Below are 57,671 nucleotides of genomic sequence, written 5' to 3'. Positions count from 1 at the left end.
GAATGAGGTAGTCCGAGATTTGATGCAATGCCTTGTTGCGCAGTTCTTCGAACGCAGAGGCTTCTCGTGGCTGGCCATTTACAAAGGAAAGCTCTTCGAGCAGCTTCTGGAGCTCGCTCAAACGCGCCGCGGAATCACTGCCAATTTCGGTTTGCGAGGCAGTTTCCTGCCCTGAGCTCTTAGCCAGATCTGAATTCGACTCCATGAGAACTATCTTGCCTCATGCCAACAGGGAAACCCGCGAGCCTGATGCAGATTTTGTCCGGGAAACGCAAAAACCGCGGAATTCTCCGCGGTTTTACTGTGGTGACCCCAACGGGATTCGAACCCGTGTTGCCGCCGTGAGAGGGCGGAGTACTAGGCCGCTATACGATGGGGCCGTATGCTGAAGACTAATCTTCAGCTCACCAAATCTCTTTGGTGAAGCGCTGGGATACCAGGACTCGAACCTAGAATGACGGAACCAGAAACCGTTGTGTTGCCAATTACACCATATCCCACTGTGACTTGGCCTTTCCGGAATTCAGCTGAGCGTCATTCCGGCCACTGCCGTAGCACGAGATAAAACTATACCGGCCTAATGTTCAGTACACAAATCGAGCCTCGCGACCGGTGCCCCACGCAGAATCCGCGGAAAATCAGCAAAGAACAGCTGCCAGTCATCCCAAATCCGCCACTAGCCAAGCAGGGAAATTCTTGTGAAGTGAAGCACTGTCCGTGAGAAAATACTGGAGTCCCGCGTCAACGGCACATTGATAGCCGCCAACAGGGTCATCCCCTATGCAAAGCGCCTGTGCCGGCAGACCCTCTAGTTCAGCGCACCGGCCAAGGAACGGGGCACAAATGGGGTTTAGGCTTCTCCGCTTGACGCGGTTAATCTTGCCAAACTCCACGCACGCAGCAACCGCACTTCTCGCTGCCCAATGAACATAAGCCCGCCTGCCATGTACCTTTCCCGGGCATAAGCACCATCATCCGCAAAACCTGCCTCAATCCCGGCCAGTCGCTCGAGATACAGATGCGCCAGCTCCGGCTCGGACATGGACGATAAACGCGGATTGCGGCCGTTCGCACATCTACGAGTGCGTCAACAATCTCAACGAAAACGCCTCGGACAGGACCAGCTCACAGGACTGGAACCATCCGAGGCGTTCAACGTGCTTCTCAGCGGGCTTTCGGCGAATAGCTAGCGGGACTCGCCAAATGCGCGCAAACGCTTGAGACTCGACTCGCGTCCAAGAATTTCCATGGACTCGAAGAGCGGTGGAGATACGCGCTTTCCCGAGATAGCAACGCGGGCTGGACCGAATGCCTGACGAGGCTTCAGTTCCAGTTCGTCCACAAGCTTCGTGCGCAGTGCTTTCTGGATGGTTTCGGCGTTCCATTCGGTAAGGGTTTCGAGGCCCTGGACGGTAGCGTCGACAACCTCAACCAGGTTTGCCGGCATTCCCTTGAGCGCTTTCTCATCAATGACAATTTCGTCATCAGACTTGAAGAGGAATTCAAGCATGTCGGTCGCTTCACCCAACAGGGCAATACGTTCCTGCACCAGCGGCGCAGCCTGGTCCAGGATGTCGTTTTCACGTTCAGTCAGCTCCTCGCCCACCAGGCCAGCGGCCTGCAGGTAAGGGACCAAACGATCACGGAAATCCTGTGCTTCGAGCATGCGCACGTGGGTTCCGTTGATTGCTTCTGCCTTCTTCACATCGAAGCGGGCAGGATTGGACAGCACATCTGCTACATCGAAGGCTTCTACCAGCTGTTCACGCGAGAAGATATCTTCATCAGCACTCAGCGACCAGCCAAGCAGCGCGAGATAGTTCAGCAGGCCTTCCGGGATGAAACCATTGTCGCGGTGCAGGAATACGCTGGATTCTGGATCACGCTTGGATAGCTTCTTGTTGCCCTGTCCCATAACGTAGGGCAGGTGGCCAAAGCGCGGCATGTACTGGGCAACGCCGATATCGTGCAGCAACGCATACAAGACGACCTGGCGTGGAGTCGAGGACAACAGATCTTCGCCACGAAGTACGTGGGTAATGCCCATCAGCGCATCATCGATTGGGTTGACCAGGGTGTATAGCGGCTTGCCGTTGGCGCGCACCACCACATAGTCGGGAACGGATCCAGCCTTGAAGGTGATCTCGCCACGTACCAGGTCATTGAAGGTAATGTCGTGATCCGGCATGCGAACACGCAATACCGGTTCACGACCCTCGGCCTTGAACGCGGATTTCTGCTCATCGGTCAGTTCGCGGTCGAAGTTGTCGTAGCCCAGCTTCGGGTCACGGCCGGCTGCCTTGTGGCGTGCTTCAACTTCTTCTGGGGTCGAGTAGGACTCGTACAGATGGCCTGCAGCACGAAGCTTGGCAATGACGTCCTCGTAGATGCCACCACGCTGCGACTGGCGGTATGGCTCATGCGGACCGCCCGCGTTGACGCCCTCGTCCCAATCGATACCCAACCATGCCAGAGCATCCAAAAGCTGGTTGTAGCTTTCTTCGGAGTCACGCTTAGCATCGGTGTCTTCGATGCGGAAGACCATTTTGCCGCCGGTGTGACGCGCGTAGGCCCAGTTGAAAAGGGCAGTACGGATCAAACCTACGTGAGGGGTACCAGTTGGGGATGGGCAAAAACGAACGCGTACCGGGGTATCTTCGGTAACAACGGGAATCAACGAAAGATCAGTCATGATGTTTTCATTCTATGCCTTCCTCAAAGAAACTTGCAGTTAAAGCGCGAGGCTCCCGATCACATTAGCGATCGAAAGCCTCACAACATCAGTGATGGTTCCTAGCGACGGAAGACGGTTCGCAATGAACCGATACCTTCGACTTCCACTTCTACAACGTCGCCTGCATTTACTAGGCCGACACCCGCAGGGGTCCCAGTCATGATGACATCGCCTGGCAGCAAGGTGAAAGCTTCGGAAGCACGAGCAACCAATTCGTTGACTGGCCAGATCATGTCGTTGGTAGTTCCATCTTGGCGAACCTCTCCATTGACGCGGCTGATAATTCCCAGATCATCCGGGTCGAGAATCTCGGTCTCAATCCACGGGCCCAGCGGGCAGGAACCATCAAAGCCCTTGGCACGAGCCCACTGCGGATCGGTGCGCTGAGCATCGCGGGCGGTCAGGTCGTTTGCTACGGTGTAGCCGAAGATCACGTCCTGCGCCTTGTCGGCTGGAACATCCTTGCAGATACGGCCGATCACCACGGCAAGTTCACCTTCAAAGGAAACTTCATTTGAAAACGCCGGCAGGGTGACGGGGTCTCCATGGCCGACTACGGAAGTATTCGGCTTCAAGAACATCAGCGGCTCAGCAGGAACTTCATTTCCAAGTTCCTTGGCGTGCTCGCGGTACGTGCGGCCAAAGCCCACCACCTTTGAGCGAGGGATGATCGGAGCTACCAACCGAACATCATCCAAAGAGTGCGTAGCACCAGTGGTCTTGATCCCCTGGAAAAATGGATCTCCAGCCAAAACATGGATATCGTTACCGTCGACGACGCCGTACAGCGGGTCGCTATCTACTACAAATCGTGCAATGCGCATGAATACAAGCCTAAACTATGACGTCTCAGCTTTTCCTTCACTGCAGGAACTGCGCCTGCGAAATACGGCCAATGAAGGGAAAGAAAATCCTCGGACGGCAATCCACCTCGGCTCGTCGCCGCGAACTCGGCTAGGTCAATTCCGGCTCCAGGGCAAGCTGCACCAGTGTGGTTTGATTTAGAATCCCGTACACGTGGCCGTCGGCACCAACGGTCAATCTGGTGCCGTGCCGGTCATGGCTTCGTGTGGACACAACGGAATGAGTAGTTCCCGCAACGTAATCCATCACCGTTATTCCGCCCCCTGCAGCATGAACCATCTTCAGCCCATCCGGCGTTGCCCTTACGTCTGCAGCTAGCCATCCAGGACGATAGGAAGTGTTTTTAACGTTGTTGACGATATGCCGTTTCTTCAACTGTCCGCTGTCCAAGTCCAGCAAGGCCACACCTTGCAGATCAGCTACGGCCAGCCAACCGCCGGTAATCGCAGGTGAATACAACGCGCCCGCGGATTCCACAGGACTTGTTTCCCAGAGGATCTTGCGGGACGCTATGTGCATCTTGAAGACCTTGGCAGGACTTTTCGTATCTTCAACGCCATATCCGTTGCGCACCGAAGTGGTGCCATAGAGATACGATTCATCGGCGGCTAGCCCGATGATTGAATGGCCTGAAACGAATCCTTTGCCGTCCCCGTCAAGAACCCAAGAGACCGTATCAGTATCAGGATCAATCTTCCCCAGAACACCGCCTGAAACTCCATATTCCGGAACAGTTCCGAAAAACACGCTGGATGAATTTGCTGCCCAGCCAAAGGGCCTCGATTGCGAGTACTCAGTGAGCAGCCGTGCAATCCGGTCATAGTTTCTGTCGGCGTTGTTTTGAGGTGTCTCCATGAGGACCAGGTCAGCACTACCGTAGGAACCGATATAGGTTTTGTTCTGGTCGTATTCGACCATTCCTTCGATCTGATTGATCACCTGCTCGTCATCGCCGGAGTTCCAACGAACGCCAGTTTCCGGATTCAATGAGGCGACACCGTTCGCCTTGTATCCTCCGATATAGATGTTTCCGTCACTGTGTCCGAGCAGCGATTGGATCTTGATGGCGCTCGGGGTCAATCTGATTTCGCGGGTAGCGCGTACGCGATTCAAACCCAGATCGAATGTTTCGCAGAGAATCCCATCGGTTGTCGTACTGATGATGAGGATGCGCCCATTCTGCGGAATGATGCACAAGATGCCGCGCGCCTCGACTTTTCCGAGTTGCTTGTCGTCCATTCCCTGGAATGCAGTTGAATGCAGATGGCCGGAAGTGATGCTGAAGAATCTCCCCGCACTGGACTTGGAAATCTCGCGCGATGCCCATACCCGGGTCACTGGCTCGTGCCATTTCATCGTCCGGGTATCGAGTATGAATTGTTCGGAAACGGAGCTAACGGTAACAGCGAGGTAGTGCCCGATAGGGTCAAGCGACCCAATGAATCCATGGGCCACATGCACTGGAAGGTTTATTTCACGTACTGCGTCCGGCTTCCCCGCTTCGAAGGTGAATAGCCTAGGATTCCGAGACCCCGTTCCCATCCATACTCTGCCCCGGCCATCCAATGCCAGCCGGCGGATATAGTCGGTGTCTTCGGCTACACGATCAAATACTCGAAGATTCTTGCTTTCGACGTTGTAGTTGAAGCTTGCGCCGAGTGGATAGGTTCCTCCCCACAAATTGCCGCTCGAATCAAGCCGAAGCTCATATGCAACCGAGGCGCCTTCAACGTCCACCAAGGTATTGAACTGCTCAGGAATTGCTGGATTCCATGCGAGAACACTCCCGTCCACACTGACATAAAGTCTTTGCCGGGGTTCATCCCAAACCATCGAATCAATTCCGTGCCCGCTGTCATCGGGCAAATTCAACGTGTGAATAGCGTTGCCGACGGAGGGATCGATTATTTGCAGTTCATTGATATGCCCGACAACAGACACCGCCAACCGAAGCTTCGAAGAATTGCGATAGTTGGTTAGAGGTACCGCCTCTAGAATCTTTAGCGTCGAATATGCTCTGCCGAAGACCTTTTCATGGCCACTAATTTCTTTCCCACTCTTCAGATTCGCTAAATACCGCATATCGGGAGTCGGTTTCGGCGTGGGGCTCGGAGACGGGGTCACTGAAGGAGCGCTAATCTCAGAGGCCCGACGGTCCGGGAAGAGGAAAGAAAGCCCTGCGGCGGTTCCACCAACAACAGCCAGACCGAGCAAGCTTCGTCTTGCAATGCTTCTAGTTTCCCTGCGCTCTTCTCCAGACAAACATTACTCCGTTCGATCGGCCCCAGAACTTCTTGCAGTGGAGCAGCGTCTGCTACGTACTGACGCTAGCAACTGCGTTTGCACATGACCAATTCGGTTTAAAAACCACTGGTCCCGAGACTACAAGTCTCGAGACCAGCAACTTTGAGCTAGCTTTACGCCAAACGTTCCAGCCAACCGTGACGGTCTTCCACGGTACCCCGCTGAATTCCCAGCAGTTCTTCGCGAATGGACATGGTCACCTCACCGGCTGCAGCATTCTCCTCACCAATGAGCTCTTCGCCGTTCTTGAGCAGGCCGATTGGGGTGATCACCGCTGCTGTACCGCAAGCAAAGACCTCGGCAATATCGCCTGAGGCGATGCCTTCACGCCACTCATCCAGGGTGATCTTGCGTTCTTCGACCTCCATGCCGCGATCCTTCGCGAGCTGGATGACCGACGAACGGGTCACGCCTTCAAGGATGGTTCCGGTCAACGCTGGGGTCACCAGCTTGTTGTCCTTCGTTACGAAGAAGACATTCATGCCCCCGAGCTCTTCAACGGCATTGTCATTGAAGGAGTCAAGGAACAGAACCTGCTTGCAGCCGTTTTCTTCAGCTTCCAGCTGGGCTACGAGCGAGGCCGCGTAGTTGCCACCGCACTTAGCCGAACCTGTACCGCCTCGGCCTGCTCGTGCGTAGTTCTTCGATACCCAAATAGCCACTGGCTTGAGTTCGCCACCGAAGTAATTGCCTGCTGGAGATGCGATGACGCGGTAGGAAACCTCACGCGCTGCACGCACACCAAGGAATGCTTCGGTAGCAATCATGAATGGACGCAGGTACAGGGCTTCGCCGTCACCGGTAGGAACCCAATCGATATCCGTTGCCACCAGCTTGCGCAGCGAGTCGACGAAAACGTCTTCATCCAGCTGCGGAAGTGCTAGGCGCTGAGCCGACTTGTTCATGCGGGCAGCGTTGGCCTGCGGGCGGAAAGTCCATACCGACCCATCGGCGTGGCGGTAGGCCTTCAGGCCTTCGAAGATTTCCTGGCCATAATGCAGGACCGAGGCGGCCGGATCCATGGCGATAGGGCCGTATGGCTCAATTCGAGCATCATGCCATTCACCGTTACGGCCGCTATCGTCTGCTGACCAGTCGATGACTGCGGTGTGGTCAGTGAAGAAGTCTCCGAACCCAGGATTAGCCAAGACGCCGGCTCGGTCCTGTTCGCTCTTGCGATTCGTTGAGAGATTTTCGGTGAATTCCATCTACCCTGGACTTCCTAGTTCAATAAACAAAGAACGGATGCTCCACGCCTCTGCGGAACATCCGTTCGTGGATTTGGCTACTGGTTATCAGCTAACCAGAAACGTCACTTTCAGCTTATGCCAGTAACGCGACAATTGCATCGCCAATTTCACTTGTGGTGCGATTATCGGTCAATTCTTGACGTGAAGTGATCTCTTTTTCAACAGCTTGCTCAACTGTGCGAGCTTCTTCAGCCAACCCGAGGTGATCAAGCATCAGTGCCACGGACAGAATCGCCGCGGTTGGGTCTGCCTTCTGCTGGCCGGCAATATCCGGAGCCGAACCATGAACCGGCTCGAACATCGATGGGTAGGTACGGTCCATATTGATGTTGCCACTGGCTGCCAGGCCAATACCACCGGTAATGGCGCCGGCCTGGTCGGTGAGGATGTCGCCAAAGAGGTTGTCAGTGACAATCACGTCGAAACGCGATGGGTCCGTGGTCAAGAAGATGGTAGCCGCATCCACGTGCAGGTAATCGTGGGTAACCTCTGGGAATTCCTGCGCCACCATTTCGACAGTGCGCTTCCACAAATGCCCGGCGTGCACCAACACGTTGTGCTTGTGCACCAGGGTGACACGCTTGCGTTCACGCTCTGATGCACGGCGGAATGCGTCGCGGACAACACGTTCCACACCATAGGCGGTATTTACCGATACTTCGGTAGCGATTTCATGCGCGGTGCCCGTGCGCACCGAACCGCCGTTGCCTACATACGGGCCTTCGGTACCTTCGCGAACCACCACGAAGTCAATTTCACCGGGGTTAGCCAGGGGGCTCTCAATTCCAGGATAGAGCCTAGCCGGACGCAGATTCACGAAATGATCCAGCGAGAAGCGGAGCTTCAGAAGCATTTCGCGCTCGATAATTCCGGACGGAATGCGCGTATCTCCAGGGGCAGCGCCAACAGCGCCGAAGAGAATGGCATCGTGCTTCTTAAGAGCTTCCAGCGTCCCATCCGGAAGTGTTTCGCCAGTCGCCAGCCAATGCTCTGCACCAAGCTTGTAGTCGGTCAGCTTGATCTCGTTCTTGCCACCATTAGTGACGAACTTCAGAACCTTAACCGCTTCGGCAACAACTTCTGGGCCAATACCGTCACCCGGAATGACCGCAATATCAATTACATTTCCCATGGCACAGATTCTATCGACTAGCGTCCGCCATTTGAGAGTTCATCTCAAATAATGAGATTTGATGAGTTTCCGCCGACATATTTCCTCCCTGGGCATGAGGCATCGCCGTCTTCATTGCCGATAACCTTGGATAAACAGATCCTTTGCTTCGCTATACGGATCAACAGCTACTAAAACGTTGAATTGCAGGAACTCTTGATCTTTGCCAATCCCCACCGTCGAATTGACGGTTGGATCCGCGAGAATCCCGGACGGGTAGATTTCATCACCGGCCTGCTGTACACGCTGTTCTGCATACCGGCCGCCCTCAGCCTCGCTTCTTCGATGTCAGTTGCCGCCGTTCTCGCCGTGCTGAGCCTTTCTCTTCTCCAGTCAGCTCCGCTGATGGTGCGGCGTCGCTGCCCATGGGCAGCGACCCTCGTTGTCGCCACCGGGCATGTATTGCAACTGGGCTTTGACGGGCTAATGATGTTCTCGCAAGTATCCGTTCCAATCATGGTTTATACCATGGCTGTCTACGGGAAACGCTGGCAGTCATTCAGCACGCTGGGGCTGGGTCTGATTGGCGCGTTGTTGGCGACGTTCAGCATGTTCGGCGCCTCAAGGTACTCGCCTGATCCATCCCCCGTCTTCACCTTCGACATGATGATTTCTTTCGTGGGTCTTGCATTGGTTGTCACCCTTTCTTGGACCTTCGGTGACTTAGCGCGAACGAGGCGTCTGGCCATGAAGTCCCTGAGGGATCACGCCGAACGCCTCGAGAAAGAACGCCTCACCGAGCGCGCCCTGGCAGCTTCCGACGAGAGAAACCACATCGCCCGCGAGATGCATGACATCGTGGCCCATTCGCTCTCTGTCATCATCACCCAGGCTAACGGGGCACGATATGCGGCGGCGAAAGACCCGGAGATTGCCATCGAGACCCTGAAGACAGTTTCAGATACTGGCCGCGCTTCACTGAAAGAAATGCGCAGGCTTCTGGGAGTTCTACGCAAAGATGAGGAATTGGAGAATCGCCCTCTTCCGTCATTGGCAAACGTACCTGAACTCGTAGAAAGCGTTGCCGTGTCCGGACTGAATGTCCATCTCGAAACTTCTGGAACCCCGCGGAAAGAACTACCGGCAGGCGCGGAGCTCACAATCTATCGATGCGTTCAAGAATCGCTCACGAATGTCATTAAGCACGCTGGTCCTGATACACAGACCCAAGTCCATATTGAGTGGACTTCCCGGGGCCTGAATTTGAGCGTCAGCGACGATGGGCGAGGTGCCGGTTCCATCGTCCTGGAAGGCGTAGGACAAGGTCTGCAGGGAATGAAAGAACGCGTAGCCTTATATGAAGGTACCTGCACTGCACTCCCCCGGACCGGGGGCGGTTTCGCCGTTAATGTTTTCATCCCTTACACCGAGGACTAATATTCAAATGCCTAATACAGATGCCATCAAGGTCGGCTTGGTCGATGATCAGCTCTTGGTTCGCAGTGGCTTCAGAATGCTCATTAATTCCCAAGAGGATATGGAAGTCATTGTTGAAGCTGGCAATGGCCGTGAAGCACTAGCTGCACCACTGATGGCTCAGGCGGATGTCATCTTGATGGACGTGCGAATGCCGGAAATGGACGGCATCGAAGCTACCGAACGCCTATTGGATCCAGATAAGAAGGCCGCTGATGGTCCCAAGATCATCGTGCTGACGACTTTCGACATGGACGAATATGCGCTAAGCGCCATTCAAGCCGGCGCCAGCGGCTTTCTTTTGAAGGATGCGCCCCCAGAAGAACTCTTGGAGTCAGTACGCACCGTCAATCGAGGAGATGCCGTCATAGCGCCATCGACCACTCGACGGTTGCTGGACCACATGGCGCCAATGCTCAAGAAGAGCTCGTCACAGCACAAGGATCACCTGATTGCCGCGGTTGAATCGCTGACGCCTCGCGAGCGGGAAGTGTTTGGCCTGATTGCAGAAGGTTTTTCCAACCCGGAAATCGCAGAAAAACTATTCCTGTCAGAAGCTACAGTCAAAACCCATGTGGGTCATATTCTGGCCAAACTGGAAGCTCGTGACCGGGTCCAGGCTGTAGTCATCGCCTACCAGACCGGAGTCGTCACACCCTGACTGAATGAAAAAAATTGAGGTGTTCTGCTCGGATTCAGAATCAAGCAGAACTCCTCAATTTCCTCTCAGGAAAATTCTTACTTCTCTTCCTCGTAACGTGGGAACACAGGAGAAGGAGCTGGGAGCTCAGTGCCTGGGACCAAAGCGCTATCAAAGGACTCGAAGGTTCGCGCCGAACCTTCGCCAACTGCCAACGCATTGAGCATAGAAGTCATGGCCTGCGGCAATACTGGCTGAAGCAGCAACGCCACCTTGCGGACAATCTCAATGGTCACGTACAAGACAGTAGCCATACGCTCAGGATCGGTCTTCTTCAGCTTCCATGGCTCCTGCTCAGCGAAGTAGGCATTGGTATCGCCCAGAACGTGCCAAACGGATTCAAGTGCCTTGCTGAATTCCTGACGCGAGAAAGCATCTCGGTTGATCTCCAGCAGCTTGCCGGCTGCTTCCAGAATCTGCTGATCAGCTTCCAGCAATTCGCCCGGGGTCGGGACTACTCCCCCACAGTTCTTTGCGACCATCGAAAGTGAACGCTGTGCAAGGTTGCCGAAGTTATTGGCCAGGTCACCGTTAATACGGGCAACGATGGTCTCGTGGTTGTAGCTGCCGTCGGCACCGAACGGAACTTCACGCAAGAAGAAGTAGCGTACCTGGTCCAAGCCATAACGGTTCACAAAATCATCTGGGGAAACAGTGTTGCCCAGGGATTTGGACATCTTCACGCCGTTATTATGCAGGAATCCATGGATCATGACGCGCTTAGGCAATGGCAGTTTTGCAGACATCAAGAATGCTGGCCAGTAGATCGCGTGGAATCGCGAGATGTCTTTGCCGATCACGTGGACATCTGCCGGCCAGTATTTCTGGAAAGAAGCAGACTCAACGTCCGGGAATCCAACGCCCGTCAGGTAATTGGTCAGGGCGTCTACCCAGACGTACATTACATGCTTCTCGTTGCCCGGTACCGGGATGCCCCAATCAAAGGTCGTTCGAGAGATCGAAAGGTCCATCAGACCGCCTTCGACAAACCGTACTACTTCATTGAAGCGGGAACGTGGCGCGCCGAATTCAGGGTTGTTCTGGTAGTACTCCAGCAACTTGTCCTGGTACTTGGATAAGCGGAAGAAGTAGGACTCTTCTTCAGTCCAAGTAACTTCAGTGTCGGTTTCAACGGCATAACGAATACCGTCCTTGCGCACTTCCGTCTGGTCTTCGGTGTAGAAGGCCTCATCGCGTACCGAGTACCATCCTGCGTACTTATCCAAGTAAATGTCATCATTGGCTTCCATGCGGCGCCAGAGTTCCTGCGCAGCCGCATGATGGTCTGCATCAGTGGTACGGATGAAGCGGTCGTAGCTTGTACCCAGCTCATCATTCATGGCCTGGAATGCATCCGAGTTACGCTGGGCCAGCTGAGCCGGCGTGACCCCAAGATTCTCTGCGGTCTGCATCATCTTCTGGCCGTGCTCGTCGGTGCCGGTCAGGAAGAAGACGTCAAAACCATCCAGGCGCTTGAATCGAGCCATAACGTCGGTAGCCACTACCTCGTAGGCATGCCCAATGTGCGGGGTACCGTTCGGGTAAGAAATAGCCGTGGTGATGTAAAAAGGTTTCTGCTGAGAAGTCACGATATAAATTTACCTTAGCTAGCGTCGGAAAGCGGATTTCCAGATTGTACTGACTCGTCACATGATCTTGCCCAAATACTCCCAGAAGGCGCCACGAAGTGTGCGACGGATGATCTGCTGATCAGTTTTCCATTCCCCAAGCACTTGAGCGCAATCCTTGAGCAAAGTCCTGTCAATTTCGGGTGGCAGCTGCGGCTTGTCAGCAATGAGTTCTACTACGTCAGACTGTGTCGTGAAGGCAAGCCAGGATTCAGCAACCTTTGCGCCGATCTCTTCTGCAACCTTCAACTCTTGTTGCTCATAAGCCGCGGAACCCTGATAGCCAGAAGCTTCACCACCACTGGAGTAGATCACCACAGGTTCGGCTTCCGGTTCAACGGCTGGCCTGATAACTGGCTTCTGAGCCATGACGGCAGGAGTAGGAACCGATGGCTTCGCTGCTGGCTTTGCTTCTGTCTCCAAAGACGCACTAGCAATTAGAGACGTCTTTTCAGAATGATTCTTGTCCCATTCAAGAACCTTGGTGAATGCGCTATCCAATAGTTGATTCGGAACGATTTCAATGTAGTCAGCGGTCAAAGCCAGGTGTTCAGCCACCGAGGCTACTCCAAGACGGCTATCGGATTTCGCTACGCCTAGTAACACTACTTTCATGCCCAAGTCTTGCGCTTCTTCGACGGCCTCGGCGAGGTCGTCATCGCCGGAGACCAAGTAAGCAATTGATGCCGAGCCATTACGGGCAACCCCTACAAGGTCCAGCGCCAGTCTCAGGTCCACACCTTTTTGCTCGCCGTTATAAGAGATACGACCTAAGCGCACTTTAACGCCGGGTATCAAGCCAATCCGCTTATGCTGCTCAGTAAATAGCCCGTCTTTCGAGGCGTCATACCAATACACGCGGAGGTTATTAAGACCCGTATTCTTCTTTACGGTTTGCACGATCCCGCGTACCAGCGCCTCGTAATGGGTTGTAAAGGCTGATCTTAAGGTCGTTCCGGCGGCACGATGACCGCCTAGTGAGAGCAGAAATCCGGCATCAATAAATATTGCAGTTTGATTCATCATGATTCGATCGTACTGATAAAACTAGGCAAACCATATTGAAAGGGCCTGCATCGCATGACTCTTTCCGGTGTAAACCAGAAAAGACCAGTTCAACTGGTGTTGAACTGGTCTTTTGAACGGAACTAGATGCTGGTTGCCCGCATCATGTCTTCTGGATCTGACAGACTGGAATCGAATTCCTCGATACGCGAACCTACGCCAAGCAATTCTGCAATTGCAGCGACGGTACGTACGGAAGCCCTGCCATCACCGTAAGGGTTTACAGCGTTAGCCATTTCGTTGTAAGCCGCTTCATCATGCAACAGCTCAGTGACCGATTCGAAGATGCGGTTTTCATCGGTGCCGATCAGGCGTACGGTACCCGCGGTAACAGCTTCAGGCCGCTCGGTGTTCAGGCGCATGACCAGAACAGGCTTGCCGAGGCTTGGAGCTTCTTCCTGGACGCCACCGGAATCGGTCAAGACGACGGTCGAAGCATCAATGATGCGAGTGAATTCGCCGTAAGCCAGCGGCTCGGTCAAAGTCACGTTAGGCAGTCCATCGATTTCCGGAAGCAACGCTTCGCGAACCGCAGGGTTGCGATGCAACGGCAAGATGAATTCAACATCTGGTTCCGCCTTGGAGAGCTTTGCCAATGCACGGCCGATGCCGCGCATTGGTTCGCCTTGGTTCTCACGACGGTGCGTCGTCACCAGAACAATGCGCTTGTCAGAAGAAACCAATTCTTCCAACTTGGGATCCGAGAAAGGAACCTTCTTTTCGACAACAGTCAGCAGTGCGTCAATGACAGAGTTACCGGTGATAACGATGTCACTTCCCTTGAACGTTTCATGCTCAAGGTTACGCTTGCTCAACGACGTTGGAGCCAAATGCAGGCTGGCGATCTGGCTGGTCAGCTTGCGGTTAGCTTCCTCCGGGAATGGAGAGAAGATGTCATAGCTCCGAAGTCCAGCCTCAGCGTGAACCACTGGGATACCACGGTAGAAAGCAGCGATTGCGCCAGCCGTCGAAGTGGTGGTGTCGCCCTGGACCACTACAGCGTCAGGCTTTTCCTTTTCGAAAATCTCGTCAAGACCAGCAATGGTCTTAGTAAGCAGACCATTCAGGGTCTGGCGCGGCTGAATGACGTCCAAGTCATAGTCCGGCGTGATGCCAAAGAGCTCGTTGACCTGATCCAGCATTTCCCGGTGCTGTCCAGTTACGACAACAACGCATTCAAACTCGTCAGCTTCTTTCAAAGCCTTGACGATCGGCGCAACCTTGATGGCCTCAGGACGAGTGCCATAGATCGGCATGATCTTCTTCATAGATATATACCTTGTCAGCTTGGAGAACTAGCGCCAGAGACCGCGAGTGTCGATAACTTCCTTGCCGGCCAGCGCGGTTGCTGGTACGGACTTGAACTGGTCGTGGTCGACCAGCAAAGTAATTACACTTGCCGATTCTAGGGCTTCATCGGTTGCAACCAGCTTCAGGTTGGCGATGCCCGCAAGATTCTTAGGCAATTCTTCTACATGTGGCTCCACTGCAAGGAACTCGACGGTTGGGTTGGCTTCAGCCAACTTGCGAGCGATCGCAATCGATGGCGATTCACGCATGTCGTCAATGTTCGCTTTGAAAGCCAAACCCATGACCGCTACCTTGCCGTTGAAGGATGGGAGTTTGGTAGCTTCTACAACCTTGTCGATAACCCAGTTCGGCTTTGCATCGTTGGTGTTACGAGCCATGCGGATCAGCTTTGATTCTTCAGGAGCAGCCGAGACAATGAACCATGGATCAACTGCGATGCAGTGACCGCCAACACCTGGACCGGGCTGAAGAATGTTTACGCGTGGGTGGCGGTTGGCCAGGGAGATCAGTTCCCAAACGTCAATGCCCAGCTTGTCGGAGATGACCGACAATTCGTTAGCAAAGGCGATGTTCACGTCGCGGTACGAATTCTCGACCAGCTTTGCCATTTCAGCAGTCTTAGCATCGGTGGTGAGGATAGCTGCCTGGCAGAAGGTCTCGTAAAGAGCCTTGGCCTTCTCTGCAGCTTCTGGGGTGATACCGCCGACAATACGGTCATTGGTGACCAATTCTTCCATGACGTAGCCAGGAAGTACGCGCTCTGGGCAGTGTGCTACAAGCAGGCTGTCCTTGTTCAGGTCGGGACGCTTCTTCAGCAGGTAGTCGAAGAGGTGCTGGGTTGCACCTGGAGGCGAGGTCGACTCGAGGATAACCAGTTCGCCGCCCTTCAGCTTTGGAGCGATGCCCTCTGCTGCAGCCTCAATGTATGAAAGGTCAGCGGTGTAGTCATCGTTGAACGGCGTTGGCACAGCAACAATGTACGCTTCAGCTTCTGGAGTATCGAAGCTTGCAGACAAGGTACCTGCAGTCACCGCGGCGGAAACGAATTCGCCCAACGCCGGCTCTACGAACGGCACCTCGCCCTTGTTGACTGCCTCTACAGTTCGAGGAGTTACATCGACGCCTTTTACGGTGATGCCCTTCGAGGCAAGAATTGCAGCAGTTGGCAATCCGATGTAACCCAAACCGATTACGGCGACTTCTTTAATGTTGTTCACTAAAGTGACTTTCCTTCTGGTACGAGCGATGTTCCCTACGAAAGGGCCTGCAAGCTGATCTTGAAGCACAAGAAGTGCAAGATTAGCCCTATAAACCATATCCCATCACTGAGTTCAGCGACAGCCTCATTGTCACGGAGCTTTACTTATTACTTGCTCGTAAACTTGGACAACGCTAAGCGCGTTTTGCTCCCAAGTTCTATTGGCAAGCACGAATTCCCGCCCTGACTTGCCCATGCGTTCAGCTGCCCCTTGGTTTAAAATCAACTTTTCGATATTTTCGGCCCACTCAGCCACATCCCCCGCAGGTATCAAGTGACCGTTCTCACCGTCAGTGATCAGCTCCTGCAGGGCAGGAAGATCGGATGCCAAGACAGGTACGTTCGATGCCATTGCTTCAACTGGTTTGAGCGGAGTTACCGAGCGAGTGACAGCAGAGTCAATTCGTGGCACGACGAAAGCGTTCAACGCAGCATGATAGACATGCGACTGTTCCCGCGGAATGCGACCAGGAAAAACACAACGCGCGGCGATGCCTAGACTTTTGGCAAGACTGATCAGATTCTCGCGATCCGTACCATCGCCAACGATCAACAAACGTAACTCCTTGTGCTGCTTCGCAAGTTCAGCAACAGCACGGACAACTGTCGAAAGCCCCTCATAAGGGACCAAGCTGCTAACCGTCCCCACATAAAATGCTTCAGAATCGAGGTCCAGCTGCGCACGAGCTTGGACCCTGGGCACGGGTTCCTCTAGGAACTTTTCCCCTATCCCGTTCGGTAATATTGAAATCTTTGATTCATCAACGCCCGCGTCAATCAGGTTGCGTTTCATGGCATCGCCCAAGGTGAAGACATGATCGGCATGCCGAGCTACAAACGCTTCGCGTTCCACGAATAGTCGGTATCGTTCTGAATCTTTCGAGCGCTCGGGACGCGTAGAAAGCCACGTGTCTGCCAGCTGTCCGCGAACTTCATAAACCCACGGTATACCGGTCGCTTCTGCAACGGACTTAACCGCTAGAGCGTTAGAAAAATCTGTCGTCGTGTGAAGTACAGAAGGGGCCTCTTGAAGGACTCTGCTCAGTAGGTCTTCAGCTTGTTGCTGGATTCTTCCGGTGAAGTCATGCTTCGCTGGAAAAGGCAGGCAGCGCTGGTATTCGATACCAGAAACCACGTCAGCTTCTGAGACGGATAGTTTGCCGATATTCAAGGGATAATTCACACGGGTAAGTCCTTTGACTCCCCATCCTGCATCCCTTAATGACGCGAGAATTGAATGAGTTCGTTGTGCGTAACCGCTACCAGTGTGTGGCAACGAATTGGTAGCAACGTAAAGAACAGAACGAGTCGCGCTAGTCGATATACCGGCGGTACGGAGCGGAGAAAGACAGGGCTCTGCCCCCTTGAAGGATGCCAATTCTGATTCATAGTGACGAAGTTGACGGCCACTGCGATTCTGCTGCAACAGCTCAATGGCATCTGTCATCCAGCCCAATGACCACAATAGACGGGCCTTGGCACGTACGTGGGCGATGGAAGGTTTGCCCCTATTGAGTAATTCTTCTGCAAGTTCCCACTCATTGGAAGCAATGCAAAGGTTAGCCAGGAATACTGACTGCCTTGGGTTGCTGTCGGAGCTTAACCATTCTCTGCAGGCAGAGAGCAGGGCACTAGTGTCATCCTTCAGCATGGCCGAGAGCGCGCGTAGCCGAATGCTGGATTTATCACTCCCAAGAGAAATAATCAACGAGCGTAGAACCGGCTTGGACTTGAAGCGGCGAGCAACTTGGAGCGCAAAATAAGTAGGATCATCAGCAATGTTGGAAAGTACCAAATTACCGGTGTTGATTGCATTCGGAATGACTTTTAGATTCAAAAGTTCTGCTCTATCTCTTGGAGTACGCATCGACGACTGTGGCTAGTAGTTCGGCATATTCCCGCCCGGCTTGACGTAGCGATCCATGTTTCCTGACCCAGTCGGTCCCGCGACGATCGGTCCGCAAAATTCCAGGGTTCGCAACCAAGTTGTTAATGTAAGCGGCCAGGGAAGGTACATCTTGTTCAATCACAGTCCCAGCCTCGGAATCACGAATAATTTCCGCTGCTTCTCCTCTGACCAAACCGCTGACGTGCTGATTCAAGTAAAGAAGTTCATAGAGTTTCGAAGGCACTGTGTGATTAAAGCTCGGCCAGTCAGGACGCAGAGAAACTAGGCATGTATCCGCCCACGAGTAATTTTCCAGTACCTCCTGGCCGTAGACAGGGTCTTGGAAGTCAATATCAAGCCCAAGATCCATCGCTAGGCTCATTAATTTACTCTTTTCAGTACCCTGGCCAACAATGCGCAGACGTACAAATTCTGGTACGTACTCCATCGCTCGGATAACGGTCTCCAGACCCTGGCTCCGACCAATGTTCCCTAGATAGAGAATATGGAATTCGCCATCGATCTCGCGTTGAGAAACTGTAAGATCTTCGCGTTCGGTTTCAACGCCGTTGGTGATTGTGGCGACGTTCTTCACGCCATTTCGCTTCATCTTCCCCGCCAGGCCGTACGTCACCGTGACGAGCATATCGCTTTTATTCACAACGAAACTGATGATCTTCGAAATCGCTGGCTCGACCCAGCGGAACTTGATAACTTGTGATTCACTGAGCAAATCTGGCCAAGCATCCCGGAGGTCGACAACTAAGGGTACACCCCGTAAACGGCTGGCCACGAAGCCAACAATTAGCGTTGGAATTGCTGGGACAGTTGCGATAATAACGTCAGGCTTTTGCCCTCGGAATGCAGCAGGGACGCTCAGAACTGCATCAACGCCATGCTTCAATACTTTTCCGAGCATCGTTTTGGAACGACGCATTGATGGATAGTGCTGCAGCTTCAAATAATGATTATCAAGAAGACGACTTTGCCGTTTAGTTGCAATCCGATTTGATTTCGGGGTCACTACAGTAACTTCGTGCCCCAATTGCCCCAGTTCGTCGGCAATAATTGACCAGCGTCGCTGAGGTGGCGAGATCTCAGGCGTGAACGAGTGAGTCAGAAGCATAACTTTCATCTTCTTCACTCCCCTGATTTACCTCGTACTATTTGCACAATAAGACTTTCCTAGAAAAAGACATGTTTATCATTGCGTCCAAACCACTGAATACTACCAGTTGCAGTCAACTCCGCATCACTCAGATCCCAGGTATGCGCTAGCCCATCATTCCCGCGCATCTGGGTAAAGTTGAAACGGTCACTCGAATAAATGGTTCCTCCACGTTCAATGACGTCTTTTAGGAATCTTGTATCTTCGCCACGGTTACGTGTATCAAAGGGTGTCTCGCGGAAAACGTGCGCGCGGCCAAGCATCGTCGGACCCATCACGAGGTTTGTAAAGCGGTGCTCACGTTCGGCAAATCTCAGCAAAGTAGCATCTGAATCCGCGAGGTACATGTAATGCGCCTGCTTGCCTACTATCGAGGCGCCACTGTATCGAAGCGCTGAAACTTGATCGAAGAGATAGTACTCCCCGTATAGGTCGTCATCATCCATTTTGGTGATGAAGTCGCCGTTGGCCATGGCCACCGCGGCGTTCAGGCAGTCACCCAAAGTATTTTCTCCACCCATCTCAAGCAGTTGGTAGTTCGCTACTCCAGCTGCTGATGCCATATCGGCCAGTTGTCCAGTGGCGGCCGAGAACTTATGAGCCACGAGGACGAGCTCAACTTCAACATCCTTCTGCTTTCCTACAGTTTCGAATATATGCTGAAGCTGGTGAGGCCTTATGGTCGAAACAATCGCACTTACCTTTGGAGTACAGGACATGGACATTGGCTGACCGAGAGCAGAACGGAGCCCAACGAATTGTTCAACCTGTTGAGCACGATGCGCATAAGTATGGTTCTTCCAGATCCTGCGCTGACCCATATGGACCATTCGCTGGCGAAGTTCTGGGCTCCGAACCAAGCTGCGAATCGAGTTAGATGCTTGTTCCCTGGTGGATACCTGAAGTACCTCTGAAGGCGTGAAGAAATTCTCTATCGCAGCGCTTGGAGCCGAAACCACAGGAGTGCCAGCGGCGGTGATCTCGAATATTCGACGGGCACACATGCTTGGCGAATCGACCACGGAGTTGACGTTCAGAAAAACGTTGTAGTTCTTGTACGCAGAAAGCATCTTGTCATAGTCGAGCGAGCCGACAACATTCTGGTCATACGGTGCCGGGAACTGGTACTTCGCGTCTCCGCCGTGCTGCCGGGAGAAAATGTCTAGCCCGCTAGTGAGCTTTGGCGAGATATCCATGGCTCCGCCAAGCACGATCTCCATCTGTTCTTGTCGTTCGGGGTACTTGTCCGCAAAATACATTCCGGCGAAAGCTACATCTCGGCGTTCTTGGCTAAGTGTCCGTACCGGATTATGGAACTTCGGCTGAGCTGCAAAGCTCAACGCTGCGACACGTTCATGGCCCAGTGCTTCATGGTATTCCGGAATTTTGCGGGAATCTGATGTGAAAACGACATCGAACAGCCTTGCAGAATCGAGGAAGTCGGCGAAGTGCGGTGGGTCTTCTTTATTCCAGAAAACTGCTGGAACAGATCGTTCTTTAAACGCTTCCACCATCTCGACAAACGCTGGTCGAGGTGCCGACGGACCGGTTAGGTGGTACTGCCAAGACTTGTTGTTTCCAGCCCAGGCCGACTCCACGAAGAGAAGATCAAATTCTCGTGTTTCAAGTTCATCCTGCCATGAGCTGGGGGTGATAAAGGTGCAGTTCCATTCAGGCGCCCAAGCTTTCGCGCTGAAATCATCAAGAATGACGGCAACGTTTAACTTTCCATCGTGGTCCTCTGAAGGTTCAAATTCTACCGGTGGGAATTGCAGTCCAAGCAATTTCTCAACATCTGTTCGCAAGTAGCGCTGCTGTCCCCCGATGCGCAAATCATAGTTGCGGCGCTGGTACCACTCCTGCAATTGCTGTGGACCACCCTGGCGAAGATGCCAAAGTGCTTTTCGGAAGTCCCCTAATGCAATTTTCACTTCTCAACTCACTTTATCTTCAATGCAGACTAGATCAATAATACAGTGAGGTGCATTCGGTGGCGATTGCCACTGAACGCACCTCACTAGAGAAAAGCACTAAAGAGCGCTAGTTAGCTTCAATTTCATTCATGATTCGAGCAAGCACATCGTTGGAATCGTAGTTCTTCACAGTGAACTCGCGTGCAGCTTCAACCTGCTCTGCCAGTTTCGCTTGATCCTGTACCTGACTGATCACGTATTGAGCTGCTGACGCAGTGTCTGCATGCAACCACTCATTCGGGTACAGCCATTCCGCTCCCGGCCAGGCCAGGCCTACCGGCAACGCACGAGATGCCGCTCCATCTGCAAGAGTGAAGTGGAAGGACTCGAAATCACTGGTGGATACGGCAACACCGATCTCCTGGTACCACTGGGCCATATTATCGCCTTGAGGATCGAAGACCACAGCACCGCGGAGTAGATCAGATTCTTCAATACGAGCATACTGCGCCTCGTAGAAGGCCATTTCTTCCTCGCGTGCAGCCATCCAGGGGTAATCTTCCGGTCGTTTGCCCTTGACGCGCAACGTAAAGCGGCTATCGATTGCACGCAACTTTTCCAGTAGATCAAGCACGAGGTCGAATCGCTTCATCTGCGGAACCATGCCGACGAAGCCCAATACAAATTGAGAATCATCGGACTTGGGAAGATCCAGCTTCCTGGTATCCACAGAGTTAGGAATGACCATCGTTTTTTCCTCAGGAATTCCGAACTTTTGAATCGCCATTCCTCGGATCAACTCGCTGACAAAGATCACCTTGTCAACCTTCTTGAAGTTCACCGATCGAGGGTAATCCGTGAATAGTTCCTGTGAGTGGAATCTGGTAACCAGTTTCTGCCCGGGCTTCAAATGCGTTGAATACCACGCCAAATTGCCAAGTGACCATTCGCAGAACACCGTGTCAGCATCTTCTAGAAGATCCTGGCTCTCTTCAACATTGTGCTGAGCGTGGCCGTCCCACTTATCGATCTTCAGGTTGTGCCCGTGTTCGGATATCCCGGCCATGATTGACCCGGCAAACTTCAGGTCATGTCCCGCGACTAGGATGTTCTGCGAGTCCTTGGACGCAGGATTGTCAATGAGCGTGCCGTCCGCTTCTTCGACGTCAAGTGGGCGTCGAAGGCATATGGTCTCTACGGCAGAATCTGCGATGTTGCTACTGCGCGTCAAGGTGGGCAGCTGCGCATCCACGTGCTCGCGCATCCAGAGCGGCAGGCCCTGCGTACCCACGTACTTGTCAGAGACCTGTACCGTTGCAGCTTGGCCATAGAACATGGCAGTTAGCATGTCTTCAAGAACCTGATGATCTTGGAGAATTTCTTCAGCGTTGGAGGCAATCACCTCTGCTTCACGAACTGCGTCATTGCTCATTACTGCAATTCCTGCAGTTCGCAGAATGTTTACTGCAGTATCATCGTCGGTGAACCCAGCAACGTATACCTGCATAGGTCGCACGCTAGCTGCTACAAGATCCCAAGCAATTTCTTCGGTTAACGTCTTCAGTTCAATGCCAAGTGATGGCAAAGTCGGGATATCAACTGCGAGACCAGCCATGCGAAGCGCCATGGCCAAACGATGGTGCGCCAGATGTTTGCGGAAGGTCACACGCAATGGCTCCCAAGCATCGGCCACGCGATCAGCTTCGGAGTTCATCCACAGTGTTGAAATCAGTTCCGATTCCCGGCGCGAACCGACCACAGGAACCGACCCATCAAACATCCAAGTAACGCCGAAGCTCTTGCCGCTAATTACCGGAGTACCACATGCCGCAAGCTCGAAAACTCGACGGGAGAACATAGTTGGCGAGGCATTCACCGAGTTAACGTTCACGTGCACCGGATGAGACTTGTAAGCCTCTACCATTTCTTCGTAAGTCAGACCACCCTGGACATAGTCCTGCAATGCTGGTGGGAACTTGTATGGCGATTCAGGATTATCGGCTTGGCGATCATAGATGGTCAGCCCCTGGGGACGTGCTCCCTCGAGGATTGCGCGCAGTTCCTTCGAACGCTCCGCATAACGATCACCATAATAGGAGCCACCGTACGCCACAGTATGCGAGTAGGTGCGGGAAGATCCCATTGGATTGTGGATTTCCGCTTGCGCCCAGAAGGAAAGGCTGCCCAACGCCTTGAGATTTCCACCACGGTGATCCCAGTAGTCCCGCAAGCAGTTGGCGTCAGTAGTCAAAACAACGTCGAAGTACTTTGCGGTACGGCGGAATCGATTGAAGTGAACCGGGTCTTCCTTGTTCCAGAAGATTGTTGGGATGTTCTTGCTGCGGCAGTAGCCAATTAGCGCTACTAGATCCGCACATTGCTCATCATCGTAGTAACCGACCTTGCGGGTCCAAGTTCCATCATTGCCTGCCCACGCCGATTCTACGAAGAGCACATCGACCGGATTCGATGTCAAGGCTTCTCGCCAGTTCTCAGGAGTTGGCGACACCACATTAACTTCGCGGCTGATGGTTGAGGTCGTAAATTCGTCAGCGATAAGAGCCATCCGAATCTCATTAAGCTTCTTGCCCGCTGGCCTACGGCTCTGGACACTGGCAGCTTGGGCAACGAAAGTTTTTGCCACGATTGGCCATGTACGGTTCTCTACCGTCCACTTACGGGCACGACGCCCCATATCCTGCGCGGTCCTCGGATCATTAGCCAGGAGGGCGATCGATTCAGCCAAGGACTGCACATGATCCGCTTCGAAGAGCAAGCCTCGAGCACTATCGGTACCAAGCAACGTAGCAATTGGCGAAACGTTGGAACCGATCACCGGACGGCCTGCAGCCATTGCTTCAATAGGCTTCAATGGTGAAACTAGTTCTGTAACAATATTCGATTTTCGCGGGCAGACCACGGCGTCAAAAATTGCCAGGTAATCGTTGATTTGTTCATTCGGTACGCGCCCGGTGAAACGAATTCGCTCTTCCAAGCCCAATTCGGTCACTTGCCGCTTGAGCGCGGGTAAGACCAAGCCGTCGCCAACGATTAGTGCGCCAACGTGCGACAGAGATTCTGGTAGCTCGGCTACCGCGTTGATTAGTAGATCCAGCCCCTCGTAGTCCACAAGGCTGCCAGCATATCCAAGAAGGAACTCGCCCTTCTTTTTCTTGTCAACGACCTTCGATCGCTCAGCTGGGAGAGGGACGTACTGGAAAATGTTCGCAGCATTCGGCAAGATTTCAATCTTGTCTCTTTCTGCACCGCGCTTCACCAGTTCCTCACGGACTTCCTCCGTGATTGCGAAGGCGCGATCCGCTTCGTTCGCCACCAGAGTCTCAATGCGGCGTGCTAGTTCGAATCGTTCCGATTTATGCCAGGTTTCGTTACCAGCGGCTGCGGTAATTTCCCAAAGCCCACGTACTTCGTAGATGAACGGGATTCCAAGACGACGAGCTGCGATCAATGCTGGCAACGCCGTAATGTGATTGGACGCAGAAACGATTACTGAAGGTCGATTCATCATCGCTTCGCGAACATAGATATCCGCCGCGATCTGCACAAACTTATCCAGTGGATCGCTACGTAGTGACACACCTGGGTTAAAGTACGTATCGACGCCCTGGTAATCGCGAATCAGGCGCTTTTCTTTCGGCATCTTCTTGTTGACTTTGGAGTCCCAAGGGTAGCCAGGTCGCGCTGCAATGAAGAGATCCATGCCGGCTTCGGTGACGGCAGTGGTGAGACCAGTCGTACGCGTCGAATAACCGTTGCTGTTGTATTCGCCAGTGCTGTGCGCGCAATACATCACTTTATCCGGCTGCGGCATATAAGCAGGCGTAGAGGTCTTCGGCGGAACTACCGGCAAGGAATCGAATAGTCGGGCTTGTCCCAGAATCTGATCGTGCAAGGCTCCGAAGCTTGAAGGCGATTCCTCCTTCGCAGCAAGAGCAACTAACCCTTCTGAAGGTTCAACAATCTCGCCCTGGTCGCGGTAACGGGCTATATATGCATCCGCTTCACGCTTAATAGCATCGATGAAGCTTTCTTCGATGCCGGTTCCGGCAGGACTGCCTGGCCGACTTACATTGTCGAAGTTGGAAATGCTTGGTGATGCCGCCAGGACTGGAACATTCTTTTGAACCTGGCGAGGAGCAACAGGCTTACGCGCAAAGGGGCTCTTCAAACCGCGTGCGGCTCTAACGACCGGATGGTTCTTTAGATTCTCATACGCCGTTTTGAATTTCTCGGCCCGGTCATGCTCATTCGCGAGTTGCTTCTTGAGAATCGATGCCTCACGGCTGAATTTCTGTCGTGCGTCCTTAGCGGCAGCAAGTTCTCGTTCGAGCCTTGCGATTAGACCATCTGACTTCACCTTGCGCGATCGCAGAGACTCGTTCTCCCGCGATAATTTCGATGATTGCGCACGGTACTTAGCCAAATCATCCAGTACCCTGGTCTCAAAGTCACCTTCAAGATTCAGATATTCCTGTCTAATGCTAAAAAGTTCGGCACGCGAACTCATTGCTTGAGCGGTCTTGCGATTCGATCGTTTCAACGAGGAAACTCCCTCAACTTTGTAGTCCTATCCGCAAGTAATTCTAGCGGTTCGATTGGAAGAGCCGAGGTTTGACACAACCTAGCGATAGCAATTCAGCGAAACACTTCCTGACCCACTGGGTTGTCGGTGAAATATTCGTCCATTGTCGCCAGGCACAATCGTTCGATTCCAGCAAGGTTGGGCACCACCAGCAATGTGTAGGCGTTGATGATGCGGGCTCCCAGTAAAACGACTTCACACGCCCATGAATACATACTGTTGACCTTGCCCCGATCAAGCAGAACCGGCCTCGCGTACCTAGTCTTCACGTGAATGTGGTCAAGCAACGAGCGAAATCATAATGTCAATAATTCACCAACACGTAAGTTTGATTACACATCAGCCGTCTAAAGAAGTACCGCAAACGCCAGAAAGTCGACGCGACGGTCAGAAAACGACTCAGAGAAATCAATATGCTTAGTTCATAATTCCGCGCCAACCAGCCCCAAAAAAATCGGAGTGGCTGATTGGCGATAGGAATTATGTAACTATTCTTTGCCCAGTCGATTAACTGCTGATTTCAACAAGTCCGTCACTTGAGTCGTATAAGCAAATCCTGGGCAAACTGCGAGCTAACTTTATCTGCGGAAAGTCTCTTCTGTTCGGCAGAAATGGCCGCTAGAACAGCCTTACTCCCGATTAGATCTATGGATTCCATCATGGAATCTGCTAGGGACGCTACGGTTTCATCCTCTACAAAAATCGTACTCTCTGAATTTAGTTCCGCCAGAAACGTAGGAGTCGCCGAAGCAACAATTGGGAGATCGAATGCGCCGTACAATAACGCGGCACCGCTATTCAACGATCGAGCATAATGAACAACTCCAACATCTGACGCGCGCATAAAGTACTGCACTTTATCCGTTGGTATGTTTGAGTCTTCGATCAAAACACGTGGGTGAACGTTCGCTCTGGTTATAAACTCTTGCACTTCATCTGAGTTGTCTGCTTTACCAGCAAATATCATTCTAAATCGCTGCATGGGGTTCTTGGCAACCAAATGATCAAACGCATCGAGCGTACGGCTTAGACCCTTGTAAGCCTTAAGTGCACCAAAAACAAGGAAAACAATCTCGTCGCCATGGATTCCTAACGCCGCTCGCGCGTCCTCTCGGCTCACATAATCAGGGTAGGCACCTTTATAGCTCGGATGCGGTGAAACTAGAATCTTGGAACTATCAATCTCGGTAATACCTGACATAGCATCGGCCGTGGCTCCAGACATCACGTGTAAAACGTCTGCAGTGTCGGCGATCCGTTGCTGGATTTCAAGTTCAACATGTACATGCATTGCGTCATGCGGATAGACGTTATGAACAGTCCAGACAATATTGAAACCGAACTTTTGGAGACGTTGCAGCCTTCCAGCCATACCCAAGCCCATCATTCTGGCACGCTCCGGGTCTTCCATCCCCTGGGTCATCCATGAGTTCCAGTGTAAATGCAGAGTCTTTGTTAGTGGCCTCAGGGATAAGTTCTGCAGATCCAAAAACTTAGCCGGCTGGAGAACGGGCGCCGCCAGAATTCCTTCATTCGGAAATTGCTTGTAACACAGGGCCTGATAGGGATTGACCCTCGCAACCGGTGTATATGCCAGTAGGTGTTGGTCTCCAATATCGGATTTAGAAGCATGCAGAGAGCCCAGAAGCTCAGAGGTTGGCGACAACTCAGTCGCACGGAATCCCAAATAAGTGGATTTCATGTTAGCTCCCTAACTTAGAAAATTCTTGTACATATCGATCACCATTGGACTTCCAAGTACGCTCCGATATCACCCACTCGTATCCGGCTTGGGCGATTCTTTCCTGTGCCTCACGATCGTCGAACAATGACTCAAGTCGATCAGCCAATGACTCGGCGTCGCCTGCAGTATAAGACAATCCACGTTTTGGCGCGTCCGTAATTTCCAATAGCGCTGGCAGATCTGATGTAACAACAGGTTTGCGTTGTGCCATCGCTTCGAATGGTTTTAGCGGAGTAACATACGTGGCAGCACGTTCCCGAATGCGTGGAACGACGAAGAGATCAATTAGTGAGTAGTACTCGTCGATCTCGTTATGATCAACGGAACCCGTAAATATCACTCGGTCCGATACACCACGCTCAGTTGCGAGCTCCTTTAACAGATCCATGCGGGGACCGCCGCCCACTAGAATGCATTTTGCTACCCGCCCGCGACTGCCAAGAATAGCAAGCGCCTCAATCAGTGTTTCCTGCGATTCACGGTAGTGGTCCATGTTTGAGACGTATCCGAAAGTCGGAACATTCAACAATCCGTATTTTCTAGCCAACTCAATGTTTCTATCAACGGGTTTGAAGTGTTCAGAGTCGACGGCGTTGGGAATAATTCCGATCTTTTTGGGCGGAACTCCTCTTGAAACAAGTTCATCCTTCATGGATTCACAAATAGTCAAAACACGATCCGCAACTGCCATGCAGTACTCTTCGGTCGCCATCCGCTGAGTGAAGATCTCGCCAGATTGCTCAACGCGTGTATCATCAGTCCAGTTTGCTTCGAAGAACGAGCGCACTTCGTATACCAGTGGAATTCCGGTCTTCGCCCGAAGAGCAATACCTGAAAGCGCGGTCTCAAATCCACGTCTTCCCGAACTGGCATGAATCACTTGTGGGCGAAGTTTCTTGATTTCTTCGTAGGCTAAGTCAGCAAACATCTGATTGAACTGGTCAGCCGGAACTTTCGAATAATCAATCGAACCCATTCCTAATCTGACGTGCAGAATGCCATCAACGAACTCGGTGCGTGTTTTAGGATTGTTATCCGGGAAGCCCGGTTCAGTGATGACGACGGGCTCCAAGCCAGAAGCTTTTTCAGCTAAGAAGTTCTTATGGCTGCGCGAGGTGAATCCATTGGAAAGATTCGGTCGGCTCTCTTTAACCAGATGTACTATACGTCCCTCGACGAGGCTATCGATTCTACGTATTGGACCCTGAATTTTAGGAACTGCGCCATGCAATTCCTTTACACGACCTTCGAGGAACTGCAATCCAGCAGTATTCTGAGATTTTTCTTTCTTGGCAATTCGATAGCTCAATTCGAGAGCATCAGAGATAGACCCCTCTTTGGTTCTCAACACACGAAGAGCCTTCATATTGGAAAGCGAGTCTCTGGTACGATCCGACGTGGCATCAGCCCAAATGTTCGCTTTAGTGAAGTCTCGATCCCGAGTATAAAAAGCTACAGCATTGCCTTCATTGAATTGGGAAGTAAGGACAGGAAATTTTTGCAGAATTTCTTTCAGCCTACGCGACTCACCGCTATCTCCAAGTCCTGCAACCATATCTGCCAATGCTTTTCGTTGCCGACCTGCAAAATTCACTAGACGCGCGATGTCTTGGTGTGCTTTATCCAGTTCTTGCAATACTTCTTTTTTGTTGTATTTCTTAGAATCCATCATTGGCTCCATTCATCTCCAAGGCCGTGGAGTTCTCGAATCGCACAATAGATAAAACCTCATCGGCAACCTTATCAATGACACCAGGTTCACGTGATTCACCGTTGAAGCGTAAATACGGCTCAGTATTCGACGGACGTAAATTGAACCACCACGAGCCGTCCTCGGCCGTAAAAGTCGTGCCGTCCATTTCCGTTATAACCGTAGGTGAAGACTTGAAGGAAGCGACAACTCTAGCGATAGCGCCGGTCTTGTCCTCGACTATTGAATTAATCTCTCCGGTTGAAACATACGGCTCATATTCAGCGCCCAGTTCTGAGAGAGATCCGCTTTGTTCGCCCAGCGCCGCCAAAACGTGCATCGCCGCAAGCATGCCTGTATCCGCATTGTAAAAGTCACGGAAATAATAGTGAGCAGAATGCTCTCCGCCAAATACAGCACCCTGCTTGGCCATTTCAGCTTTAATGAATGAGTGTCCAACTCTTGTCATTACAGGGGTGCCACCTGACTTTTCTACAAATTCGGGGACAGCCTTCGACGTGATCAGATTATGAATGACGATTGGAGTTTTCTCCCCTGCAGCTTGGGCCCGAGCAATTTCACGCGTTGCCACGAGAGCCGTGATTGCGCTTGGTGAAAGTGGCAACCCACGTTCGTCAATTACGAAGCACCGATCCGCATCGCCATCAAACGCCAGACCCAGATCTGCTTTATGCTTCAATACTGCCGATTGTAAATCTCTAAGGTTCTCAGACTCCAGCGGATTTGCAGGGTGATTCGGGAAGGTCCCATCGAGTTCAAAGTACAGCGGCACTATTTCTAGCGGTAGCTTCGAAAGTAAGCCATCGCCAAGTACAGCTGGGGTGGTTAAACCGCCCATTCCGTTACCAGCATCTACAACTAGTTTAAGCGGACGTATATTGGATAAATCGACAAGTTCTCGCAAGTAACTGGAATAGTCGGCCAGCACATCTTGCTCACGAATCTTACCCAGCAAGTTGTTCGGTACCGTTGGTATTCCGGCAGCCAGATAGGCTTGTGCTTGATCTCGAATATCGTAAAGTCCGTTCTCTGATGAGATTGGACGTGCGCTTGATTTCGACATCTTGATGCCGTTGTACTCGGCCGGGTTATGACTCGCTGTAAAAACAACTCCCGCGGCATCATATTTTCCTGAAGCAAAGTACAGTTCGTCCGTAGACACAAGCCCAAGCATGACAACGTTGGCTCCACGCTGAATAGCGCCGCGAGCAAAAGCTTCGGTAAAAGTAGGACTTGATGGACGCATATCTCCACCAACTAACACTTCATTACCTGCTAAGCCCAGTACATCGACGAAAGCAGCTCCAATTGCTTCCACTGCTTCAGCGTTGATACTCTCGTCCACAATGCCCCGTACGTCATAGGCTTTAAAAGAGTCGTTGAGGTTGATATCAATACTTGACAAGATGGATTCTCACTTCTTTTTCATCATTTCATGTTGGCACATAGCAGACCGCTCCTTCAGAACTTGCTCGCCTACGACTTGTAAAGCAAGTCGCGTCATGATCAAGAATCCTACATAGAACGGAGATGTTGTTTGTTGATAGCTGAGGTTAACAACTTGCGGGTGGATGGTGGATTTTAGAGCACCTCGGTAGCGCCGTCGGCCTTCAAGGCCTCCACGGTCTGCTTGACCTTCTGCGCATGCTCCTTGGTGGTCACCAGCAACGCGTCGGCGGTATCCACCACGACCACATCCTCGATCCCGACCAGGGCCACCACGCGCGGGCGGTCCGAATAGACCACGCCGGTAGCGCTGTCGGCATACACGCGCACCGACTCGCCGCCCAGGTTGATGATGCCCTCCTCGGCACTGGCCTTGTTCAAGCGGCCGATCGCGGCGAAGTCGCCCACGTCGTCCCAGTTGAAAACGCCCGGGATCACCGCGACGTCGCCGGCCGCGGCGGCCGGCTCGGCCACCGCATAGTCAATGGCGATCTTCGGCAGATCGGCCCAGACTTCGCGCATCACGGTTTCGCGCTGATCGGTTTCCCAGGCATCGGCGATCTTCATCAGGCCCGTGTACAGCGCCGGCTCGTTGGCTTCCAGGTGCTTGAGCATCAGGCTCACCGGCGCGACGAACATGCCGGCATTCCACAGGAACCCGCCCGAGGCCAGGTACTTGCGGGCGGTGTCCTCATCGGGCTTCTCCACGAACTGCACCACGCCGCGCGCCGACGGCGCATTGGGGACCTCCAGCGGCTGGCCGGTCTGGATGTAGCCGAAACCGGTGGAAGGGTGCGTCGGGTGGATGCCGATGGTCACGATCTTGCCGGTCGCAGCGGTGTGGATCGCTTCGCTCAGCGCGGCCTGGAACACCTCAACCGGCTCGATGACCTGGTCCGCGGCGAAGGAGCCCATGATGATGCTCGGGTCGCGGCGGTACAGGATCGCGGCGGCCAGGCCGATGGCGGCGGCCGAGTCGCGCGGCTCCGGCTCGAGCACCAGGTCCTCGTCGCACAGCTCGGGCAGCTGGGACACTACGGCTCCGCGGTGCGCACGCCCGGTGACCACCATGATCCGTTCGCCGGCCAGCGGGACCAGGCGGTCATAGGTGGCGCGGATCAGCGTGGATCCGGATCCGGTCAGATCGTGCAAAAACTTCGGAGCGGAAGCCCTGGAGAGGGGCCACAATCGGGTGCCGACGCCGCCGGCGGGGATCACGCCGTGGAATCGGGACAACAGATCTGAATTCAAGTACGCACTCCAAAATTTCTGTGCCGGGACAAAAGCCTTCCGCGCAATATAACGGATTGCGAATAATACACTGCCATTAGCTCTGACTCTTCTCTACTTGGAAGGGAAGTCTTTGTTAATGGCACGAACAACAGCATGGACTCCTTCGTATGCTTCAAGACGTAAAGTCTTCAGAGCATCTTCAGAGATGGGCATATCGGCCAAGCGGACCTTTTGCAAAAGGTTCTCATCGGTCGCACTGGACAGTAGAGGGGTACGTCCCAATCGACGATAGAGATTACGTGACTTTGAAGTCGAAGAGAGTACTACGGAAGAAACCCCGTAAGTAGTTGCAACAACTGTTCCATGGAATTTATTTGAGATGAGTGTATGCAGTCCACCGATTGCGGAGCTGATCTCATCGATATTCTCGCTATCGAAGATAATCTGATTCTCTAGAGGGAAATCCTTTGCGACTTGCAGATCGGCCGCTCGGGTGCGCCCCGTGCCCATCACGATGTTCATGATGTCAAAGCCCTCTTTTTGGAGTTCCCTACACGCGTTTAGCAAGACTGTCGGATCGGAGCCCGCGCGGTGAGTACGAAGAGAAATGCCAATTGTTGGTTTCTCGAACTTCTTAGCAGGAGGATAAACACCACTAAATGCCAGATCAGCATGATGGCGGACCTCAACATTAGGAGTAAGTTTCTTCCGAATCCACTCCGCACTCTCGACATCTCGCGCCGAAATGTACTTCACGTTCTTGTGCTGGAAGAAAGTACGCAGACGGCTCATGACGTCTTCAGCTTCGTGCTTAATCCAAGTTGGAACTCCTACACCGGAAATGTATATAGGCCGGTTTAGCCATGCTTTGTTCCAGTAAAGTGGAGAGATCTTGTTCGGGATGACCAAGTCACCGCCACCGATAACGATTGCATCGACTTCTTTAGCTATTTCGACTGCAGAGCGTGAGAAATACGGGTACTCCAACTTGTCGTGCAGAAGCCTTGTCTCATGCACTGAACCGATCGAATTTTCCCAAATGCGGTGGAAGAGCTCATCTCCATAATTGCCCCATCCGAAGAATCCTACTAAGCCAATTTTAGCCACGGTCTATTTTCCTTGCTGCTCGTATAGTTCACTAATAATGCGTGAAAGCATCATTTTTCCAAAAGTCTTATTCATATGATAAAAGTCGCGACGTTTGAAGAATCCCCGCTCATCAGGTGTGTCTGGCTGGCCTAAGCATAATGAGGTTTTGGTCCACATAAATCCGCGCTTACTTTCTTCGGGCTGTTCAATTACCCGGATCCCATTGGATATAAATCGATTTTTTTGAGATTCATAATTTTCTAACAAATATCGTTCAGCCTGGTTATCGTTGAACGCGTGAAACGCTTCTAGTCGCTCACCAGATTCAGTTCCGGCCCATTCGGCAGGCAATGGTGCAGGAACCAACGTCACGGGCTTGTCGGTTACACGTCTAAGGATTGAAATTAAGCGAGAGGCTTGCGATTGCGCAATACGATGATTCGTATACGAAATGGACACCTCTGGAGTTAGTAATTGCCCGCCCAGATCAAACGGTAAATCGTCAGGTTGGTATTCTTTCCAACTCTCGATCATCGACACAACAGAGAATCCGAATCCAAGAACAACAAAATGGTCCCAATCCTCCGCAAAAACGGTAGATTCGGAAGTACTGGTGGCCTCAATTTTGACCATGTCCAGCGTAGCCACATCTTTCGTTCCGACTATCTTTAAGGGCTGGTTTCCATAGGTTCTCGAAATATAGAACTTACGTTCCTCAGTTGAAGACTCAGGCTTAACCCCGTGCGAAGTAACTGCAAGAGGGGCAAGATGTGAATTACCGATAAAACAAATTTTCATTTCGCAAATATCTCCAAAAGCGAATCGTCACAAAATACCTGTTCGTCTGCGATACGTTCTTGTTTTGCCGTCAACGAAGAATTTTTGACTGGTATATGTTCAGAGAAGAAGTAATTCATAACCTTTTCCACCGCTTCAGGCTTGACATTGCGTCCAGTCTCATCAAAAGGGGAATTTTTGACGTAGCTTGACGAGATAACCTCGTAGGACGGGAAATAATCGACGTCCTGGCACCGTCTAATTATCTCACCAGCGGCAGCTCTAAGTACCGCCTTAGAGTACGTCGTCGCCGTGAGCACATGGTCACTGGTTGCAGTGGCGGCTAGAGGAACTGGAGAGACAGTAAGGATAAACTTGATTCGAGGATTAACTCGACGAGCCAAAATACGGAACTCCAGAAAATCTCGCACAACCTCTGTGTAATCAAAATTCTTAAATTCGTACTTTTCAGAATCATAGGAACCAGCGACTGTTCCGGGAGCAGTTGGATAGACAGTGCCATCCACCTTTGACACCCATCCTTCAGTCAGCCCCATCGTGAAGACAAAAACGTTAGCTTGCTTCAACAATTCAAGAACACGTCTGAGGTGGACTTTACGATGTCTTAGTACCAATTCGGGGCTATCGTGCCCTCCGGGGAAAATCGTAGGACGAAGTGCATCATAAAACTTCCCATCACGCTCCCAGACGACTTCCGCGGGTACTCGGTCACCCATGGCCTCTCGCGCAAGTTGTGACAGTTGACGAGTGTAATAGATATTTCCATAACGGGCTGAATAAATTCCGTAGCCATGTTCCATAGCCCCAGATTTAGTTAGATTCTCCGGGGCCGGCTCAACGTCAACGACATTATATCCATTTGACCGCATGTACTTGGCGATGTGCTGAGCGAAGCAGCTTCCTGCGGTTGCAATGCGGTCAGTTGCTTTGATTTCGAAGCGTTTTTTGTACAAATCGGGAATCGTCGCCACTGAAGAAGTGCGCATACCGGTCTTCCAGTACGTCCGTCTCGGATTGCCTCTATAAGGCGACTCAGGAACCGGAAAATTCTGCGTACTTGTCATATCAGAAGCTCTCTGCCGTATATAGTTCAGACTCGATCAGTCTAGCAAATGATAGCTCAGAAGCTTCCCTATGGAGCTCCTTGCAAATTGAAGGGGTAACGACAGATCCGCCAGTTTGGAGTTCGCTTCTTCCAAAATTGGCTGACAAACATCTCCCAAGCCATGTGTCTGAGCAATCTCAAATCCAGTTCGAGTTAGCTCGGATAATGTTTCTCGGTCCTTGTGCAGCATATGTCCTCGTTTCCTTGCTAATTCAGCGAGGACGAAGGAGTAACCGTTGACTACTTCATCAGCACTACCTTCAATCTCAAATTTGTAGATTTCATCTGGATGAATCCGCCCACCAAGTGTCGATAGCCTGGCATCTACTTCCGGAGAAGAAATGTTCTTGCGGTCATCGTCATAACGATGCGAAGCCATTTGTGGACTGATTAGTGAAATAATGTCATGAATTACGCCGAGCGACTTGCCGGATCGTACTGTCCCTTTCCAACTTTCCGAACGAGCTAGGCCTACGAGTTTCCTATTCATAAAAGGTCTGACCCCGATCATAGACGTCGTGACAAACCGTCCGCTATGTAGGGCATTACGGTGGCCCAGATAATGCCATTCAGATGCTATAGGGTCATCGAAGTCGATGCCCATCTCCAACATTGCTACTTCCGTTTCGGCATAAAACGCATCAGCAACGTTCTTGTTCTTGATTGTCCGATGAATTTGAGACATCGAACGCCATCCGTATTGCCCCTTTGCCAATTCAGCACCATGACCTCCAATATTGAACGTCGGATGCTCGGTTACGATACGGTCAGGAAGGACCATAAAATCGTAAAGTCCCGAGCTAGATAAGTACCAAAGACCTAGCGGATTCTCGACGCGTTCGATCTTTCGAGTAGCTGCGTTAGGCATTTGCCTGTTGAGAGGTAATTCGTGGATTTCTGCTAGTTCCGCGACAACTTCGAAGTCTTTCTGATGCTGCGGGGCCGAATTCTGACACGTGATTTTTGCCTGACTCTTTAGTTCCTCAGATAAGGTCACCGATGCAATATTTACACGCGAATCTAGCCCGCCGCTCACGGCCATATTTACACGCGCCGGACCCAACGATGCCAAACTGGACAACAAACTTACGTATTCAACGGTATATTCACGAAGACTCTGTTCATAAGATGGACCAGCGTCGGCCCCAAAAATCTCGGGTAGGTTGCCACTTTGTAAATGAGCAACCAATCTTTTACCAAGCTCCACTCGCATGGTGGAGCCCACCGGTACCATTTTAATCTGGTCAATCATGGTATTGCTACTAAGCATTTGTCCCGCCATGGCATTTGCCCAGGTACGAGCAGTCACGGAGGTCACATCAACAGTAATCGGCATTGACAGGATTCGTCTGCTTTCTCGCAAGACGTAAATCGAATCCGAAAATAGTGCGACGTCACTAGCAACTGTCCTAAACAAAGGGCAGAGACTAAAGAGGTCGTTCGAGATCTCAACTTTGTTAGATTCTTGGTTCCAGGCGCAACTTACGTAGCACCCTTCGACCGATTTGAAGCTCAACGATCTTTTGTCAACAACTGATGAACTACTTGAATTACCACTGAAAATAACCTTCCTCTCTGTTTCATTAAATATGGCATACCCACGGAAAAACACCTTATTCTTGAAATCAGTTTCACTCTCAGCTCCACGGCTTACAATAAGAATTTTGTAACCGTTACTGAGATCTTGTTCAGCCACTTCCGAACTATATTTTCTATTAATAGATTCGTTGGACATTAATGACGAACGAATCTTGTCAATCTTGGATTTGACGCCAACAGCTATAAGATAATTAGACATGAGCACTTCCTTCATAGAAGCCGATTTATGGGAAATTTAACTGACGGATTGCATTCATCAGCCCAGTTACATGCGAAATTTCGGCATTCGCTAAATCTCGAACATGCTTTCTTGTAAGGCTTTGCACAGAACTTGACAGGCTGGTCCTGTCAACTAGTGGTTCTAACAGATCGATTAATTCGGGAGGAATTGCTCCTGAAGGAGAATATCGCATCAACCCAAGTGACTTCGACGTATCTCGCAGCGAAACGTATGGAATCCCATATTTGGAAGCGACCACAAGCGCATGGAACTTCGCGCTCATCACCAGATCCATTTTGCGTAGGTGATCAAGCATTTGCGCGGTGTCGTCAAACGACTCAGCGTATTCCGCTAAACCATGTCGTTTAAGATTATCAATCTCTCGTTCACGCTGATCGCCAGTTGCTAGCACCAATATTGATGCAACAATTCTCCCCTCGGAATGCGCAGCAAGAAGACTACCCCAGATCTCTAAATCAGATTCCGTAATTTGTTTTTTATTAAGGACGAATGCGACCCTTGGCACGGCATTAACTCTTCCGTCGATTCCGTTGGAGGGAGTAGTGTCCGCAAAAACTAAATCGGGAACTATTCGGACTGGAACTTTAGGCCTGATATTTTGACTTATCCACTCGGCACTTCGTTCATCTCGCGCGCTCAATGACAGAATGTTATTTGAACTAAAGAACTTTTGAAGGCGTGGTATAACATCTGGGCGATTTGTTTTTGACTCTTCAGCGACCCCAATACCAGACACCACAATCGGTTTGGCAGTCCATGCACCATTCCAATAAAGGGGTGAAATTGCTTCGATTCTGATCAAATCACCTCCACCAATTATGACGGCATCGACTGATGATGCTTTAGCAACAGCCGACTTCGTAAAATAGGGCTTCTCGATTAAGTCATTCATACGTACTAGCTCGTACTGAGACAATGTTTCGCGCCAAATATTGAAGAACAATTCATCGCCAAAATTTCCCCATCCGAAGAATCCGACTAAACCAATACGCAAAGCACAACTCCCAAGTATCCGACACTAGATGACCTCCAGGGCTCTCCGTGACCTTCGATTAGTGATGGAAAATATTCCAATTTCATTCAGTTTCAATACAATAACAGCAGAACCAAAAATTCAGTTACTCACCGTGTGAACCACTTCACGACCCTATTCTATCAACTGACTGAAGGGGCTTTATTCTGCAACGACCCAAAACGCGCCCATTAAACATAGAACGGATTCCAGTAATTTGGATTGGAAAAGTGATGAAGACCTTTGAAGTGAATCTTGTTATCAGGCAAGTCCTCAACGAATACGCTTCCGCAGATTCCAGAACTCTGTAGAGCCGACGTTCTAGGGTCTGTTTTATCCTCCTGCGGCTTCCCTTTTCCTCTTCTTTTCCGCCACGTATGTCTCAATGTAGGACAGGACCCGGCGACATACGCAATCAGGATCAGCGCAGCGGCATGCGGCGCCCTGTTCAGTTACAGGTTTCCACTGCTGTTCAGCAGAGGTAATTGGAAGCATCTGTGCGTTGTGCAGTCTCGTAACTTCGTCGATACAGTATCTCGCTGGTTCATGGACAATCGATCTCATGACTTTGTGGACAAACGGTCTCATAAGATCGTGGACACCCTGTCGCATACCTTGGTGGAGGTTCGAGTCGTGACTTTCAAGCACGCTCAATCGCTTGCGTACTGCGCTCTCTCCACGACCCGGAGCCATGATTACCAGCTATGATCCGACACAGCCTGAAACCTTGATCGTCAGCGAATTCTGCAAGTCACCGAATATTTCGCGAAGCATCTACTACCGCCTACTTGAACGGGCCTCCCAAGAATCAGCTGGCGAACTCCAACCGCGTTCGCGAGCCCCGAAGCAACCTTCCAGACCCTACGTTCCCTAAGTGATCAACGATCTGGTCCGGATCCGCAAAGAGCATAAAGAAGATGGTTGGGACTATCAACCGATAACCATCCATTTCGCAGCGACTATCCTTGAAGTTCCCGGCGGCCGAATCCCTGCCGTTGCGGCCATTGCACGGTTGCTGGACAGTGTCGGCAAGTTGAACGCAGTCCACGCAAACGCCACAGATCCTCCTGCGTTCCCTGCGTACGTTCAACTGCCATAGCCGCTGTGGCAACTAGATGCGTTCGAATACAGAACCGGTTACGACCAGGTAGTAACGGTCAACCACCTCATCGACGACGCGACGCAATTCGACGTGGCAACCTGTGCGTACTCGCGCCAATAGAACAGTGGCGACGCGCAGCAAGTACTCTCCAGTGCCAATTATGGAGTCCGAGCCGCCCAAGGAAGTCCTCAGTGATATTTCCAAGACACTAAATCAGCTGCGTGGCGGCACCGTTGGCACCGTTGGCACCGTTGGCACCGTGGAAGCTTATTTGGCTCTACAGATAGGCCTACCGATCACCGGGCTACCCTGCCGACCAACTACCCAGGGTAAGAACGAGCGTTCGCACCGGACCCTGCAGCAATTCCTTATAGCCAACAGACCACGGAATCTCACGGACGTGCAGAAACTGCTTCAACGTTACCGTGAGCACTACAACATGAGCAGCCCGCACCAGTCGTTCAATCAAACCATCCAGCACAAATGGTTTGGGAGTTGAGGGAGCACACGCCGGCCACCGAACCAGTAACGATGGTGTTTTGAAAGCGAAGCGGCCGAGTACTTGATGAAGCATCGAATCGGCTGCTCCTCGGTGGACCGCGCTGACCTAGTCGTTTCGAAAACTGGTGACAGCCTGACGAAGATCAGGGACGAGCAGCAATCGGAGATGGAACTGGAAATCCATCCACTACTGATTCGGGTCAGTAAGGATAATAGCCAAGCCCACTATCGTGGCAAGCGGCTTTCACTACTGTAGACCTATGCCAGACCCAGGTACTGATAACCATCACAGACGACGAAATTATTTCGTTGAATCCCCATACCGCGAAGGTGGTCCTAAGTTTCCCGTTATCTCCAGTTGCTTTGCGTGTTCATGGGCGTTTTGTGGCTTCGTTTTCGATCAGAGGAATTCACTTTGCGATTCCGATCAAGCAATAGAGGCGGAAATCCGCCGACTATCGACCGCAGTACGAAGCGAGGAAAGCCGACAAGCCTGAGGCATTTGATTACCTTTAGTTCGTAGCTACTGACGGCGTCCAAATCCACGCCGACAGTAGCTGTGTACAAAGTCGCCAAATCGATTGTCCACGAAGCAGTAAGACCCTGGGTCTACGAAGTAACGAGATGACACATCGGGTACGCGCACAGGTGCTACCAAATACATCTGCTAATCAACTGCTTTTCGTCGAATGACACCCTATGGCCTATAAAGCCGTTGGGCTGGGGTTTACACCAGCCAGCGACACATAGACGGCCTCCGAACGCAGATTTCCAGAATGCGAGCATGCAGCCACCCAACTGACTACGACGACCGAACCAAATCCCTTAGGTTCACGAATTCATTTCTTTCGATTAGCTTCATGAGCGAAGTCATGGCAGACGTGTTTTTCTTGATTCGAGAACCGAGTCAAATAGTTCGGGGGCCGACATACTGTTTCTCGGTGTTTGATCTTATATTCGAGGATTTTGCCCCGATACACCAACGAGCAATTTTCAAAAGTCGTTCAAGGGTCAGTATTCAATTAGTGTTGACAGGAGGGTCGTGGGCCCATTGACAGACTTCGTCTGTTCGACACTGTGCATGTCGGGAGTCGTTATCAATCATGTAGTGCAGCACGGGTGCCTGACTGAGGTTGTTTTCCTGAATATTTGCGAACTGTGGTGCTCAAGAGCATCGCCTGAATCCCAAGAAATCGCCTCCCTCAAGCCAGTGCACTACTTCAGCGGCCTGCTGCTACTGGCCAATCTTGCATGATCGACATTCTCTGACCGGTTCGAATGTCTGGTCCGGCCCAATCCTGGCGCAGAGCTGAAAGTTACTATCATCGCCTCATTTGCGTGCAGCAAGCAACTCCATGGATTCCGGCCGGTTCTGTTAGACGTCCAGGCTGGGAGGCGGAAAAAATAGCTCTCGGCCTCATTCGTGCACTCGGTACTCGATTAGAAGAGAATTCGAAACGACACTGGAACCTGTGCCGATGTGAACATGGGAGGATCATTGGAACCCGTCAGGCCGGCGATTCGACGTGGCAGCACCGGATACAGTTCATCTCAGCAACGTGATAGAGGCCCGGGTTGATCAGAGCATGCTCATTCTCTCCCTTATCGTGAATCTGTCCGAGCACAAGATCATCCGTTCACGCTGGCCCCTCGCCGACCATTAGCTTTCACGAGTCAACGCCTGTCCAGAGACTAAGGCGAGCCGTACTTTAGTATGAAGTTGCTGGTGCATAACGATCTAAGGTTCGCTATCAGCATCCGACGTGGAAATACTTATTGAAGGACCAGGATGCGGTGAAGTCCATCTCGCACTAGAGCAATTGCTACGAAAACTCGGCTATTCTGAAATTCTATAGCCAGTTAGAGTCAGACACATTCCGTGGCGAACGATTTATAAATGCTAGCCAGCACCAGGAACAGAACAAAGCGTTTATACCAGTAGAAGAGCACTAAGCGGCGTCAAGAATGGCTGAAGGGTACGGCACCGATCGATATCGATGCCATACCCTTGCTGCCTCATGCGGGACGATTGTTCAGCTAGTGCGACCTTATTGGACTAGTTCGGTGCACAACTGAACTGATAGGAGCTACACGCATTTAGTCAGCCAAGTTGATCTCTCGCGCCACGCTCGCACCGATGGCAGCGCCAACGACATCCAGAACGCCTTGAGGCAGTGCCGAATCAATGTTGATGACTGCCAAGGCCTCTGCCTTCTTTTCATCGCGCGATACCTGCATACCGGCAATGTTGACCCCCTGCTCCCCCAGCACATTACCCAAAGAGCCAACGACACCTGGACGATCCGCGTAGCGAACGACAATCATGTGATCCGAAATAGGGATTTCGATTTCGTGGCCGTTGATGCCTACGAGCTTCTCGATCTGCTTAGGCCCGGTCAAGGTGCCCGCCACAGCAAGCTGGGTGCCCTCATTGGTGGACCCCTTGATGGTCAGCTGGTTGCGGTACTCAGGCGAATCGGGGGTGGTGATCAGACGGGTAGCAACACCACGCTGCTCAGCCAAGACCGGCGCGTTCACGTAGGAGACCTGATCCGAAACTACGTCCATGAAGACGCCCTTGAGTGCCGAGAGCTCCAGAGCCTTGACATCCAGTGACGCGATCTCGCCGGCAACTTCAACGTCAATGCTGGTCAGGGAGCCGGAAGTCAATGCGTTGAAGATACGGCCCAGCTTCTCAATCAGCGGGATACCAGGGCGCACGTTCTCATCGATGACGCCGCCAGCAACGTTCACAGCATCCGGGACCAATTCGCCGGCCAGTGCCAGGCGAACCGACTTGGCTACCGAGACGCCAGCCTTTTCCTGTGCTTCATCGGTTGAAGCGCCAAGGTGCGGGGTGACGGTGACGTTCTCGAATTCAAAGAATGGAAGATCGGTGCTTGGCTCCTTGACGAACACGTCAATGCCAGCGCCTGCAATCTCTTCATTCTTCAATGCTTCGTAAAGCGCGTCTTGATCCACCAGACCGCCACGGGCCACGTTGACCACGTATGCGGACTTCTTCATCTTGGTAAAGGCATCCTTGCCCAGCATGCCCAGGGTTTCCGGAGTCTTTGGCATGTGGATGGTGATGAAGTCGGCCTCAGCCAACAGCTCGTCCAAGGTCAGCAGGGTGACGCCCAGCTGTGCTGCACGGGCAGGAGTGACGTATGGGTCGTAGGCAACGATCTCCATGCCGAAGCCCTGCAGGCGGGCAGCAACCAGTGCACCGATGCGGCCCAGGCCGATAATGCCGGCCTTCTTCTCGAAGAGTTCAACGCCGGTGTAGGCGCTGCGCTTCCATTCGCCGTTCTTCAGCGATGCGTTGGCAGCAGGAATGCGGCGTGCCAGGGACACGATGTGGCCCACGGTCAATTCAGCCGCGGAGATGATGTTGGAGGTTGGAGCGTTGACCACCATGACGCCAGCCTGGGTGGCTGCCTTGATGTCTACGTTATCCAGGCCCACGCCGGCACGGGCGATAACCTTCAAGTTCTTTGCTGCGGCGATAGCTTCGGCATCCACCTGGGTTGCGGAGCGAACGAGGATTGCATCTACCTCGGCAATGGCTTCGAGCAGCTGGGAGCGGTCAGCTCCGTCGGTCTGACGAATTTCAAAGTCGGGGCCGAGAGCAGCAACGGTTGCTGGGGAGAGTTGTTCGGCCAGAAGTACGATTGGCTTGTTGTCAGACACGGGTGTGGCACCTTTGCGATTTCTTGGGCTGATGCTTGCATGGAGGCAGCTGTTTTCCACTGCCTACATTTCCAGAGTAGCGCTATGCATCCCCCGTTTTCCCTCGAATTCATGCATGTTACGCAGGGAAAAACCGACTTTGTGAAAACTTTCACTTATTGGATAGGATGTATCGAATGCCGGTGCGAAACATTACGTTTCCGCTCAGGATGCCATCTCTCATCCCTGTGTTTCCGGATCCACACCAACTTCGCCGCATTGCTGGCGGATTTTTTGCGGTCCCCCTACTTTTACTTGGATACAAGATCTGAGACTGACTGCTCCTATCGGATATCAGTTTCGAATGGGAAGATCATTTCATGGGGGCAAAGGCATCGAACCGAACGATCGTGGTAGCGCATCCAGGTTCCGAAATGTATGGATCCGACAGAATGCTGCTGGAGGACGTCAAAGGCTTGTTGCGGGGAAGTTGGAGGGTCACCGTCGGACTTCCTGCCGAGGGTCTGCTGGCGTCGGCCTTGCGTGAGCAGGGCGCCAAGGTAGTGGTCTGCAATACGCCGGTGCTGCGCAAGTCAATCTTCACCCCGCGCGGGGCCGTGGGGTTTGCCAAAGACACTTTCCAAGGCGTGCGCCAAATGCATGCATTGCTCAAGAGCACCAAGCCATCCGCTGTCCTGGTGAACACCACCATCATCCCCTTATGGGTCGCCTATGCCCGCCTGTCGGGGCACAAGGTTGCCCTGCACGTGCACGAGTCCGAATCCCATTCCCCCAAACCGATGCGCTTGGGCTTGTCCCTGCCCGGGACCTTCGCTCACAGGATCATCGCCAACAGCCGCTTCACCAATGCCGCGTACCTCCAGCACGTGCCTTGGGCGCAGAAGAACAGCCAAGTCATCTACAACGGCATCGCAGGACCCCCGCATCCAGCGCCGGCCCGGCAGAAACTTAACGGCCCCTTGCGATTGCTCTACGTCGGACGGCTCTCTGAGCGAAAAGGGTTGCTGGTGCTGCTCGATGCCGTCACGATACTGCAACAGCAAGGCGTGGACGTGTCGTTGAGCCTGGTCGGGGCCGTATTCGAAGGCTACGAAGCCTTCGAGCAGGCGCTCAAAGATCGCGTCAAGGCTCTGCCGCGACCCGAACTTGTGGAGTTCCTGGGATTCCAATCCGATGTTTGGCCCCATTATGAATCCGCGGACATCGCTGTGGTCCCCGCGCAGCTCGAAGAATCCTTCGGGAACACCGCGGTGGAAGCCATACTCGCCGAACGTCCGGTCATTGCCTCGCGCATCGGCGGCTTGCAGGAAGCCGTGGAACCGTATTCCAGCGCGGTACTCGTTGAACCAGGAAATCCCCAACAGCTGGCGGCGGCCATCGAGACGATTCGCAGCGGGTGGGAGCAGTTCAGAGTTTCGGCGCAGCAGTCGGCGGTGAAGGCACGAGAATTCCACGACCCCGAGCTCTTCGGACAGCGCATGGATTCTGCCTTGAAATCGCTTCTTGCCTCCGGATAATCTTCAGCTCCATGCTCTGCCCCGGTTACGCCGATGCTTCCAGCTCCAGCGACACCTTTCGGAAGTCCACCCCATGCCCGGCCGGAATCAGGTTCATCAGGTTCAGGTAGCCAGGTGCAACAGATTCGCCCAGTTCCGCGGCCAATGCCTCGCCACCGCATTCGGCCAGGATCCGCCCATCCGCCATCACCAGCTCGATCTGCACCCATTCACCCCCAGAAGGCGCATTCCACATTGCCCTTCCCAGCTTGTGCGGAGTTTTCCCGCCTGCTCGCCAGAGCGATACTTCGCCGTGGCTTTCGAGCTGGAGGTGGAATCCGTCTGCCTGCGATTCCTCGAATGCCCGGTAGGGCTCATCCGTTGGCAATCCGAAGGCCAGTCCGGCAATCTGGTTCCCGCTTCCCCGCTGCGGCCAGCGGATCTGGGCCTTCAAACGCCAATTGCCGGCCCCAGCCAAGGCCATTGATCCCAGGGCATAGGATGCCTTGCGGGAGTCGCCAAGCGTGAGAATGCCTTCTGCGGCAGAGATCTGCGGCTGCGCTTTCCAGGTGATCGCATCGGGCAGATCACCGACGGCCCGCAGGCCGCTGGTAAAGCCGTCTGCAACCGTCGGCACGGCTTGCGGTGAAGAAGTTACGTAGGGCAAGTTCGAGCACATCATCCCCCGCACGCCCTGCCGTGCCAGCCAGTCTCTCTGGCTTCTGCGGTGCACTTCCCAGCAGATCACAGGAAGCCCCGTGGCCACTGCTCGTTCAATGGTGCCCGGGTCAGCCGAATCGTGGATGCCTAGTGCATCGAAGCCACCAGCAAGCTGTTCAATGCCGCCAAAGTTCTCCGGGGCGAAGTAGCCCCAGGTCTTCATCCCGGCGGCCGATGCCAATTCGGCTCCGGTGCCGGTTGCCGGCTGCTTCCACACCGTCGATTCGATAGGAACCGGGGAAGCAGCAATCATCTCGATCAGCTCGGCGGCGTGCTGTCCGCTCTTGTCCTCGATAAAGAGGACCGCCTGGTCCGCCAGTGCTTCCAGAACGGTTTCCAGGCGTGCCAAGGGCTCCAACGCAGCATTCGGTCCAAGCCATTGGCGAGCATTGTTGCGCAGTGCTTGGAGCTCGTCCCACGCGGTTTCGCTGATCAGCCGCGGGACTCCGCATAAGCGCTCCAGGCTGGCGTCATGGTGGCAAATGAATTGGCCGTCCTTGCTCCGGTGCACCGAGATCTCGATGGCTTGGGCGCCATGGGCCAGGGCTTGCCGGTAGGCGTACAGCGTATGCTCGGTCCAGTTATCCCCCGACCCGCGGTGGGCAATGTAGAAGAGATCTTGCCCGAGCAGGTCTGCCGCGCTGACCGCCTTGGGCGAGGCGCGCTTTGCCACTAATTCCCCTGAGCACCCGGCCAGCAGCAATGCGCCGGCAGCCAAGCCCAGGAACGTGCGGCGGCTGACCGCGAGCGGCCCTGCAGTTCCGGTTTCCATGATGCCCCCTCGGCAGCCCAGGCCCTCCAAGGCCTGGGCTCTGGCGGGTCTGGCATTGTGCGGATCCTAGCTAACCGATCACGGACAGGTTGTCGAAGGACGCGGTCACCGGTGCATTGGATGTCGAGCCGGAGAGATACAGGCGCAGGCCTATGCCTCCTGGAACTTGCAGCTCGCTGGTCGAGTCGCTGGCGTTGAGCTGCCAGTCGGCTGGCTCGCTGTCTGCGGCAGCCCAGATCTTTGCCGCCAGCTGCGTCGGGTTGGTTCCTGTCACCGACAGCTTCAAGTGGACCGTCTGGCCAGCCTGGTAGCCGAAGGAGGACTGGTACTGTGTGGCCAGAACACTCTCCGCACCGCCCACGGCACGAATCAGCTGGATCTGGATGCCGCCCGAGGAAGTGAACTGGCTTTTGAGGTAGTACTGGTTCGCATTGCCCAGATACCTCGACGAGAAGGACACATAGGTTCCATTGCCGGTCGGCTGCTTATCCAGCTGTACCTGGACAGCGGCTTGCGTGGTGGTGCTGTCGACCACCGGCAGGTAGATCGCTGGCCCTGAACCGGGATTCAGGCCCAGAAGCTGGCCGACTCCCCCAGCGACGTTGGCGGTCGCCGCGGATCCGGTCCGCGTCCACGTGCCACCGGTATCGGCAGCGCCCCAATTGCCGGTGACATTGCGGCTAAAGGCGTCAACTGCCACCGGCCTTGGCGGTAGCGAGACCTTCACCGTTTCGGTGTGGCTATCCACCAAGCCGTCCGGATCACTGGCTTCCAGGGTTATCGTGTACTCATCTGGTTCGCTGTAGCTGAACGATTCAATGGCTGCGCCCTCCACCCAGTCGCTGCCGTTGCCGAAGGACCAGCGGTAGCTGAGCTCATCATTATCGGGATCAGAACTCTGCGAGGCATCAACGGTAACCTTCAGCCCGTCCACTTCAGTAATTTCGAAGGCCGCTTCCGGAGGCTGATTGGGTTCTGGCGGCGGCAGGATGGTGACCTGCTTCGTGGCCGTATCCGTCCCGTTGGCATCATCGGTGACGGTCAGCTTCACCTGATAGGTCCCGGGTTCTGCGTAGCTATGCCCGGCGGTGATGCCTTCGGCGCTGTTTCCATCTCCGAAATCCCATCCATAGCTGGCGATGGTGCCGTCGGGATCCGTGGACTCCGATGCATCCACGGTGAGCTGCTGGCTCTGGATCTCATGGGTGAATTCAGCCGTCGGACTGGCATTGGCAGGTCGTCCGATTCCAGCCTGGTAGTGGTTCGCCACCGCGGCCGGGCTCAGCTGCTTGCCGTAGACCGCGACTTCGTCGACCCGTCCGGCGAAACCGCCAGTTGGCGCCGAGCTCCATCCGCTGACACGGTCATTGCCCACTCGCCAGAAGCCGTCGAGTTCCAATGCGGATTTGGTGCTTGCACGCGAGGCTACTTGCTGCCCGTCCACGTACAGGCGCATGCCATCTTCTCCCAGACTTGAGACCACATGATGCCACCTGTTGTCGTTGTAGATCCCGGACGAGGTGATCACCCGGCGAGCGCCGCGTTCGGTCACGCCGAAGGACAACCGTCCCAGGGAATTCACATAGGTCAGCCGGTCATGGTCGGTCGAGTCCGCATTCTGTCCATTGCCATAGCCGATGAGCCGGCCACGCTGCAGGGGCGAGGCTTTGAACCACAGTTCGGTCGTGAACTCCTGCGGACGCTGCCAGCGAACCATGTCCTGCGCCCCGCTGCCGCCCAGGGACAGGCTGCGGCCATTTCCCCCGGCAATAGCTGATGAGGAATCGACTCCTGCATTTCCTGCGAGCTGCAGGTCTTCGCTTCCGGCGGCGTCAAGGGCAGTGGAGTTGTCAGCTGCTCCGAATGGCCAATAGGCCTTGGGCTTGTCAGCTTTGATGACCTTTTCGTATGCGGTGGAGGCAACGGTGTCCTGCGCCACCGTGATGCTTTCGGTGGTGCTGCGTGCCTCCTTCCCCGTCGGGTCCACGGCGAAGATCCGGTAGCTGTGCGTGCTTCCCGGCTCCACGTCCTTGTCCACGAAGGACATGCCTTGGCGCATCCAGAAGGTCGAGTCGGCTTGGACCGTGTGGATGGGCGCGTTATTCGCTCCGTCCCGGATCACCTTGTAGGCCAGGGTCTCGTTGTCCATGTCCGAGGCTGCCTGCCAGCGGATGCGCACTTCGCCTGCAGTGGTGGAGCTCAGGGTCGGAACGAAGTCCTCGCCGCTTGGCAGCGGTCCCCTGTCATTGGGCGCCAGGCTGCGGATGGCGAAGCGGACCAGTCCCTGCTGGTTCTTGTAGTTCACCCGCTGGAATTCACCACCATAGACAATGTATTCGTCATTGCCTGTGACACTCCATGGTCCTTGGCTCTGCCCGGTATAGGTGCCGGTGCTCAACGCCGGGAACCAGGTCTGCAGCCGCGGATGCGGCAGTCCTTCGAAGTTGGTATATCCGTGGATTTCACGGTCAATTGTCCCTGCTGTTTCCTTGCTGAAGGCCATGGCGCGGTTGTACTGCCAGTTGGGTTCCTGGGCGAATCCGCCGATGTTTCCGCAATAGTGCGGATGGCCGGCAAGGTAGAGCAGGTCTCCGGTGGCGTGCACGGAGTAGGTATCCCCGTGGCAGTCCTCTACCCAGCGTGTTTCGAGGTCTGCCCATTTGATAGCCACCACGCCTTCCAGGGTGGTCGCTCGACCGAACGTGTAGCCGCTGGCGTAGAAAGTGTCCTGATCTGTGGCAATGGACGTGATGGAACCAGTTTCCCCGCCATTGCGGACATGCGAGGCTGCCGGATATGGGTACTTCCCGCTGGTCTCGGTGCTCACGACGGCCAGGCCGTTGGCAAAGTCGCTGGTCGAGTTCACCTGCGTGAATTTGCCGCCCAAGGCCAGCTTTGTCCCGTCGGGCGACAGCGACATGGACTCGACGTGCCCTCCTGCGACCACGGGCCTGAACGACAGGAGGGCGGCGTCGCTGGCACGCAACGCAGCCGCTTGCTCGCGCCAGGCTTCGCCGATGCGGAAGAACGAACCGCCCAGGTACACCGTGGTGTTCGTGGCGACAATGCTGCGCACGGAATTGGAAGGCTGCGGGTCGAATTCCTCGATGCGTTCTCCGGTTACCGGGTCCAGTGCCGCAATGCGCGAGGCGCTTTGCCCGTCCAGGGTGGTGAAGTCGCCGCCAGCGTAGAGCCGGCTGCCGTCCGGCGAGGCAGCAAGAGTGAGTACCTGGGCATTGAATTCCGGAGTGAAGCTGTTGAGCAGTTCTCCGGTTCGAATGTCGTAGGCCAGGATGTTCTTGCGTGTTGCGGTTTGCGTCCCGGCCGCCGCACCTGCAGGACGTGCGGTAGCGAAGCTTCCTCCCGCATATACCGTGTTGCCAATGACCGCTTGGCTCCAGACCACGCCATCGATCTGGACGGTCGGGAGGGCATCGGCGGTGACGGTCGCAGGGGTGAGCGGGTCTGACGGATCCGCGGGCACACTATCTGCAAGTGCCTGCGGCGGCGTGGCTAATGCGGCGGCCGCGATCAGCGCGGTTGCAGCAATCATGGTCATGGCCCATCGGGCGATGGCCGGGGCGGATCTGCGGATCATGGCGATACCTCACCTGCGAGCTGTTGGATTTTCTTAGTTGCGCCGGTTTCGAATTCTAGGGTCACGTCAGACTCGGATTCTGTTTGGGCGCTGAAGAGATAGGTGGCAGTAGCCTGTTTGCCTGCCGCCAGTTGTGGAGGAAGTACGGTGCTGCGTGTGTCGGTGAGCACGGCCGCCGGTTCCCTGCCGTCGCCGTAGAACAAGCGCACTTGGGCCTTGCCCAAGTCCAGCGCGGTGACTCCGTCGTTGGATAACTCGATTTCAACCAGTGTCGCGGCCCCGGCGATTTGCCCGATGCCTTCTGCTTCGGACTGGGTTTGCTCGATGCGCTTGATCCGCATCTGCGCATGCGGGCCCGCCTGGACTTCTTCAGCAAGGTCCACCGCCTTGGCTGTGGCAGGCGGCTTGCCAGCCGCTTGGGCGTCCGGCGCCACTTTCTGCGCGTCCTTGTCCTTTTTCCATGTGGACTTCTCTGCTTTCTCGGCAGGAGCAGCTGAATCCTCGGATTTTTCAGCGGCTTTGCCCGCCTTGGTGGCGGGCGCCGCCAAGGCTGATTCGTGCAGCTGCTGATCGATAGTCGCCAATGTAGTTTCGGCTGGTTCCCCAGGCATGGCCGCTTGCGGCGAAGCCTGGGGTTCTACCGTGCAGGACACCAGGGCGATTCCCAGCAAGAGCAGCATCGGAACGATGCGCAGCTTGGCTGGGACATGGCCGAAGGCCGGAGGTTCTATTGCTTGTGCGCGTTGCATGATCTGTCTGGTTCTGCGCTCAGGCCCGCTGGACCTGGATAGATGGCGAACTTAGTTGCCCTAAGGCCACTCTGAGCTTGGTGCTGGAAGTATGCACGGTGTAGGGGAAGTACTCGACTCTCACCCCGACGGTTGCAAAGAGCTCTTCTAGTCCTTTTCCTTCGCGGGTGCCCTTCCAGTCATCTCCCTTGAAGAACACATCGAATCTGACATCCTCCCACGTCAGTAATCGGTTCGGATGAAAATCGAGAACCGCCTCATCCACGAAGCCTATCGAGGAGACGATATCCAGTCGTTCGCTTTCCGGTATCACCGGCCGTTTCCCCTTGGTTTGGAGCAGCCTTTCATCACTGACCACACCGGCAATCAGGTAGTCGCATCTGGACTTGGCTTGCCTGAGAATATTCAGGTGCCCGACGTGGAACAGGTCGAAAGCACCTGCGGCGTACCCAGTGATCATTATTTTCCCCAATTTCTCATGAACCAGTTGCTGATTCGATTCCCCATAGCATCCGGGCCATCCCCATGGCCTGGACGCTTTACTGTTTCCCAGAATTCTCGTGCCAGCCTCAGGCGCGGCGGCGGCCAATTTCCGCAGACGGTACTGCATCGAATTCCACCGAAGGCTCTCCGGCACCGGCCAAATCCAAGCACAGCTTTTCGTAGGCCCGGGCAACATCGTCCCAGTCATAGTCGCTAGCGCGCTTTCGTGCGAGCTGGGCGCGTTGGCGAACGGCATCGTCCTTTGATTCGGTGCGGTCGAAGAGCCTGGACGCGGATTGCGGGTCATTGAAGTATTCGCCGGCTGCCTGGGCCACTTCGCGGTTGAAGTTCACGTCATAGGCGTTGATCGCCGTACCGGCACCCAACGCCCTGAGCAATGATGGGTTGGTACCGCCGACCGAATGGCCATGCCAATAGGCAAGTGCATGGGCATAGAGCTCATCTAGCAGCTGCTGGTCCCATACCCCGCCTAGGAAGCGGACTTGTTCCGTGGCCGCGGCATGAACCTGCTGAGTGTATTGCTCGGCATAGGGCGCCGAACCGACGACCACCAGCGGGAGCCTGGCCTGCGACTGGCTGTAGCCACGGACAATCATCTCCACGTGGTTCTCCGGCTCGAAGCGGGCCACTACCAGATGGAACTTTCCGGATTCCAAGCCGAGCTCAGCCAATTTCACTGCAGCAGCCTCGGGAATTTGCGGTGCCCCATAGGTGATGAGCCTCGTTGCCCGCGAGAATTTCGCCGCGTAGTAGTTGGCGATACCCAGGGCATCGGCAATCAATTCCCTGCTCCACCAGACGCAGAGGCGCTCGCATAGCCGGTAGTACTTCTGGCCAATAGGTCCCCACTTGGCCCGTTTCCATTCCAGCCCATCCACGTGCGTGGCGACGGGAATCCTTCCCAAACGCAGCAGCGGGAGCAGCGGGGCATTGGCCGCGTTGAAGACAATCGCCGCATCGGGCCGGTTGAAGAGGGCATGGATCACCGACAGTGCAGTATGACTCAGCGTCTCGAGGCTCCTTCGCCTCATGGCAGGCAAATGCACCAGTTTGATGCCCTGGTATTCGCTCATGCGCTCGTCTTTGGCAGTGCCACGGCAATATACGGTCACCTCGTGCCCTTGATCGGCCAGGCGGCGCCCTACCTCTTCAATAGCAGTCTCGAAACCGCCATAGCGTGCAGGTACTCCCCTGGTGCCGATCAAGGCAATGCGCAGCTTGGCGCGCGAGTCATGGTGCTCGGTGCGTTGCATTCTGTTCCCCCAAATTTAAACAGCAGAATCAACGTTCGCTTGCTTGCCGCACCAGCGTCGATCCCCAAAATCAACGGCGAGTTCCGGAACATGCCGCAAGCATGCGTTTCTCATCTACCGAGCATATGTGTCGTGCCGTTGCGGCACACGAGTGCACCCGTACTTGCGTTACCCGCGAATTACTTGCTCGGGGGTACTTGGAATACTCACTGGCCACTGGGGAAGTTTTCTCGTCAACCTCGAAGTCCATGGATCGAGAGAGAAACATCACGATTGAATAACGGTTCATTCCATGCCACCATTTACAGCAGGGCCCGCGTGACCCTTAAACCATCGTCTATATTGAATGAGCAGGGCCTGTTTTGCTGGGGAGCACGGGTTAAGCTCCGAGGATCCTTTGCAGAACCTTTCCCCCAAAAACCTCTTGCCCCTCGGTCCGGATACATCCGGCCAATCTTCCCAGCGGCCGCGCCTGATCGCGGCATTGGCCTTAGTCGCCGCGTGCGGCATCGTTGCCACCTCCTTGAACCCGGTGCCCGTGGCCGCTTCGACCACATCGGTCGCCGATGCCATGAACCGCACAGTTGGCTCCGGCTGGGGCTCTACTTCAAGTGGAATCCCCTACCTAGCCAACAGTCCAAGCCGTTTCGCCGTAGATGGTTCCCAGGGTGAAATTACCTTGGTCCCCGGCAAGCTCAGCCATGCCACCGCCGCCATCAACGCTGCCGACATGCAGGCCGGCGTCGATATTTCCTTCGACTCGCTGCCCAGCACGGGTTCGTCCTATGCGCACCTAGGTGCCCGAAGTACCGCAGATGGCCAATACACCGCTTCGCTTCGGCTGCAAAGCACTGGCAATCTGTCCCTGGAAATTTCACGGACCGTCAGCGGTAAAAAAATCGTGCTCGATTCTCGGCAGATCAGTGCTGCGGCTCGCCCGGGGACTGCGTACCATGTTGACTTCGCCGTCGCCGGAAGCGGCACCGCGTCGCTCAAGGCCCGCGCCTTCGCAGCTGGCAGCGGAACTCCCGAATGGCAACTGGAATCGGAAGATGCATCCACAGCGCTGGCCTCGGCCAAAGGCAGCTTGCGCATAGGCGGTTACCTTTCGGCCAGCGCCGCCGGCAACTCCGGTCTGCACGTTGATAATCTGGTGGCGCGTTCAGCTACCGAACCGGCGATGCAGGCCCCGGAACCGGCACCTGCCCCATCGCCTTCCCCAACTCCCGAACCTGCACCTGAGGCCGAAGGAACCGTTCCCCACTCCGAAGAGGTCAGCGTTGGCGAGCAGGCACCGCAGGCGGGAACCCTGGGCGCCATCCCTTCAACAGCACTTTATGTTTCGGCATCCGGAAATGATGCCTCCGGCGGTACCGCCTCAGCGCCACTGCGCACCCTGTCCAAGGCCATTTCCAAAGCCTCCAGCGGACAGACCATCGTGGTGCGTGGTGGCAGCTACCATGAGTCGGTAGTGATCCCCGCAGGCAAGAGCCTCAAGCTGCGCGAATACCCGGGAGAGACCGTCTGGCTCGATGGTTCCAAGGCAATCACGGGCTTCTCCGCCGCGAGCAATGGATGGGTGAAATCCGGCTGGGACTACGATTTCGATACCAGCCCGACCTACACCCGGGGAGCCACAGACAATACGGCTGAAGCATGGGGCTTCATCAATTCCAGCTATCCCATGGCAGCCCACCCCGACCAGGTATGGATCAACGGGACCAAGCAGACCCAGGTATCCTCGGTTGCCAAGCTCAAACCGGGTGCCTTCTATGTGGACCGCGCCAATAACAAGCTGCACCTCGGTACCGACCCAACCGGAAAGTCCGTGCGCGCTTCTACGCTGGTCAAGGCCCTGAGCATCCGCAGCGGCAATTCCAGCGTTTCGGGTATCAATGTGCGCAAGTTCGCTCCTTCGGTGCCCGACATGGGTGCGGTCACCGCGGAGAAGCCGGGCATCACTGTGCAGAACCTGACCATCGAGGATACGGCAACCACGGGTTTGAACGTCAGCGCTGTGAAGAACACCGTGAGCAACGTGAAGATCCAGCGCAGCGGCATGCTGGGCATGAACGCCGTGTACGCTGACGGACTGGTCGTCAACAAACTGGCCTCCACAGGCAATAACCACGAGCGGTTCAACACTTCGCCTGTCTCCGGCGGGCTGAAGATCGGACGCACCCGGGGCGTGACGGTGAAGGATTCCAAGCTCAACAGCAACTACGGTCCGGGACTATGGCTGGATGAATCCGTCTACGATTCCAAGATCCTGAATAATGACCTGATCTCCAATACCGGGCACGGACTGTCGCTGGAGATCTCCGCAAAAGCAGTGGTGGCCAACAACCGCATTACCAAGAATTCCGGATTCGCCTTCAAACTGAACAACACCAGCGATGTGAAGATCTGGAACAACACCATCAGCGGCAAGAACCGGGTGCTGAACATCGTGCAGGATGCGCGCCGCGCAGCGGACAAGTCCGCCCCCGGGCACGATCCGCGCCAGCCATTCCCTGACACCACCATGACCTGGATCAATAAGAACATTGTCGCGAAGAACAACGTGTTCTCCAATACCGGCGGTGGCAACGCAATTCTTGCCGTCGAGGACTACTCGGGCAGCTACACGGCGGAACAGATGAAGATCTCCCTGGCGTCCAATGCCTATCACCGCATCAACTCCACGAATCCGAAGTGGTCCTCCGTCTGGTCCAAAGGCGCTGGAAACCCCGCGGTGTTCACCACCTTGCCGGCCTTCGCCAAGTCCACCGGACAAGAGCTGAATTCCTTTGAACTCACCTCCAGCACGGTGCTGAGCAGTACCAATAATCCGACTACCAGCATTACGGGCAAGAACAGCCAAGCTACCGCATTGCCTAGCGATATTGCCTCCCTGATAGGACAGGCTCCCGCTTCCAAGCGCATCGGCAGCTACCCGCGCTAGGCTCCGGGCCACCCTGTCAGTACAAGCAACGGATCCCGGCTCGGCATTGTGCCCAGCCGGGATCCGGTGCATTCGGGTTCAGTTGCCCATCGCCACCGGCGGATCCGGCGGCTGCTTGCGCTGCAGGGGTGCAGCGTGTTCCCAGTCCAAGGCCGCTCGGCTGCTGGCCGGTTCCAGCATCAGGGCAAACACCAGGAAAATCAGGAATAGCGCACCGGCATCTACCAGCCCGTTTTCCATCACGCTGCGGATGATCACGAATGCCAGCAGCGGGAACAGCAAGCTGCGCAGCCTGCTTGAACGCAATGCGGCGAAAACCGTCAGCAGAACCCAGAAAGCCACAAGCAGCGTTCCGATGATTCCAGTTTGCGCCAGCAAGGAAATCCACGAAGAATCGAAAACCTGCTCATCCCAGTACTGCCCTTCGACAGCAATGGTCTTCTGGCTCAATCCCGCACCGATCCATCTCTGCCATGAATCATTGGGCAGGTTCAGCACTACCGACCAGCTGATAGTCCGGGAGTTCAACGTCATCACCGAGGCACTGTCCTCGCGAGCCATCAGATTCTGCAAAACCGGAGTCAGGAACGCAAGATAGAACACCAGCGGAAGGGCCGCCAGCGCCGCCACGATGGTCTGCAACGGGATTCGGCGGAGCATCAGCAGCATGCCAGCTGCCGTGCAAGCAGCCGCGATGAGAGCGGTGCGCGACTCGGAGAGCAGAAGGATGGAGCTGAGCAACACCAGCATCCCCACGTGCCACCACCGCACGTGCGCGCGCAGCGATTGGTGGAAAAGAACCAGTGCCGGGATGCCGGAAAGCAAGGCAATCTCATTGGGGCTCAGCGGAGGGATGCCGCCTGTCAAGCGCCCGCCTCCGCCCAGCGCCAGCCCGGTCCCCGCGCTGATGATGCCCACCGCGGCCAAACCGACGCACATGGCCAGCAGCACCTGGTGGGCCGGGAAAACCCGCATGATGAACAGCACTGTCGCTGCCAGCATCGCCACGCGGATCGCGATGATGGCCGAGGCCATGACATTGCCTTCTGCCATCGCCCCGATCACGCTCAGGGCCAGAACCGGAGCGAGCAGCGCGATACTGCGCACGCCTACCGGCTGGCGGACCCCACTCCACATCCACAGCAGGATCGCCCAGCACAGCACGGCGCCTTGCAACAGCGCCTTGAGCACGACCACGAGGTCCAATCCGCCGGTGAACAGCGTTCCCTGGCGCCAGGCCACCACGCTGAAGACCATCAGGATCCACAGCAGGTTCAACTGCCACAGACGCGGAACCCGGTAGCGCCGTGGCACCGGAATCTGCTCCGCCGGCGTCCAGGACGGGCTGACGGCCGGAGGCATGATCAGGTACCCCGCCGGTGCCGGAAGCGCGAAGGCTTGCGCACCAGCACCAGCCCGGTCGCTCCGACTCGCACAGCGTTCAGCTCCTGCAGGGCATCGGCAACCTGTCGGTAGGTGGTTCGCCGTTCACGTCCGGTGAGGATCACGCAATCGCTGTGCAGGGCCACTGCGGTGGCGTCCACCGGCTGGCCCTCCATGCTGGCTACGAAGATCACTACATCGAAATCCTCTTCGAGGGAAGCGATCAAGCTGTCCAATCCGGCGAACACATCGAAACGGCGCAGCGTTTCAGGTTGCGGTCCGGCAGGGAGGTAGCCCATCGGCACCGATTCGATATGAGTGAGCGCATCATGCAGCTCGCTGGTGCCAGCGAGCACTTGGGCCAGGCCCGTTCCACTTGCCTCGTCGCGGCGCAGCGGCTCCAGTTGACGGTCGGCCTGCACGATCACCGAGCGCTTGCCCATGGCCGCCAGGGTCTGGGCGAGCTGCTGCCCATCGAGAACCGCATCGGCACGGGTACTGAGCACCAGGATGCGTTGCGGCAGGCGCCCGTCATTGGCCATCAGCAGGTTCGATACCAGCTGGCGGTAACCGACCTGGATGCCGGTCGGGTTGGCACGGGCTCCTTCCTTGGACCGGGCCGCCACGGTGCCCAGCACGCGCATGCGCAATTGCCGTTCGGCGTCGCGGCCGCGCAGGATCCTCGGATCCAACTTGTGCAGCGCCAGGGCCAGCAGCAATCCCAAGCTGGCTCCCGAAACCAGGCCCAGGGCCAGATTCACGGATTTGCGAGGCGCGGTGGCGTACTGCGGTGCCGCGGCCGGCACGGACAACTCCGCTTTGACTTCGAGCTTCTTGGGGTCGGTGTTCTCCAGCTTCTGGATGGACTCCGCCAGCAACCCGGCAGCCGTATTGGCGATGTCCGCGGCCTGCTGGGCCTCCGGGGCCTTCGCCGTCACGGCCAGCAGCACGGTATCGACCGGATTGGTGGCGTTCACATTGGATTTGACGTCCTGGAAACTGCGATCCAGATCGAGCTCGCGGATCACCTGGTTGATCAGCTGCGGATCATTGACCAGCTGCGGGTAGGACCCCACTCGCTGCAGCGCGAACTGGCCACGGGCATAGGCCGTGTCCTGGCTGGAATTGACGCTGACGAACAAGGTCGACTTCGCGGTGTAGACCGGGGTCATCCCCAGGGTGATGGCGATGGAGGCGAGTATCCCGGCAAGGGTGCTGGCCGCGATCCACCACATGCGGGTTCGCAGCACGAAGAGGAAATCACTCAGATCCATGCCTGCCGCCTCCCGATGCGCATGCTGTCCCCAGCCCAATTCCGGTGCAGCTGGCCAGGTGCGATGTTCTTGGTAATCAAGCGCTTTGGCCAAGGCCCTTCACCTCCCGGTACCACTTGCCCAGGGCCAGCGCCAGGAAGCCTGCGTTGGCCAGCAGCAGCAGGACATACACCGGAATGAACACCGATGGCAGCCACAGCGTCAGGAAGGCCAGGCAGATCAGGCCGAAGTCGGTAGGCACGACGGCCAATGAATACAGGGCCGAGCTCTTGCCCTGGCCCTGCAGGTAGTGCCCCGTTCTCCCGGAGTTCAGCCGGCGCAGCTGATCGGTGAGGATCATGGAGAAGAACAGGCTGCAGGCCACGACCTGGTAGGCAATGGGCACCAGGTACCAGGCGCCTTCTACCGGGTAGAACCGGTACCACGAGATC

35 protein-coding genes, 2 tRNA genes and 1 pseudogene (1 of these 38 cut by a window edge) are annotated in these 57,671 nt (G+C 54.5%); 5 read left to right on the top strand and 33 right to left on the bottom strand.

All coding sequences use genetic code 11. The features are described 5' to 3' along the window. Positions 1-304: 304 nt before the first annotated feature. The 7 genes from ACWICV_RS01510 to ACWICV_RS01480 form a co-directional block, all read right to left on the bottom strand. Positions 305-380 (bottom strand) — tRNA-Glu (locus ACWICV_RS01510). Between the two features lie 48 nt (positions 381-428). Next, a tRNA-Gln gene (locus ACWICV_RS01505) sits at positions 429-500 on the bottom strand. Positions 501-1,186: 686 nt separating this feature from the next. Then, entirely contained in the window at positions 1,187-2,692 is a 1,506-nt protein-coding gene (gene gltX / locus ACWICV_RS01500; protein ID WP_454090857.1) for a glutamate--tRNA ligase, read from the bottom strand. A 101-nt stretch (positions 2,693-2,793) separates the two neighbouring features. Next, a complete protein-coding gene (locus ACWICV_RS01495; RefSeq protein WP_454090858.1) occupies positions 2,794-3,558 on the bottom strand; it encodes a fumarylacetoacetate hydrolase family protein in 765 nt (254 codons plus the stop codon). Between the two features lie 130 nt (positions 3,559-3,688). Next, positions 3,689-5,860 (bottom strand): hypothetical protein, encoded by a 2,172-nt coding sequence (locus ACWICV_RS01490; RefSeq protein ID WP_454090859.1) that lies wholly within the window; start codon positions 5,858-5,860, stop codon positions 3,689-3,691. A 155-nt stretch (positions 5,861-6,015) separates the two neighbouring features. Beyond that, entirely contained in the window at positions 6,016-7,110 is a 1,095-nt protein-coding gene (locus tag ACWICV_RS01485) for a branched-chain amino acid aminotransferase (protein WP_400288793.1), read from the bottom strand. Positions 7,111-7,225: 115 nt separating this feature from the next. After that, positions 7,226-8,284 (bottom strand): 3-isopropylmalate dehydrogenase, encoded by a 1,059-nt coding sequence (locus ACWICV_RS01480; RefSeq protein ID WP_454090860.1) that lies wholly within the window; start codon positions 8,282-8,284, stop codon positions 7,226-7,228. 183 nt (positions 8,285-8,467) lie between these two features. Here ACWICV_RS01480 and ACWICV_RS01475 point away from each other — a divergent pair, with 183 nt between their 5' ends. Both ACWICV_RS01475 and ACWICV_RS01470 read left to right on the top strand, forming a co-directional pair. After that, positions 8,468-9,700: a sensor histidine kinase gene (locus ACWICV_RS01475; protein ID WP_105659142.1), complete on the top strand. Its 1,233-nt coding sequence runs from the start codon at positions 8,468-8,470 to the stop codon at positions 9,698-9,700. 7 nt (positions 9,701-9,707) lie between these two features. Then, entirely contained in the window at positions 9,708-10,400 is a 693-nt protein-coding gene (locus ACWICV_RS01470) for a response regulator (protein ID WP_105659141.1), read from the top strand. Positions 10,401-10,477: 77 nt separating this feature from the next. On the opposite strand, the gene metG is transcribed toward ACWICV_RS01470, so the two are convergent. The 17 genes from metG to ACWICV_RS01385 form a co-directional block, all read right to left on the bottom strand. Beyond that, complete coding sequence (gene metG / locus ACWICV_RS01465) at positions 10,478-12,028, bottom strand: methionine--tRNA ligase (RefSeq protein WP_400288790.1); 1,551 nt, start codon at positions 12,026-12,028, stop codon at positions 10,478-10,480. 57 nt (positions 12,029-12,085) lie between these two features. After that, the gene (locus ACWICV_RS01460; protein WP_105659140.1) at positions 12,086-13,093 is read right to left on the bottom strand and encodes an NYN domain-containing protein; all 1,008 of its coding nucleotides are present in this window, start codon (positions 13,091-13,093) and stop codon (positions 12,086-12,088) included. Positions 13,094-13,215: 122 nt separating this feature from the next. Beyond that, positions 13,216-14,400: a non-hydrolyzing UDP-N-acetylglucosamine 2-epimerase gene (gene wecB, locus ACWICV_RS01455; protein ID WP_454090861.1), complete on the bottom strand. Its 1,185-nt coding sequence runs from the start codon at positions 14,398-14,400 to the stop codon at positions 13,216-13,218. A 27-nt stretch (positions 14,401-14,427) separates the two neighbouring features. Continuing rightward, the gene (gene wecC, locus ACWICV_RS01450; RefSeq protein WP_133834664.1) at positions 14,428-15,660 is read right to left on the bottom strand and encodes a UDP-N-acetyl-D-mannosamine dehydrogenase; all 1,233 of its coding nucleotides are present in this window, start codon (positions 15,658-15,660) and stop codon (positions 14,428-14,430) included. Between the two features lie 132 nt (positions 15,661-15,792). Next, positions 15,793-17,568, bottom strand: coding sequence for a glycosyltransferase family 4 protein (locus tag ACWICV_RS01445; RefSeq protein ID WP_454090862.1), 1,776 nt, complete (start codon positions 17,566-17,568; stop codon positions 15,793-15,795). Then, a complete protein-coding gene (locus tag ACWICV_RS01440) occupies positions 17,549-18,724 on the bottom strand; it encodes a glycosyltransferase family 4 protein (protein ID WP_286172294.1) in 1,176 nt (391 codons plus the stop codon). Before ACWICV_RS01440 ends, ACWICV_RS01445 begins: the two co-directional genes overlap by 20 nt. Before the next feature lie 50 nt (positions 18,725-18,774). Continuing rightward, positions 18,775-20,688: a glycosyltransferase family protein gene (locus ACWICV_RS01435; RefSeq protein ID WP_454090863.1), complete on the bottom strand. Its 1,914-nt coding sequence runs from the start codon at positions 20,686-20,688 to the stop codon at positions 18,775-18,777. A gap of 109 nt (positions 20,689-20,797) precedes the next feature. Next, positions 20,798-25,231: a glycosyltransferase gene (locus ACWICV_RS01430; protein WP_454090864.1), complete on the bottom strand. Its 4,434-nt coding sequence runs from the start codon at positions 25,229-25,231 to the stop codon at positions 20,798-20,800. Positions 25,232-25,805: 574 nt separating this feature from the next. After that, on the bottom strand, positions 25,806-26,975 hold the full coding sequence (locus ACWICV_RS01425; RefSeq protein ID WP_400288779.1) for a glycosyltransferase: 1,170 nt from the start codon (positions 26,973-26,975) through the stop codon (positions 25,806-25,808). A gap of 1 nt (position 26,976) precedes the next feature. Next, on the bottom strand, positions 26,977-28,689 hold the full coding sequence (locus ACWICV_RS01420; RefSeq protein WP_454090865.1) for a glycosyltransferase family 4 protein: 1,713 nt from the start codon (positions 28,687-28,689) through the stop codon (positions 26,977-26,979). After that, entirely contained in the window at positions 28,676-30,133 is a 1,458-nt protein-coding gene (locus tag ACWICV_RS01415; protein WP_400288775.1) for a phosphomannomutase/phosphoglucomutase, read from the bottom strand. Before ACWICV_RS01415 ends, ACWICV_RS01420 begins: the two co-directional genes overlap by 14 nt. Before the next feature lie 176 nt (positions 30,134-30,309). Beyond that, positions 30,310-31,425 carry a mannose-1-phosphate guanylyltransferase gene (locus ACWICV_RS01410; RefSeq protein ID WP_454090866.1) on the bottom strand — a complete coding sequence of 372 codons (1,116 nt, stop codon included), beginning with the start codon at positions 31,423-31,425 and terminating at the stop codon, positions 30,310-30,312. Between the two features lie 93 nt (positions 31,426-31,518). Continuing rightward, positions 31,519-32,514 (bottom strand): polysaccharide pyruvyl transferase family protein, encoded by a 996-nt coding sequence (locus tag ACWICV_RS01405; RefSeq protein ID WP_388025699.1) that lies wholly within the window; start codon positions 32,512-32,514, stop codon positions 31,519-31,521. Positions 32,515-32,517: 3 nt separating this feature from the next. Further along, complete coding sequence (locus ACWICV_RS01400; protein ID WP_454090867.1) at positions 32,518-33,294, bottom strand: hypothetical protein; 777 nt, start codon at positions 33,292-33,294, stop codon at positions 32,518-32,520. After that, positions 33,291-34,280 (bottom strand): GSCFA domain-containing protein, encoded by a 990-nt coding sequence (locus ACWICV_RS01395; protein WP_454090868.1) that lies wholly within the window; start codon positions 34,278-34,280, stop codon positions 33,291-33,293. The genes ACWICV_RS01400 and ACWICV_RS01395 overlap by 4 nt, the downstream gene beginning before the upstream one ends. A 114-nt stretch (positions 34,281-34,394) precedes the next feature. Further along, a complete protein-coding gene (locus ACWICV_RS01390) occupies positions 34,395-36,197 on the bottom strand; it encodes a hypothetical protein (RefSeq protein ID WP_454090869.1) in 1,803 nt (600 codons plus the stop codon). 25 nt (positions 36,198-36,222) lie between these two features. After that, entirely contained in the window at positions 36,223-37,233 is a 1,011-nt protein-coding gene (locus tag ACWICV_RS01385) for a polysaccharide pyruvyl transferase family protein (protein WP_400290981.1), read from the bottom strand. Positions 37,234-37,909: 676 nt separating this feature from the next. Here ACWICV_RS01385 and ACWICV_RS01380 point away from each other — a divergent pair. Further along, positions 37,910-39,370, top strand: a pseudogene (locus ACWICV_RS01380) (integrase core domain-containing protein). A 1,581-nt stretch (positions 39,371-40,951) separates the two neighbouring features. Here the strand turns inward: ACWICV_RS01380 and serA are convergent. Continuing rightward, positions 40,952-42,547 (bottom strand): phosphoglycerate dehydrogenase, encoded by a 1,596-nt coding sequence (serA, locus tag ACWICV_RS01375; protein ID WP_400290978.1) that lies wholly within the window; start codon positions 42,545-42,547, stop codon positions 40,952-40,954. 431 nt (positions 42,548-42,978) lie between these two features. Here serA and ACWICV_RS01370 point away from each other — a divergent pair, with 431 nt between their 5' ends. Next, positions 42,979-44,064, top strand: coding sequence for a glycosyltransferase family 4 protein (locus ACWICV_RS01370; RefSeq protein WP_454132908.1), 1,086 nt, complete (start codon positions 42,979-42,981; stop codon positions 44,062-44,064). A 25-nt stretch (positions 44,065-44,089) separates the two neighbouring features. Here the strand turns inward: ACWICV_RS01370 and ACWICV_RS01365 are convergent, their stop codons facing one another. From ACWICV_RS01365 to ACWICV_RS01345, 5 genes are all read right to left on the bottom strand, one after another. After that, a complete protein-coding gene (locus ACWICV_RS01365) occupies positions 44,090-45,535 on the bottom strand; it encodes a glycerophosphodiester phosphodiesterase (protein WP_454090871.1) in 1,446 nt (481 codons plus the stop codon). A gap of 70 nt (positions 45,536-45,605) precedes the next feature. Continuing rightward, positions 45,606-49,133, bottom strand: a complete 3,528-nt coding sequence (locus tag ACWICV_RS01360) for a PKD domain-containing protein (protein WP_454090872.1) — start codon at positions 49,131-49,133, stop codon at positions 45,606-45,608. Next, positions 49,130-49,882: a hypothetical protein gene (locus ACWICV_RS01355; RefSeq protein ID WP_454090873.1), complete on the bottom strand. Its 753-nt coding sequence runs from the start codon at positions 49,880-49,882 to the stop codon at positions 49,130-49,132. The genes ACWICV_RS01360 and ACWICV_RS01355 overlap by 4 nt, the downstream gene beginning before the upstream one ends. Before the next feature lie 19 nt (positions 49,883-49,901). After that, positions 49,902-50,342, bottom strand: coding sequence for an adenylyltransferase/cytidyltransferase family protein (locus ACWICV_RS01350; RefSeq protein ID WP_105658121.1), 441 nt, complete (start codon positions 50,340-50,342; stop codon positions 49,902-49,904). Positions 50,343-50,451: 109 nt separating this feature from the next. Continuing rightward, the gene (locus tag ACWICV_RS01345; protein ID WP_454090874.1) at positions 50,452-51,639 is read right to left on the bottom strand and encodes a DUF1972 domain-containing protein; all 1,188 of its coding nucleotides are present in this window, start codon (positions 51,637-51,639) and stop codon (positions 50,452-50,454) included. A 484-nt stretch (positions 51,640-52,123) separates the two neighbouring features. Here ACWICV_RS01345 and ACWICV_RS01340 point away from each other — a divergent pair, with 484 nt between their 5' ends. Further along, positions 52,124-54,583 carry a right-handed parallel beta-helix repeat-containing protein gene (locus tag ACWICV_RS01340; RefSeq protein ID WP_454090875.1) on the top strand — a complete coding sequence of 820 codons (2,460 nt, stop codon included), beginning with the start codon at positions 52,124-52,126 and terminating at the stop codon, positions 54,581-54,583. A gap of 78 nt (positions 54,584-54,661) precedes the next feature. Here the strand turns inward: ACWICV_RS01340 and ACWICV_RS01335 are convergent, their stop codons facing one another. The 3 genes in view from ACWICV_RS01335 to ACWICV_RS01325 are tightly spaced (at most 2 nt apart) and all read right to left on the bottom strand, a layout consistent with a single transcriptional unit that may run on beyond the window. Then, positions 54,662-55,945 carry an O-antigen ligase family protein gene (locus ACWICV_RS01335; protein ID WP_454090876.1) on the bottom strand — a complete coding sequence of 428 codons (1,284 nt, stop codon included), beginning with the start codon at positions 55,943-55,945 and terminating at the stop codon, positions 54,662-54,664. A gap of 2 nt (positions 55,946-55,947) precedes the next feature. Beyond that, positions 55,948-57,333: a Wzz/FepE/Etk N-terminal domain-containing protein gene (locus ACWICV_RS01330; protein WP_454090877.1), complete on the bottom strand. Its 1,386-nt coding sequence runs from the start codon at positions 57,331-57,333 to the stop codon at positions 55,948-55,950. After that, positions 57,317-57,671: the 3' end of a CDP-alcohol phosphatidyltransferase family protein gene (locus ACWICV_RS01325; RefSeq protein WP_454090878.1), read on the bottom strand. Its footprint extends 389 nt past the window's final position; 355 of the gene's 744 nt are visible here — the last part of the coding sequence; the start codon falls outside the window, past its right edge; its stop codon occupies positions 57,317-57,319. The genes ACWICV_RS01330 and ACWICV_RS01325 overlap by 17 nt, the downstream gene beginning before the upstream one ends.

It is taken from the genome of Glutamicibacter sp. NPDC055354 (genome assembly GCF_053644955.1).
The sequence above is the reverse complement of the archived record's forward strand: the minus strand, read 5'-3'. Positions and strand labels throughout refer to the sequence as shown.

Excerpts from the sequence above, each read along its gene's own strand:
- wecB (WP_454090861.1), bottom strand. The coding sequence starts at position 14,400 with ATGAAGAAGATCATGCCGATCTATGGCACTCGTCCTGAGGCCATCAAG.
- ACWICV_RS01355 (WP_454090873.1), bottom strand. The coding sequence starts at position 49,882 with ATGCAACGCGCACAAGCAATAGAACCTCCGGCCTTCGGCCATGTCCCA.
- ACWICV_RS01335 (WP_454090876.1), bottom strand. The coding sequence starts at position 55,945 with ATGCCTCCGGCCGTCAGCCCGTCCTGGACGCCGGCGGAGCAGATTCCG.
- ACWICV_RS01420 (WP_454090865.1), bottom strand. The coding sequence starts at position 28,689 with ATGATGGATTCTAAGAAATACAACAAAAAAGAAGTATTGCAAGAACTG.
- gltX (WP_454090857.1), bottom strand. The coding sequence starts at position 2,692 with ATGACTGATCTTTCGTTGATTCCCGTTGTTACCGAAGATACCCCGGTA.
- ACWICV_RS01495 (WP_454090858.1), bottom strand. The coding sequence starts at position 3,558 with ATGCGCATTGCACGATTTGTAGTAGATAGCGACCCGCTGTACGGCGTC.
- ACWICV_RS01365 (WP_454090871.1), bottom strand. The coding sequence starts at position 45,535 with ATGGAAACCGGAACTGCAGGGCCGCTCGCGGTCAGCCGCCGCACGTTC.
- ACWICV_RS01425 (WP_400288779.1), bottom strand. The coding sequence starts at position 26,975 with ATGAAATCCACTTATTTGGGATTCCGTGCGACTGAGTTGTCGCCAACC.
- ACWICV_RS01460 (WP_105659140.1), bottom strand. The coding sequence starts at position 13,093 with ATGATGAATCAAACTGCAATATTTATTGATGCCGGATTTCTGCTCTCA.
- ACWICV_RS01390 (WP_454090869.1), bottom strand. The coding sequence starts at position 36,197 with ATGTCTAATTATCTTATAGCTGTTGGCGTCAAATCCAAGATTGACAAG.
- ACWICV_RS01345 (WP_454090874.1), bottom strand. The coding sequence starts at position 51,639 with ATGCAACGCACCGAGCACCATGACTCGCGCGCCAAGCTGCGCATTGCC.
- ACWICV_RS01350 (WP_105658121.1), bottom strand. The coding sequence starts at position 50,342 with ATGATCACTGGGTACGCCGCAGGTGCTTTCGACCTGTTCCACGTCGGG.
- ACWICV_RS01470 (WP_105659141.1), top strand. The coding sequence starts at position 9,708 with ATGCCTAATACAGATGCCATCAAGGTCGGCTTGGTCGATGATCAGCTC.
- ACWICV_RS01360 (WP_454090872.1), bottom strand. The coding sequence starts at position 49,133 with ATGATCCGCAGATCCGCCCCGGCCATCGCCCGATGGGCCATGACCATG.
- ACWICV_RS01395 (WP_454090868.1), bottom strand. The coding sequence starts at position 34,280 with ATGCGCACTTCTTCAGTGGCGACGATTCCCGATTTGTACAAAAAACGC.
- ACWICV_RS01485 (WP_400288793.1), bottom strand. The coding sequence starts at position 7,110 with ATGGAATTCACCGAAAATCTCTCAACGAATCGCAAGAGCGAACAGGAC.
- ACWICV_RS01480 (WP_454090860.1), bottom strand. The coding sequence starts at position 8,284 with ATGGGAAATGTAATTGATATTGCGGTCATTCCGGGTGACGGTATTGGC.
- ACWICV_RS01370 (WP_454132908.1), top strand. The coding sequence starts at position 42,979 with ATGCTGCTGGAGGACGTCAAAGGCTTGTTGCGGGGAAGTTGGAGGGTC.
- ACWICV_RS01445 (WP_454090862.1), bottom strand. The coding sequence starts at position 17,568 with ATGCGTACTCCAAGAGATAGAGCAGAACTTTTGAATCTAAAAGTCATT.
- ACWICV_RS01400 (WP_454090867.1), bottom strand. The coding sequence starts at position 33,294 with ATGAAAATTTGTTTTATCGGTAATTCACATCTTGCCCCTCTTGCAGTT.
- ACWICV_RS01440 (WP_286172294.1), bottom strand. The coding sequence starts at position 18,724 with ATGAAAGTTATGCTTCTGACTCACTCGTTCACGCCTGAGATCTCGCCA.